The sequence below is a fragment of the Diaphorobacter sp. LR2014-1 genome (genome assembly GCF_002916785.1).
In the GTDB taxonomy this organism is placed as follows: Bacteria; Pseudomonadota; Gammaproteobacteria; order Burkholderiales; family Burkholderiaceae_C; genus Diaphorobacter; species Diaphorobacter nitroreducens.
In genome coordinates, this window is record NZ_MTBE01000001.1 from 224,672 (window position 1) to 280,048 (window position 55,377).

Here is a 55,377-nt window from a genome sequence, read left to right on the forward strand (position 1 = left end):
CGGCCAAGCCGCTGCCCGGCTACGCCGGCTGGAAGAACGCCGATGCCGTCATCGTGCACAGCAGCACCACCATCGAGACGCGCCGCGGCGCCTTTGGCACCAGCGTCATCACGCCCTCGGACCAGCTGTACGTGCGCAACAACCTGCCCACGCCGCCCGAGTCCATCGTCGCTGACCGCGACGCCTGGCAGGTGCAGGTGAGCGGGGTAAAGGAGCCGCGCCGCCTGTCGGTGCGCGAGCTCAAGGCCATGGGGCTGGAGACGGTGACCATGGTGCTGCAGTGCTCGGGCAACGGCCGGGGCTTCTTCCCCAGCAAGCCCAGCGGCACGCCCTGGACGGTGGGCGCCGCCGGCTGCGTGGTCTGGAGCGGCGTGCCCGTGCGCGACGTGGCGCGCGCCCTGGGTGGCGTGGCTGACGGCATGAAGTACATGACCGGCACCGGCGGCGAGGTGCTGCCCGCCGGCATCGACCCCAAGACGGTGATCGTCGAGCGTTCGGTGCCGCTGGAGGCCATGCAGGATGCGCTGCTGGCCTGGGAGATGAACGGTGAGCCCATACCGCTGGCGCACGGCGGGCCGCTGCGCCTGATCGTGCCGGGCTACACCGGCGTGAACAACATCAAGTACATCGGCCAGCTCGCCTTCACCGACAAGGAGAGCGAGGCGCGCATCATGAGCCACGGCTACCGCATCTCGCCGCCGGGCGGCAAGGGCGACCCCAGCCAGCCGTCGGTGCAGCAGATGAGCGTCAAGTCCTGGATCAACGGCCCGCTGCCCGAAGATGGCGAGCTGGCCCCGGGCCGCGTGCAGATCCACGGCGTGGCCTTCGGCGGCATGCACGCCGTCAAGGGTGTGGAGGTGTCCGTCGATGGCGGCAAGACCTGGCAGGCCGCGCGCCTGGTGGGCCCGGACATGGGCCGCTACGCCTGGCGCCAGTTCGTGCTGCAGGCCGACCTGCCGCGCGGCAGCCACACCCTGGCCAGCCGAGCCACCGATGCTCAGGGCAACGTGCAGCCCGAGCAGCGCGAGGAGAACCAAGCCGGCTACAACAACAGCAGCTGGGCGGACCACGCGGTGACCGTCAAGGTGGCCTGAAGCGCCCGCCCCACCCTCTCTCCATCCCTTTACCTTGTGCGGCAGCCGCCGCCGCCCGGCCCGGCCACCAGGCCGGGCGGCCCGCGGCGCGCCCCTGCCATTCACCATGATCCAGAAAAAACTGCCGTCCCTCGCCCTGTCCACCCTCTTGCTGGCCGCCGGCCCAGCGCTGGCCGATGAAGCCGCCCAGATGGCCCTGGGCAAGAAGCTGTTCAACACCGCCACGCCAGCCTGCGCCGTGTGCCACACCCTGAAGGACGCCGGCGCCGAGGGCGCCATCGGCCCCGTGCTGGACGAGCTGCAGCCCGACGCCGACCGCGTCACGCGCGCCATGCGCAACGGCATCGGCAGCATGCCGTCCTTCAAGGGCACGCTGAGCGATGCGGAGATTGCCGCCGTCGCCCTGTACGTGAGCCGCGCCAGCCGGGGCAAGTGAGCCCGGCAATCCTGCGCGCCTCGGCGTGTTTATAGGAAAAACCACCTCCAGCCCTTGCTGCATAAGCGCTGGCAGCTAGCAAAAAGATAGTTGAAAGCAAAAACGCCAGCGCGGCCTTGAGCCGCGCTGGCGTTTTTTTCAGGGGCGCTGGTGGATCAGCGCGACAGCGCGCCCGCCGTAGCCGTGTCCAGGCGGCCCGTCACGGGCAGGCCCTGGGACTGCTGGAATTCGCGCAGCGCCTTGGCCGTTTTCGGGCCTGCGGAGCCGTCGGGCGTGCCGACGTTGTAGCCCAGCGCATTCAGGCGCTCCTGCGCCTCGCGCACCGACATGGCTGCGCCCGCCCTGGTTTGCGACGGAGCCGCCCCGCCGTCCACCGACAGCTTGCCGCCGCCGCCCAGGCCCTGGCCCTGCACCGACTGCGCCTTGTAGCTGCGCAGCGCCACAACCATTTGGTTGTAGGCATCCATGAACGCAGCGGTGATCACCTTGCCTTGCGCGGTGTTCTGGTAGCCCCCCAGGCCACCGCCGGCCGAGCCGCCGAACAGGCTTCCGAAGCCGGCAAAGTCGCTCTTGGAGGCGCTGCCTTCGGAGGCCGCCACCTGCACGCCCGAGCGGTTGTCCACCAGGGTCCACCAGGGTCAGCATGGCGCTGGCCTCGCGCGTCTTCAGGCCGCCGCCGACGGCCGCCAGCGCACGGCCGCTGCCGCCGCCGATCAGGCCGCCCAGCACGCCGCCGATGGCGCCTGCGTCGTTGTTCGAGAAGATGATCTCGGGCGACAAGCCGTAGTCGGACGCCACCATCTGGCCCCGGCCAAAGTTGCTGCCGCCGCGCATCTCGCCGGAGCCCATGAGCTGGCGCTCGCGGTCCATGGCGCGCATGCCGGCTGCGCCGCGCTCCACCACGATGAAGCAGTTGGACTGCTGGATCAGCAGGCGCAGCAGGTTGGCCGTGGGGGGCAGCTTGTACTCGTTGCGCAGGATGGTGTACCAGCCGGCGTCCTGGTTCTCGACCAGCGACACGGTGCCCAGGGGCGACTGGCAGCGCTCCAGCTGGCCGCTCTCGTTGGCGGCGCTGCCGCCGGCGGCAGCGCCGGTGGCCACGGTCTTGGACTCGGCGCTGCCCATCCGCATGTTGGTGGTTTCGCAGCCGGTCAGGGCCAGGGCGGCGCAGGCGGCCGCCAGCAGCGTCAGTGGTTTACGGGACATAGCTTTCCTTCCTCTCTCTTTTCTCGCATTCCGGGGTGTGTGGGACACGTCTCAACCGAGGCGTTGCGGTCTGCGCACGCGGTACAGGACCGGCGTGGCCGACGTGAATGCAAAGTCATACCGATTCGGCAGTTTTTGCAACCGATGTTTGCAAGTTGTTTCGTTTTAGTGTGGCGCAGCACCGTCCCCCGGCAAAGGCAATTGGTAGATCCACACCGCATGGCCGGCGAAGGAATCCAGCCGCGCGCTGGGGCACACGCCCGGCACGGCGAACGCCAGACTCACGAGCCAGCTGCCCGGCGCCATCTCCGCGCGGGCCTTCGCGGCCACGCGGGCCATGCTCTCGGGCCGCTGGAACACGTACACAAGGTCGTAACCGCCCCAGTCCGTGGCCCAGATATCGCCGCGCCGCACGCGCGCCCAGGGGCAGCGCAGCCGGCACAGCAACGCCAAAGGTCCGCTCCACTCCAGGCCGTGCAGCCGCGCCTGCGGATAGGCCGCGCGCAGGGCCTTGAGGCCATCGCCCAGGCCGCAGCCGGCGTCCAGCACGGCAGCACCCGCGGGCAGCGGCGCGGCGTCCTGCAGGCCGCGCAGCGCACCCGGCGGGGTGGGAAACAGCGGCGCATCACGCCAGGCGTTGAGCGGATACACCAGCAGCAGCAGCGCCAGCGGCAGCAGCCAGCCCCAGGCCGGTAGCGCCACCGCGCCGCCCAGTGCCGCCGACAAGGGAAAGCCCAGCGCGATCAGGCCGCGGCGCCACCAGCCCTGCGCCAGCAGGCTGCCCGCCACACCCACGGCGCAGGCCAGCCCGAGCGCCGCCAGCGGGGCCACGCTGCCGCGCAGGCCCGCGAACAGCAGCCACGCCGCCGCCCACACCAGCACCGCCGGCAGCGGCCAGGGCAGGACGATGCGCCGCGGCGGCGGCGCGTGCAGACGATGGGGTCGGCGGGGCCGGCGCGGCATGGGCACGGGCCGCAACGATGCGGCGTCAGCCGCCCCGCAGGCGCTCGATGAGGCCGTTGAGCGCCTCCAGCGAGCCAAACTGGATGGCCAGCTCACCCATCTCCTCGACCCGGCTGCCGCGCTTGACGCGCTTCTTGACGCGCACCTCGACCTCGGCCATGAGCAGGTCGGACAACTCTTCCTCCACGCGCTTGAGGTCGCGCGACTTGTCCTTCTTGGGCTTTTGCGGCGTGAGGGCGAACTCCGCACCCAGCTTCTTGACGAGGCTCTCGGCCTCGCGCACCGACAGCTTCTTCGCCGCGATCTGGTTGCCCGCGGTGATCTGCGCCGCGCGCTCCAGCGACAGCAACGCGCGCGCGTGGCCCATGTCGATGTCGCCGGCCATGAGCATGGTCTGCACCGGCTCGGCCAGGTTCAAAAGGCGCAGCAGGTTGCTCGCCGCGCTGCGCGAGCGCCCCACGGCCTGCGCCGCCTGTTCGTGGGTGAGGCCGAACTCGCGGATCAGGCGCTGCAGGCCCTGGGCCTCTTCCAGCGGGTTGAGGTCCTCGCGCTGGATGTTCTCGATGAGCGCCATGGCCGCGGCCGCCTCGTTGGGCACGTCGCGCACCAGCACCGGCACCTCGGCCAGGCCCGCCAGGCGCGAGGCGCGAAAGCGCCGCTCGCCCGCGATGATTTCGTACAACGGCCCACTGGCGCTGAGGGCGCCCATCGCTGCCGAAGCCCCCTGCGATGCACGCTCCTGGCGGCGCTGTTGCGCCTGTTCGTCGTCGAGGCGCCGCACAAGGATCGGCTGCATGATGCCCTGGGCCTTGATGGATTCGGCCAGTTCGTACAGCGCGCCCTCGTCCATGCGCGTGCGCGGCTGGTAGATGCCGGGCACGAGACGGTCCAGGGCCAGCGTGCTCACCGGCCCGTCTGCCGCACCCGCTGCGTTGGCGCCGGCGGGCGCCTTGTCGGCCACCTTGGGGCCCAGCAGTGCTTCCAGGCCGCGTCCCAGGCCCTTGGGTTTCTTGGTGACCATGTGTCTTCAGTCCTTGTTCATCAATGCGCGCAGCAGTGCGTGCCCTTCGGGCCAGTCGCCCAGGTCGGAATCGGCGTTGATATGGCCGCGGGGACCTGAGTCCACGAAGCGTGCGCCCCACGCACCGGCCAGCGTCTGCGCACGCTCAAAGCTGCAGTAGGGATCGTCCTGGCTGCCCACCAGCACGGCCGGAAAGGGCAGCACCTGGCGCGCGATGGGCGCCCAGCCGGGGACCTGCACGGCCAGGTCGGGCCGCTCCACATCGCCCGGCGCCACCAGCAGCGCACCGCGCACCTTGTGCGCGTGGCGGGTGTGCGCCGCCCACCACGCGGTGAGGATGCACCCCAGGCTGTGCGCGGCCAGCACCACCTCGCCCGGCGCATCGGCCACGACCTCTTCCAGCCGCGCGGACCAGTCGCCGCGCAACGGACGCATCCAGTCGTGCTGCTGCACGCGCTGGTAGCCATGCAGCCGCTCCCACTCGGTTTGCCAGTGGCCGGGGCCGGAGTTCTGCCAGCCGGGCAGGAGGAGGATCTGCGAGGGGTTCATGCGGCGTTACTATTATTTATATAGCTTATAGCGCTTATCCAATAAGCCTTGGAAGCCATTTTGACCGGTAAGACCTTGGCCAGGCATCACATGCGCTTCACGCGCTCCACCATCTCGCGCGCGAACTCCAGAAAAGCCTGGCTGCCCTTGGCCGCGGGATCGAACACCACGCCGGGCAAACCGTAGCTGGGCGCCTCGGCCAGGCGCACGTTGCGCGGGATCACGGTGTCGAACACCTTGTCGCCGAAGTGGTCCTTGAGCTGCTCGCTGACCTGGCTTTGCAGCGTGATGCGCGGGTCGAACATCACGCGCAGCAGGCCGATGATCTGCAGGTCGGGATTCAGGTTGGCATGCACCTGCTTGATGGTATTCACCAGATCGGTCAGGCCCTCCAGCGCGAAGTACTCGCACTGCATCGGCACGATGACGCCGTGGGCGCTGCACAGACCGTTCAGCGTGAGCATGGACAGGGAGGGCGGGCAGTCGATGAGCACGAAATCGTAGTCGGAGTCCACCGCCGCCAGGGCGGCTTTCAGGCGGCGTTCGCGCTGCTCCAGCGGCACCAGTTCCACCTCTGCCCCGGCGAGTTCGCGGTTGGCGCCCAGCACGCGGTAGCCGCACTGCTCCGACAGCACGGCGGCCTCCGGCACCGAGGCAGACTCCAACAGCACGTCGTACACCGACAGCTCCAGCGCGCGCTTGTCCACGCCCGAGCCCATGGTGGCATTGCCCTGCGGGTCCAGGTCCACGAGCAGCACGCGCTGGCCAATCTTGGCCAGGCCCGCGGCCAGATTGACGGAAGTGGTGGTCTTGCCGACCCCACCCTTTTGATTGGCAATGCAGAAGATCTTGGCCATGCGGGGCAATTCGCTATTACTTGGAAATGGCCAGCTTGACGCCGAAGCCGATGAGGAACACGCCCGCCGTTTTCTCCAGCACGCGCGCCACCGTGGGGTTGGCGCGCATGCGCTCGGCCAGGAAGTGCGTGAGCAGCACCACGACCAGGCTGTACAGGAAGGTGAGCGTGGCGATGGTGGCGGCCATGGCGGCGAAGGTGACCAACCCGCGGTGCGTGGCCGGGTTCACGAACAGCGGGAAGAAGGCCATGTAGAACACGATGGCCTTGGGGTTGAGCAGCGTGATGACCGCCCCCTGGCGGAAGTAGTGGCGCGGCGCGATGTTCAGCACCGGCGCATCCCCCGGCTTGGCGGTGAGCATCTTGTAGCCCATCCAGCCCAGGTAGACGGCGCCCAGCCATTGCACGGCATGGAATGCCGCCGGATACGCGGCCAGCAGGCCCGCCACGCCCGCCACCGCCATCCACATGAGCACCTGGTCGGCGGCGATCACGCCCATGCAGGCGGCCATGCCGGCGCGCACACCGCCCTTGCCGGTGGAAGTGATGAGCGCCAGATTGCCCGGCCCCGGGATGGCGAGGAACAACACGATGGCGGCGACGAATGCGCCGTAGTCTGCAATGCCGAACATGGGAGCGCCTTGCGAAGCGGGAGGGGGCTTGAGTTTACGCGACGGGGCGCAGCCAGAGGATGCAGCGTTCGGCCTGCAGGCCCGGCACAGTGAGTGGTTCCACGTGAAACACGCTTACGTCCGCCGGTAGCGCGGCAATCTCGTCGTGCGGGTGCTTTCCCTTCATGGCCAGCCACACGCCGTGCGGTGCCAGTGCCTGGCGCGACCAGGCGGTGAAGTCCGCCAGCGCGGCAAAGGCGCGGCAACTGACCACATCGAACGGACCGGCCAGCGTTTCCACGCGCGCATGAATGCCACGCAGGTTGGACAGACCGAGGGTGCCCGCCGCCTGCTGGATGAACGCTGCTTTCTTGGCCACGGTGTCCACGCAACTCACATCCACTTCCGGGCAACAAATGGCGAACACCACGCCAGGCAGTCCCCCGCCTGATCCCACATCCAGCAGCCGTGCGCCCGGGCGGGCCGCACTGTCCTGCCCCCTCTGTGCGACATGGCGGCGCAGCGGCGGGACGGCAGCCAGGCTGTCCAGCAGGTGGTGCGTGAGCATTTCCTGCGGATCGCGCACCGCCGTGAGGTTGTAGACCTTGTTCCACTTTTGCAGCAGTGCCAGGAAGTCCAATAGCTGTGTGATTTGCGCTTCCGACAGATCCAACCCCAAGGCGTTGGCGCCCTCACGCAGGGTGAACTCAAGGCTTGTGTTCGACACCACGCTCATGCGACCGTCTCCACCCCATCCGCCGGCTGCGGGGCAAACCCTTTGAAACCGCCCTTCTTCAAGTGGACCATCAGCAGCGAGATCGCCGCCGGTGTCACCCCGGAAATGCGTGACGCCTGGCCCAACGTCTCCGGCCGGTGCTTCTGCAGTTTTTGCCGCACCTCGATCGACAAGGCCGCCACCTGCATGTAGTCCAGATCTTCAGGCAGACGCAGCTTCTCGAAGTGCGCGGCGCGCTGCACCTCATCCCGTTGGCGGTCGATGTAGCCCGCGTACTTGGCGGCAATCTCGACCTGCTCGATCACGGGTGCGCTCAGCTCGCCCAACGTTTCACGTGAAACAGCCTCGCTTGCATACTTGCCGCCATCCATGGTCGTCAGTGCGTCGTACCCCACGTCCGGACGGCGCAACAGGTCGAAGAGGTTGTATTCATGTTCGATGGCTTTACCCAGCACGCGCTCGGCCTCCACCGTGGGCAGGTTGCGCGGGTTCACCCATGTCGATTTCAAACGCTCTGTTTCACGTGAAACCGCATCGCGCTTGCGGCTGAAAGCGTCCCAGCGCGCATCATCCACCAAACCCATGCGACGCCCCGCATCGGTCAGGCGCATGTCGGCGTTGTCCTCGCGCAGCTGCAGGCGGAACTCGGCGCGGCTGGTGAACATGCGGTAGGGCTCGGTCACGCCCTTGGTGATCAGATCGTCCACCAACACGCCCAGATAGGCCTCGTCGCGCGCGGGCACCCAGGCACCCTCCCCTCGGCATTGCAGCGCGGCGTTGATACCGGCGAACAGACCCTGCGCCGCCGCCTCCTCGTACCCTGTGGTGCCATTGATCTGGCCTGCGAAGAACAGGCCCTGGATCTGCCGCGTCTCGAAACTGCTCTTGAGCGAGCGCGGGTCGAAGTAGTCGTACTCGATGGCGTAGCCAGGCCGCAGGATGTGCGCGTTCTCCAGGCCACGCATCGAGCGCACCAGGTCGTACTGGATGTCGAACGGCAGGCTGGTGCTGATGCCGTTGGGGTAGAACTCGTGCGTGGTCAGCCCTTCGGGCTCCAGAAAGATCTGATGGGTTTCCTTGTCGGCAAAGCGGTTGATCTTGTCCTCCACGCTGGGGCAATAGCGCGGGCCCACGCCCTCGATCTTGCCGGTGAACATGGGACTGCGGTCAAAGCCGCTGCGGATGATCTCGTGCGTGCGCGCGTTGGTGTGCGTGATCCAGCAGGGCACCTGGCGCGGGTGCATGGCCGCCCCACCGTACGCATGCGCCATGAAGCTGAACACCGGCACAGCACCCTCGTTCACGCCGCCGGGCATGCCATCGCCGGGCTGCTCCTCACACTGGCTGAAGTCGATGCTGCGCCCGTCGATGCGCGGCGGCGTGCCGGTCTTCAAGCGCCCCTGGGGCAGCTGCAGCTCCTTCAGGCGTGCCGACAGGCTTACGGCCGGCGGATCCCCCGCGCGGCCGGCCGCGTAGTTGTTGAGGCCCACGTGGATCTTGCCGTCCAAGAAGGTGCCCGCCGTCAGCACCACCGTGCGACTGCGAAAGCGGATACCCACCTGCGTGACGGCGCCCACCACGCGGTCGCCCTCCACCATCAGGTCGTCCACCGCCTGCTGGAACAGCCACAGGTTGGGTTGGTTCTCCAGCATGCGGCGGATGGCCGCTTTGTAGAGGATGCGGTCGGCCTGCGCGCGCGTGGCGCGCACGGCCGGGCCCTTGCTGCTGTTGAGGATGCGGAACTGGATGCCCGCCTCATCGGTCGCCAGCGCCATGGCGCCACCCAGCGCGTCCACCTCCTTCACCAGGTGGCCCTTGCCAATGCCGCCGATGCTGGGGTTGCAGCTCATCTGCCCCAGCGTCTCGATGTTGTGCGTGAGCAGCAGCGTGCGGCTGCCCATGCGCGCGGCGGCCAGCGCGGCCTCGGTGCCGGCATGGCCTCCGCCAACGACGATGACATCGAAATCCTGGGGGTACAACATGGTGGGGTGCTCCGGGCCCGCTGCGGCCCTGTCAAACGGTGAACAAGCCCGGCTTTCACGGCGCCGGTACCGCCCCCACCCTCGCGCCTGCGCTGCCGGCCCGGCGGGGAACCCGTGATTTTCCCATCTTTGCCACCCCGATGCGCGGCGGGGTTTGTTTCACGTGAAACCGCGCAGGAAAAGTGTGTCCAGGCTGTGCTCCAATCCCGCGCATGAAGTTCCTCGTGTTCGCGGGCAGCACCCGCACCCAATCATTCAACCGCCGTCTGGCCGCCGTGGCCGCACACATGGCGCGCGACGCCGGCGCCGAGGTCACGCTGCTGGAGCTGGCCGACTTCGACATCCCCCTCTACAACGCCGACCTGGAGACCGCCGGCACCCCGGCCGACGTGATCCGGCTGAAGGAAGTGCTGGACGACCACCCCGCCTGGGTGATCTGCTCGCCCGAGTACAACGGCAGCTACACCGGCCTGCTCAAGAACACCATCGACTGGGCCTCCAGCCCCGTGGCCGGACACGCGGAATGGAGTGATGGCACTCGCCCGTTCGCGGGCAAGGTGGTGGGGATGCTCAGCGCGTCCAACGGCGCACTGGGCGGCCTGCGGTCGCAAAGCCACCTGGCGCCGCTGCTGCTCAACCTGGAATGCTGGCTGGCGCCGCGCCATTTCGCGCTGCCGCGCGCGGCCAGTGCCTTCGACGCCCAGGGCCAGCTGGTCGACGCAAGCCAAGCCGCCCACGTGCGCGGCGTGGTGGAGCAGGTCCTGTGGGCTGCCGGGCGGCTGCACGGCACCGCGTGACAGAAGCAAAAACCGGCACCAGCGCATATCCAGCAAGCGCTGACAGCTATGAATTAGATAGCGTCGCGGACTGCCGCCCCGGCTGCGGCGCCTGCTGCACGGCGCCGTCGATTTCCTCGCCCATTCCCGGCATGCCGCACGGCAAGCCGGCCGGCATGCGCTGCGTGCAACTGGACGACGACGCACGCTGCCGCATCTTCGGCCGGCCCGAGCGCCCCACGGTGTGCGCCTCGCTGCGGCCCAGCCCCGCCATGTGCGGCGACAGCCGCGCGCACGCGATGCGCTGGCTGGCGTTGATGGAACAGGCCACGCAGCCGTCCACGCCCCGCTGAGGCCGCCTTGCCCCCAGGCGCAGCGCCGCGGGGAAACGCCCCCACAAAGGCCTTGGCATGGCAGACCCGCGCAGGTCGGCATAGCATGCGCTGCGGAGATTTTCTTCATCACTCTCTTGAAAGGACAAGACCGCATGAAGCTCTACTACTCCCCTGGCGCCTGCTCGCTCTCCCCGCACATCGTGCTGCACGAAACCGGCTTGGCCCACACCTCGGTGCTGGCCAGCACCAAGAGCCACAAGCTGCAGGACGGCACCGACTACTACACCATCAACCCCCTGGGCTACGTGCCGGTGCTGGAGCTGGACGACGGCACGCGCCTGCGCGAAGGCCCCGCCATCGTGCAGTACCTGGCCGACCAGGCGCCGCACAAGAACCTCGCCCCCGCCAACGGTACGCTGGCGCGCTACCGTCTGCAGGAGTGGCTGACCTTCATCGGCACCGAGATCCACAAGGGCTTCAGCCCCCTGTTCAAGCCCACCACTCCCGCGGACTACAAGCCCCTGGTGCATGAGCAACTGCTCAGCCGCCTCAAGTGGGTGGACGGCGAACTGGCCCACAAGCCCTACCTCATGGGCGAGCACTTCAGCGTGGCCGACGCCTACTTGTTCACAGTGACCAACTGGGCCCCCGCCGTGAACCTGGACATCTCCGCACTGAAGAACCTGGCGGCCTACCGCGAACGCATCGCCGCCCGCCCCGCCGTGCAGGCCGCCATGAAGGCCGAGGGCCTGCTCAAGTAAGGCCCACATGGCCGCGCCCGGCATCTGCGGGGCGCGGCTTGTGCGCGCTGGCGCCTCGCCGCAAAAATCCCCCCGCGCGCCGCACGCCCGGCGCCATCCAGGGCCGCCAGCCGGCCCCACCGCCGTACCCCCTCCCTGTTTGACGTAGCACAGAACCCGTGGTTCTGCAGCGCCTGGGTGTACTGCACGCCTTGAGCGATACCGGTAACCTTTGATGCGTTCCGCACCTCCCGCGGTTCGCTTTGCAAGAAGGTACTGAAGTCGCATGCCCACTCTGTTCGATCCCATCCAGGCCGGTGACCTGCACCTGGCCAACCGTATCGCCATGGCGCCGCTGACGCGCAACCGCTCGCCCCGGGCCGTGCCGCGCGACATCACCGCCACCTACTACGCCCAGCGCGCCAGCGCCGGCCTGCTGATCACCGAGGGCACGGCCATCACCCACCAGGGCCAGGGCTATTCCGACGTGCCGGGCCTGTACGGCACCGAGCAGCTGGACGGCTGGAAGCGCGTTACCCAGGCCGTGCATGCACGCGGCGGCAAGATCGTCACCCAGCTGTGGCACGTGGGGCGCGTGTCGCACACTGCCCTGCAGCCGGAGGGCGGCGCGCCCGTGGCGCCGTCGGCCGTGCGCGCGCAATCGCAGACCTACCTGGTGGACGCGGCCAGCGGCCAGGGCCAGTTCGTGCCCACGTCCGAGCCCCGCGCACTGGCGGCCGAGGAACTGCCGGACATCGTGCATGCCTTCGCCGCCGCCGCGCGCAACGCGGTGCAGACGGCGGGCTTTGACGGCGTGGAGATCCACGGCGCCAACGGCTACCTGCTGGACCAATTCCTCAAGGACGGCGCCAACCAGCGCAAGGACGACTACGGCGGCGGCATCGCCAACCGCGTGCGCCTGATGGTGGAGGTGACGCGCGCCGTGGTGGACGCCATCGGCGGCGGCCGCGTGGGCATTCGTCTCTCGCCCGTCACGCCCGCCAACGACATCCGCGACAGCGACCCGCAGCCGCTGTTTGAACACCTGGCGCGCGAGCTGGCGCCGCTGGGCCTGGCCTTCATCCACGTGATCGAGGGCGCCACCGGCGGCCCGCGCGAGGTGGAAGGCCGCCCCTTCGACTACGCCGCGTTCAAGAACGCCTACCGCAGCGCGGGCGGGCGCGGCGCCTGGATGGTGAACAACGGCTATGACCGCGACATGGCCCAGGAGGCGCTGGCCAGCGGCCGTGCCGACATCGTGGCCTTTGGCCGCGCGTTCATCTCCAACCCCGACCTGGTGGAGCGCCTGCGGCGGGGCGCCCCGCTCAACGCCTGGGACCAAACCACGTTCTACGGCGGCGGCGAGCACGGCTACATCGACTACCCCGCGCTGGAGCAGGCACCGGCCTGACGCAGGCGGCCCGCCAAGCATCACGCCCGGCGCCGGGCGTGATGCTTCATGGATGGATATAAAAAAAGGCTCCAGCGCTGATGGGCAAAGCGCTGGCAGCTATCAAAACAAAAGCGGGTACGCCCATGGACCCGCGGGCAGCAGGGAGAGATGCATGGAGACACCGGCCGTCCTCGTCCTGGGCGCCGTCGTGGCGGGCTTCGTGCAAGGCCTGTCGGGCTTTGCGTTCAGCATGGTGGCCATGTCGTTCTGGGTCTGGGTGCTGGAGCCACACCTGGCGGCGGCGCTGGCGGTGTTCGGCTCGCTCACCGGCCAGGTGCTGGCTGCGGTGACCATGCGCCGCGGCTTCAATGCCCCCCTGCTGTGGCCGTTCATTCTGGGCGGCCTGGTGGGCGTGCCCGTGGGCGCCAGCCTGCTGCCCCACCTGAACGCCCACTGGTTCAAAGCACGCTGCTGGTGTGCTGGTGCCCCGCCATGCTGATGGCGCGCAGCCTGCCGCGGGTGCGTTGGGGCGGGCGCACGGCCGACGCCGTGGTGGGCCTGTGCGGCGGCGTGATGGGCGGCATTGGCGGCTTCACGGGCGTGCTGCCCACGCTGTGGTGCACGCTGCGCGGCCTGCCCAAGGACACCCAGCGCGCCGTGGTGCAGAACTTCAACCTGGCGATGCTGGCCGTGGCCATGGCCACCTATCTGGCCAAGGGTATGGTCACGCGCGACATGCTGCCCGCCTTCGGCATCGTGGCCACGGCCGTGCTGGTGCCGGTGCTGCTGGGCACGCGGCTGTACATCGGCATCAGCGAGGTCCGCTTTCGCCAGATCGTGCTGGGCCTGCTCACGCTGTCGGGCGGTGCGCTGCTGGTGGCATCCGTGCCGCGCCTGCTGGCATCGGCATAAAAATCGGCTCTAACTCCCGCCCAGTAAGCGCTAGCAGCTACTTATTAAATAGCAATCTGCTAACTTCCTTGCGCGCCATCACAGGCCGCAAAACCAAGGGGCAAAAAAAACGCACCCGAAGGTGCGCAAGGAGGGTTTGTTGAAAACTGGCGGCGGCGCCCGGCCGCCGCGTGCGTCATGCAGCGCTCAAGCGGCGCTCAGGCGCGGCGTGTCGCCGCCCCGCAGCGCGGGGGCCGGCGCGCCGGTGCGCGTGAAGGCCGCGGGCGCGTGGCCGTCGTCGGCCAACTGGAACTGGCTCACCACCTGCGACAGGCGGGCGGCCTGCTCGCGCAGCGACTCGGCCGCCGCGGCGGACTCTTCCACCAGCGCGGCGTTCTGCTGCGTCATGCGGTCGATCTCGCCCACGGAGGCGTTGACCTCGCCGATGCCGCCCGCCTGCTCGGAGGCGGCGGAGTTGATCTCGCCAATGATGTCGGTCACGCGCTGCACGCTGGACACGATCTCCTGCATGGCCTTGCCGGCATCTTCCACATGGCGCACGCCGCCGTCCACGGCCGTCACGCTGGAGCTGATCAGGCCCTTGATCTCGCTGGCTGCGGCCGCGCTGCGCTGCGCCAGGCTGCGCACCTCGCCCGCCACCACGGCAAAGCCCCGGCCCTGCTCGCCCGCGCGCGCGGCTTCCACGGCCGCGTTCAGCGCGAGGATGTTGGTCTGGAAGGCGATGGAGTCGATCAGGCCGATGATGTCGCCGATCTTGCGGCTGGAGGAGGAGATCTCGTGCATGCTGTTCACCGCCTGCTGCACCACCTGGCCACCGCGCGTGGCGATGCCCGAGGCCGAGGTGACGAGCTGGTTGGCCACCTGCGAGGACGACGCCGTCTGCTGCACCGTGGCGGTGAGCTGCGAGAGCGCGGCCACGGCTTCCTGTGCGTTGCTGGCGGTCTGCTCGGTGCGGGCGGACAGGTCCTGGTTGCCGGTGGCGATCTCCTGGCTGGCCGTGGCGATGTTGCTGCTCGCGTCGCGCACCTGCGCCACCATTGCGCCCAGGCCGTTTTGCATGTCCAGCAGCGCGCGCTGCAGGTCGGCCGCCTCGTCACGGCCTTCCACGTGGATGCGCTGAGACAGGTCGCCCCCGGCGATCGCCTGTGCCATCGCGCGGGCCACTTCCAGCGGGCGGCAGATGGACACCATGTTCAGCAGCGTGAGCGGCACCACCACCACCACAGTGATCAGCACCGCCAGGGCGAACAGCCACTTGGTCTGGTCGGTGACGCGGTCCTGGTGCGCAATGGCGCTGTCCACCTCGGCGGCCAGGCGCTTGTCCAGCGCGGCCACCTTCTCGGTGGCGATGGTGAACTGCTCCACCGCCTTACCGCTCATGCGGTTGGCGATCGTGGCGGTGTCGTAGCCGCCGGCCTCCAGCTGACGTGCCACGTGCGCAAACTGCTCGCGGTAGGCCACCAGGTGCTTGGCGACGTCCTTCGCCTCGGCCAGGTCCTCGCCCTGCCAGATCTGGCCCAGCGTGGCCGTGACCTTGCCCGCACGGTCCAGCGACGCCAGCCACCGGTCGTGCGCGGCGCGCACCGACTCGGGGCGCTCGTAGTGGATGATCATGTCCTTCTCGTGCTGGCGGATCTCACCCATCTCGCTGCGCAACTGGCCCATCAGCTTCACCGCGGCATGCGGCTGGCTGACGAAGTCCTGGGCCAGCCCGTGGATGCGGAACATACCCAGCATGCCGGCACCGCCCAGCAGGCCCAACAGGCCCAGTACCACGCCAATGGCGCCGATCATTCGCAGGCGGATCGTGAAGAGCCGCATGAGCGCGTAAATATTCATCACCGTTTCCTTGTCGTGTGCAGCCCCCGGCGGGCCACCCTCCCATGATGTGCGTCACGCAATCCGTCACCCTGTCAGGCGATGGCTTGCGCGTGACTTACGAACGAAGCCGCGCGCCAATATGCAACAAAACGTTGCAGTTTGCCAGAGAAATAAGAATCCTTTTGTCTCGTTTATCCCGCAATCACCCCCGCCAACGCTTGAGCAACAACGCATTCGTCATCACGCTGACCGAACTCAGCGCCATCGCGGCCCCCGCGACCACGGGACTCAGGTAGCCCAGCGCCGCCAGCGGAATACCGGCCACGTTATATGCAAAGGCCCAAAACAGGTTCTGGCGGATCTTGGCCACCGTGCGCCGCGAGATGTCCAGCGCCGCCGCCACCAATTGCGGGTCGCCGCGCATCAGCGTGATGCCCGCCGCGTGCATGGCCACGTCGGTACCATTGCCCATGGCCATGCCCACATCGGCCGCGGCCAGCGCGGGCGCGTCATTCACGCCGTCGCCCACCATGGCCACGACATGGCCCTGCGCCTTCAGCGCATTCACCGCCGCCGCCTTGTCGCCCGGCAGCACCTCGGCCATCACCTCGCCGGCCTCCGGCTGCAGGCCCAGGCGGCGGGCCATGGCCTCGGCCGCGCCGCGGTTGTCGCCAGAGATCATCACGCAGCGCACGCCCTGGACGCGCAGTTGCGCCAGTGCCTCGCGTGCGCCAGGCTTGGGCTCATCGCCAAAGGCCAGCAGCGCGCGCAAGACATAGTGCGCCCCCGCGCTCGGCACTATCGTGTCCTCGCTGCCCCCCAGGGGAGTGCTCGCGGCTTCGGGCGGCCGTGCGCCGCTCGGGTCCTGCGCGACCCGCTCGGCCACCGCGGACACGGTGGCGCCTTCGGCCTGCAGCGTGGCCGCACGATCGGCCAGCGGGCCCAGGTCCACGCCCAGCTCCTGCATCCAGCGCAGGCTGCCGACCAGATAGCTGCGCGCTGCCACCTCGCCCTCGGTGCCGCGGCCGGGCACGGCGCGCACTCCGTCGGGCGCAGGAACAGGCAGGCCACGCTCCTGGGCGGCGCTCACCACGGCGCGTGCGAGCGGGTGCTCACTGCCGCTCTGCACCGCGGCCACAGCCGACAGCAGTTCCGCCTCATCCACCCCTGGTTCCACGTGAAACGCTGTCAGGCGCGGGCGGCCCACGGTCAGCGTACCGGTCTTGTCAAAGGCCACGGTCTGCACGCGGTGGGCGGTTTCCAGCGCCTCGGCATCCTTGATGAGGATGCCGTGCCTGGCCGCCACGCCGGTGCCCGCCATGATGGCCGCCGGCGTCGCCAGTCCCAGCGCACAGGGGCAGGCGATGACCAGCACCGCCACGGCATGGATCAGCGCGGCCTCCACGCCCGCACCCGTCCACAGCCAGCCCAGCAGCGTGACGATGGCAATCGCCAGCACCACCGGCACGAAGACCGCCGACACCTTGTCCACCAGCCGCTGGATGGGCGCCTTGGCCGCCTGCGCATCCTCCACCAGGCGGATGATGCGCGCGAGCACCGTCTCGCTCCCCACCGCCGTCACCTGCATCACGATGCGCCCATCGCCATTGATCGAGCCGCCGGTGAGCGCCCCGCCCTCCGGGCCATCGGCGCTGCGCGCCACGGGCAGCGGCTCGCCGGTCAGCATGGATTCGTCCACCTGCGTGCGCCCTTCCACCACCGTGCCGTCCACGGGGATGCGCTCGCCCGGGCGCACCACCAGCCGGTCACCCGCCATCACCTCGGCGATCGGCACGTCCACCTCGCCGTCCCGGCCCAGCAGGTGGGCCACCTCGGGGCGCAGCGCGTGCAGCGCGCGGATGGCGGCCGTGGTCTGGCGCTTGGCACGCGCTTCCAACCACTTGCCCAGCAGCACCAGCGTGATGACCACGGCCGATGCCTCGAAGTACAGGTGCGGCGTATGCCCCGCGCCATGGGTGGATTCGGCCGTGGCCCACAGCCACAGCGACAGGCCGTAGCCCGCGCTGGTGCCGATGGCCACCAGCAGGTCCATGTTGCCCGTGAGCGCCTTGGCGGCATGCCAGCCCGCCTTGTAAAAGCGCGCGCCCAGAATGAACTGCACCGGTGTGGCCAGGATGAACTGCACCCACGCCGGCAGCATCCAGTGCAAGCCGAACAGATCGCCCAGCATGGGCAGCACCAGCGGCGCCGATAGCAGCAACCCCACCGCCACCGGCGTGAAGCCTGCCCAGGGCGACTGCGCGCCCTCCTCACCCGCTTCCTGCTCCTCCACGCTGCGCGGCTCGTAGCCGGCATTGCGCACGGCGCGGCGTGCCAGCGCCTCTATGCCCCCGCCGCTGGCGGCGTCGAACACGATGTGCGCGCGCTCGGTCGCCAGGTTCACCGTGGCGTCCTGCACGCCCGGCACCTTGCGCAGCGCACGTTCCACCCGGCCCACGCAGCTCGCGCAGGTCATGCCGGCAATGCCCAGGTCCAGCGTGCCCGCGGGGGCGTCGCCCGATGCGGCAGGGGAAAGGGAAGCAGAAGTCATGAAAGCCACCTTGGAATCGATACAGGGCGCACCTTAAACCCTGACATGCTGGCAAGGTCAAGCGGCAGGCCGCGCGGGTCCCCGCTTGACTTTGACACCATGTCAGGCTTCATGATGCAGCTGTCGGGCACCCGCTGGCCCGCAACCCATCCACCGCCCTTTATCGAGAGGACCATCATGCAATACACATTTCAAGTCCAGGGAATGACCTGCGGCCACTGCGAACGCGCCGTGGTGCACGCCGTGCGCCAGGTCGACACCGACGCCCTCGTGAAGGTAGACCTGCCCACCGGCCAGGTCATCGTGGAGAGCGACAAGTCGCGCGAGGCGCTGGCCAACGCCATCCAGGAAGAAGGCTACAAGGTCGCCGCATGAGCACCGCGCCGCGGCGCCCCGCCCACCGCGTGCCCAGCGACGGCGCCGGGCACGCGGCCGCGCTGGACTGGCCCGTGGCCATCGGCACCGCCGCCGAGCGCGCGGGCGTCTCGGCGCGCATGCTGCGCCACTACGAATCACTGGGCCTGCTGACCGGCGTGGCGCGCACCGACAGCGGCTACCGCCAGTACACCGAGGCCGATGTGCACACCCTGCGCTTCATCCGCCGCGCGCGCGACCTGGGCTTCTCGATGGAGGAGATCGCCACCCTGCTCGGCCTGTGGCAGGACAAGCAGCGCGCCAGCAGCCAGGTCAAACGCATCGCCCAGGCGCACATCGACAACCTGAGCGAGCGCATCGCCGCCATGCAGGCCATGCAGCGCAGCCTGCAGGCGCTGGTGCACTGCTGCCACGGCGACGACCGGCCGGACTGCCCGATCCTGGACGATCTGGCCATGGCCGGCATCCCGAATAGCGGCGCCGCCGACGTCGCTATTTAATTCATAGCTGCCAGCGCTTGTGGACAGGTCGCTGGAGGCCTAAAACACCCCAAACCAACCCGCCGGCCGGGCCACAATGGCCGCCTTGACACACCCTGCAGGAGGCATGCCATGGCACACCCTTTCAAGGTGGGCGACCACGTCAGCTGGAACTCCGAGGCCGGCCGCGTCAGCGGGCGCATCACCGCCGTCCACACCCGCGCGCTGCAGTGGAAGGGCTACACCCACCACGCCAGCGCCGAAGAGCCGCAGTACGAGATCCAGAGCGACAAGACCGACCATGTCGCGCTGCACAAGGGCAGCGCGCTGCACCGCCTGGCCCGCTGAGCGGCACACGCAATGGCCGCGCCGCCGCTCTACACCATCGGGCACTCCACGCTGGCGGTGCAGGACTTCATCGCGCTGCTGCAGCGCGAAGGCGTGACACGGGTGATCGACGTGCGCGCCATCCCGCGCTCGCTGCGCCAGCCGCAATTCCACGAGGACCGGCTGCCCGGCGCGCTGGCCGCGCAGGGCATCGCCTACACCCACATGCCGGCGCTGGGCGGGCGCCGCCCCCTGCAGCGCGGCGTGCCGCCCACCACCAACGGCTACTGGGACAACCGCAGCTTCCACAACTACGCCGACTACGCGCTGCAGCCCGCCTTTCGCGCCGCGCTGGCCGCGCTGCGCACGGCCGCTGCACGCGAGCCCTGCGCCATCATGTGCGCCGAGGCCGTGTGGTGGCGCTGCCACCGCCGCATCATCACCGACCACGTGCTGGCCGCCGGCGGCGCGGTGCGCCACATCCTGGGCGCGCGCACCGAGAGTGCGACACTCACCCCGGCCGCGCAGGTCCACCCGGACGGTACGGTCACCTATCCACCTCCAACCACCGTATCTGCCCCATGACCCACCGCGAAGTCTTCGTCGTCAGCACCGCACGCACCGCCATCGGCACCTTCGGCGGCAGCTTGAAAGATGTGCCCAACACCCAGCTTGCCACCACCGCCGTGAAGGCCGCGATTGCGCGCGCCGGCATCGCGCCCGATGCCGTGGGCCACGTGGTCATGGGCAACGTGATCCCCACCGACACCAAGGACGCGTACCTTTCCCGCGTGGCGGCGATTGACGCTGGCTGCCCCATCGAGACGCCTGCCTTCAACGTAAACCGCCTGTGCGGCTCGGGCCTGCAGGCCATCATCAGCGCCGCGCAGGCCATTGGCTATGGCGACTGCGACGTGGGCGTTGGGGGTGGCTCGGAATCCATGAGCCGCGGCCCCTACTTCGACCAGGGCGCGCGCTGGGGCCAGCGCATGGGCGACAGCAAGAGCATCGACTACATGCTCGGCATCCTGCACGACCCCTGGCAGAAGATGCACATGGGCATCACCGCCGAGAACGTGGCCGAGCGCTACAAGATCAGCCGTGAGATGCAGGACCAGCTCGCCCTGGCCAGCCAGCAGCGCGCCGCCGCCGCCATCGCTGCGGGTTACTTCAAGGAGCAGATCGTCCCCGTCGAAATCGCCACGCGCAAGGGCACCGTGCTGTTCCAGGAAGACGAGCATGTGCGCGCCGCCACCACGCTGGAGGTGCTGGCCGGCATGAAACCCGCGTTCAAGAAGGAAGGCGGCACCGTGACTGCTGGCAACGCCTCGGGCATCAACGACGGCGCGGCCGCCGTGGTGCTGGCTGCGGGTGACCGCGTGGCCGCCCTGGGCCTGAAACCCCTGGCGCGCCTCGTCGGCTATGCGCACGCCGGCGTGGACCCGGCCTACATGGGCATCGGCCCCGTGCCCGCCACACAGAAGGTGCTGCAGCGCACCGGCCTGAAGGTGCAGGACATGGACGTGATCGAGGCCAACGAGGCCTTCGCCGCCCAGGCCTGCGCCGTGGTGCAAGAGCTGGGCCTGGACCCTGCCAAGGTCAACCCCAACGGCTCGGGTATTTCGCTGGGCCACCCCGTGGGTGCCACGGGCGCCATCATCACCACCAAGGCGATTGCCGAGCTGCACCGCACGGGCGGGCGCTACGCGCTGGTGACCATGTGCATTGGCGGCGGCCAGGGCATCGCGGCCATTTTCGAACGGGTTTGAGTCGTTCTGGCCTTCAGCGCTTGTCCATCAAGCGCTGCTAGCTCCTGATTAAGTAGCAACCAAACGATCCAGCACCTTCCTCACGGCCGATCAGAACGCCGTCTGCACCTCTTGGAGCGGGCCAATGAACCAGCGGGTGCCCACCCACCAGCCACCCGGCGGGACCGGGTGGCTTTTTTTATGCCGCGGCTTCCGGCTTGTAGAACACCTCCACGCTGCCCTTGAGGGTGATGAGCAGCGGGCGGCCCTTGCGGTCCAGGGTCTTGCCGGCGGGCACCTTGATCCAGCCCTCGCTCACGCAGTACTCCTCCACGTCGACACGCTCCTTGCCGTTGAAGCGGATGCCGATGTCCGCCGCCTGCTGGAACACGGCCGCCACATGGTGCGGGCTGCGCGGGTCGATGGCCAGGCGGTCGGGCAAGGGGAGCAGGGCGGAGTCGGTCACAGGGAAAGGTCTCGGAAAGCAGTAAAGGGCCTGCATTGTCCCGCAATCCCGGGGCGGCTGTGGCCTGCATCGCGGTGCCACGGCTCCAGAGCTCCTGAAAAAGGAGCAGCTAACGCTGTGTCAGCCTTCGCTTGCGCCGTTTTTGCTCGGCAGTCATTCCGGGAAGGGCGCCTTGTGGATAAGTCTGCGGAGCGTTCTGGCACAACTGGCCAGTTATGCACAGGTGCGGGGCGCATCTGGGGCTTGTCCCCATTTGCGGTACAGCAGGCGCCTGCGGCCGTCCCCATGCTTTGGCGCAGCGCAAGTGCTTGATCTGTCAAACAAAAATCGGCTTGCCCACAGGCCGGTCCGCCCTCTACTACTACGACTATTCTTTATAAGAACTACAAAGAACAACCCGTGGCAAACCGCAGCGCCGCACAAAACCCCTTTCTCGGCCCCGGATTGAGGAGGCTTCGACGTAAAAAAAGCGCCTGACAAGGCGCTTTTTGGGGAAAGAGGGAAGGTTGCGATCAGCGCAGCAGCGCGTAGCCCACACCGATCGCGGCCAGCAGCCCCACGGCATCGGCCACCAGCGCGCAGGCCAGTGCGTGGCGTGTGTGCTTCACGCCTACGCTGCCGAAGTACACGGCCAGCACGTAGAAGGTGGTCTCGGTGGAGCCCTGCACGATGGCAGCCAGGCGCCCCACGAAGGAATCCACACCGTGCGTCTGCAGTACGTCGATCATCAAACCCCGTGCGCCGGCGCCCGAGAGCACCTTCATCAGCCCCACGGGCAGGGCCGGCAGGAAGTCGGTGTTCCACCCCAGCGCCGCCACCCCTGCGCCGATGGCCGCCAGCAGCGCATCCATGCACCCCGCGGCGCGGAACACGCCGATGGCCGCCAGGATGGCCACCAGGTACGGAATGATCTGCAACGCCACGCCAAAGCCCTCCTTGGCGCCGTCGATGAAGGCGTCGTACACGTTCACGCGGCGCCAGGCCCCGGCCAGCAGGAACAGCGCCACCACCCCCAGGATCACGCCCGCGCCCGTGGCTCCCGCAATCTGGGCGGCTTGCTCTGCGGGCAGTTGCGCCAGGCCCGCCACCGCCGCCGCCAGCACGCCGCCCACGGCCAGCAAAGGCAGCAGCAGGCGCGCGCGCCAGATCGGCAGGCGCTGAAAAAGCGCCACCGCCAGCACGCCCGCCAGCAGCGAGGCGAAGGTGACCAGCAGCGTCGGCAGGAAGATGTCGGCCGCGTTGAATCCCGCGCCCAGGCCCTGCTTCAGCGCCACGCTCTGGCGGATGGCGATGACGGACGTGGGGATCAGCGTCAGCCCCGCCGTGTTCATCACCACGAACATGATCTGCGCGTTGCTGGCCGTGCCCGCCGGTTCGCGGTTGAGCGTCTGCAACTCCTGCATGGCCTTGAGGCCCAGCGGCGTGGCCGCGTTGTCCAGCCCCAGCAGGTTGGCGCTGATGTTCATGGTCATCGCGCCCTGGGCCGGGTGGCCGGCGGGCACGCCGGGAAACAGCCGCGTGAGCAGAGGGCCCGCCAGGCGCGCCAGCAGCTCGACCATGCCCGCGCGCTCGCCCACGCGCATCAGGCCCAGCCACAGCGCCATGATGCCGGCCAGGCCCAGCGAGATCTCGAAGCCCGCACGCGCGCCGTCGAACAGCGCCGTCAGCAGGGCCTGGAAGATGCCCGCTTCGCCCAGCAGCCAGCGCACCACGGCGGTGGCGAACGCCACGATGAAAAACCCCGTCCAGACCCAGTTGAGTGCCATGGAACTCGATGGTAGCGGCTGGCCCCGTCCGTGCGCCGTGGCAGACTGCACCCCATGCCGCCCCCCACCCTGCTCGTTGCCGACGACCACCCGCTGTTCCGCGCGGCGCTGATCCAGGTGCTGCACGAGCGCTTTGCGCCGCTGCAGACGCTGGAGGCCGCCAGCGCCGCCACGCTGGGCCAGGCGCTGCAGGACCACCCCGAGGTGGAGCTGGTGCTGCTGGACCTGGCCATGCCCGGCGCGCGGGGCTTCTCGGCCCTGCTGCATGTGCGCGGGGAGTACCCGCAGGTGCCGGTGGTGGTGATCTCGTCCAACGACCACCCGCGCGTGATCCGCCGTGCGCAGCAGTTCGGCGCGGCGGGGTTCATCCCCAAGTCGGCCCCGGCCGAGGACATGGGCGCGGCCATCCGGGCCGTGCTGGACGGCGGCAGCTGGTTCCCGCCCATGGCGGCCGAGCGCTCCGAGGCCGACGCCGCGCTGGCCGCCAAGCTCGCGCAGCTCACGCCGCAGCAGTTCCGCGTGCTGCTGTGCCTGGCCGATGGCCTGCTCAACAAGCAGATCGCGCATGAGCTGGGCCTGGCCGAGAACACCGTCAAGGTGCATGTGACGGCCATCCTGAAAAAGCTGGAGTGCTACAGCCGCACCCAGGCCGCGGTGCTGGTGAAAAGCCTGGAGACGGAGCCGGAAGCCGCGCCCTGAGCGCAGTACCCTGCCGGCACAAGTTTCAAGCCAAATCGGCCTCTAGCGCTTGTCTGACAAGCGCAAGCAGCTACTGTTTCCGTAGCATCATCTGGCTGATGAGCGCGCGCAGTGCGGACGGGCGCACGGGCTTGAGCAGGTAGCCCCAGCCGCGCTCGGCCGCCTGGCGGCGCAGGGTGCTGCTGCGCTCGGCCGTCACCAGCACCACCGACGGTGCCTGGCCCCACACGGTGCACAGCCGGTCGTACAGGTCGGGGCCGTGGAAGGGCCCCATGCGCACGTCCAGCAGCACCAGCTGTGGCGCGTTGCCGGGCGCGGCCAAGTCCAGGGCCGACTGCGGGCCGCCCGCCAAAGGCACTTCGCAGCCCCAGCGGCGCAGCAGCGCGCCGGTGGCCTCGCAACTGGGCGCGTCGTCATCGATGTACCAGGCCGTGGTGCCCTGCAGGGGCTGGTCGCCCTCGGGCGGGGCGGCTGCGCCCGCGGCGGCGGGGCGGGGTGCGGCGGCGGCATCGGTCAGCGGCACGCACACCCAGAACACGCTGCCGCGCCCCAGTTCGGAGCGCAGGCCGATCTCGTGCCCCAGCAGCTTGCCCAGGCGCTCGACGATGGCCAGCCCCAGGCCCGCACCACGGTCGCCATCCTGGCTGTGGCCCTCGCCCAGGCGGCGGAACTCCTCGAAGATCTCGCGCTGCAGGCTCTCGGGAATGCCGGGGCCCTGGTCGTGCACCTCGATGCGCAGGTACCGGCCGCGGCGCCGGCAGCCGATCAGCACGCGCCCGCGGGGCGTGTAGCGGATGGCGTTGGACACCAGGTTCTGCAGGATGCGCCGCAGCAGCGCCTCGTCGCTGCGCACCGCGTAGCGCGTGCCTACGGTGCGCAGGCGCAGGCCCCGGCTGGCGGCGATGATGCCGAAGTTGTGCTGCATCACCTGCAGCAGCGGGCCGAGCGCGAAGTCGCGCACATGCACCTCCAACTGGCCCGATTCCATGCGCGAGATGTCCAGCAGGCTGTTGAGGATGCCGTCCTGCGCGGCCAGCGCGCCGTCGATGCTGTCGGCCACCTGGCGTCCGGCGGCGTCGTGCAGGTGGCCGCGCAGCAGAGAGGCGAACATGCGCGCCGCATTCAGCGGTTGCAGCAGGTCGTGCACCGCGGCGGCCACAAAGCGGGTCTTGTAGCGGTTGGCGGCCTCGGCCTCGCGCCGGGCGGCGTCCAGATCGCGCGTGCGTTCGGCAATGCGCAGCTCCAGCGCGTCGGCCAGCGAGCGCAGCTCGCGCGCGGCGTTCTTGTAGCTGGTGATGTCGGCGTAGCTGGTCACGAAGCCGCCGTCGGGCAGCGGGTTGCCGCGGATCTCTAGCACCGTGCCGTCGCTCTTGGCGCTCTCATGCAGGTGGGGCTTGCCGCTGCGCAGGTGCTGCAGGCGCCGCTGGATGGCGTCCTCGGTGGGCGTGGCGCCCAGCAGGCCGCGCCGCGCGTTGTGGCGGATCAGCGCCTCCACCGGCGTGCCCACGCGCATCAGCTCGGGCGGAAAGCGAAACAGTTCCACGTAGCGCGAGTTCCACGCCACCAGGTTCAGGTCGCGGTCGATGACCACCACGCCCTGCGGCAGGTGCTGCAGGCTGCGCGACAGGCCGGTGTCCGCCTCGCGCGCGGCCTGCACGATGCCGTCCTGCGCGGTGCGCAGTTCCTGCGCGTGTTGGCGCAGCACGGTCTCCAGCTCCTGGCGGCTGCGCTGGCGCAGCAGGGCCAGGCGCTGCCGCTGGCGCACGAACAGCACCAGCAGTGCCAGGGCCAGCCACAGGCCCGCGGCCGCACCGGCCGCCCAGCGGCGGGCCTCGATGGCGCTGTCCGCGTGGTGCAGCAGGTGCAGTTGCCAGCCGGTGCCTGCCAGCTCCTGCGTGTGCCACAGCAGCGGGCCGGGCAAGGGGGGCTCCTGCGCGCGTGCCAGCACCGTGCCTTCGTCCACCCGCCGCTCGACCTGCAGGCCCAGCGGCGTGAGGGGCTGACCGGTGTACTGGCGCGTGGCCTCCAGCTCCTGGCGCGCCTGGGGCGTGAGGGGTGCCAGCAGCCGGTAGCGCCAGGCGTCGCGGCTGGCGAGGAAGACCACGCCGTGCGCGTCCGAGGCCAGCACCACGTCGGGGCTCTGGCGCCATTCGCGCTCCAGCTCGGTCAGCAGGATCTTGATGGCCACCAGGCCCAGCGTCTGCCCGTCATCACCACGGATCGCCGTGGACAGGAAGTAGCCCGCCTCCCCCGTGGTCAGGCCGATGCCGTAGAACCGCCCGTGGCCCTGCGCCAGCGCCTGCTGCACGTAGGGGCGGAAGTGGTAGTCCTCTCCCACGTTGTTGGGGGTGTCGCGCCAGTTGCTGGCGGCGATGGCGCGGCCTTGCAGGTTGATGAGCGTGAGTGTGGACGAATGGCTGGCACCGTTGGCCTGCTCCAGCTTGCGGTTGAGCACGTCCACCTCGGCGGGCGTGAGCGGGTGGGTCAGTGCATCCCTCAGCTGCGCGTCCAGCGCCAGCACCTCGGGCAGGGTGCGAAAGCGGTCGATGCGCTGCTCCAGCGCCTGGCCGTACAGCGTGAGCTGGCGCCGCACCCCCTGGCTTTCGTCGTGCAGCGCACGGCGCTGCGCGTACTGGCTGGCCAATAGCATGCACACGGCCATGCCCGCCAGCACGAACAGTGCGACAAGCGCGGTGAGCAGCGGGCGGCGGCGGCGTAGCGGCATGGGCGGAGTGTCTCTGGGTTTGGTGTCCGTGGGCGGGGCGGGCGCGGCGTCTAATACCAATAGGTTATCGGCGTGGCGGCGATGCAGGGGTACAACCGCGGACTTCCAAAGATGCGCGGCATTGCACGGCCCTGGCGCGTCTTTTTTTCGACCTCCGGAGACACGCCGCATGCATGCCATTTCCTCTGCCGCCCCCGCCCCGTCGGTGCGGCTTCCGTTCTATCGCCAACTGTATTTCCAGGTGGTGTTCGCCATCATCATCGGCGTACTGCTGGGCCACTTCCAGCCCGAGTACGGCGCGGCGATGAAGCCGTTCGGCGATGCCTTCATCAAGCTCATCAAGATGATCATCGCGCCGGTGATCTTCCTGACCATCGTCACCGGCATCGCCAGCATGAGCCACCTGAGCGCCGTGGGCCGCGTGTTCGGCAAGGCCATGGCGTACTTCCTCACCTTCTCCACGCTGGCGCTGGTGGTGGGCCTGGTGGTGGCCAACGTGATGCAGCCTGGCACGGGCATGCACATCAACGTGGCCGAGCTGGACCAGACCGCCGTCAAGGGCTACGTGAGCAAGTCGCACGAGATGACGCTCACCGGCTTCGCGCTGGACATCATTCCCAAGACGCTGATCAGCCCCTTCGTGGGCGACAACATCCTGCAGGTGCTGCTGGTGGCCGTGCTGTTCGGCGTGTCGCTGGCCATGGTGGGCGACGCCGGCAAGCCCATCCTGGACTTTCTGGACGGCCTGACCAAGCCCGTGTTCAAGCTGGTGTACATCGTCATGAAGGCCGCGCCCATCGGCGCCTTCGGCGCCATGGCGTTCACCATCGGCAAGTTCGGCCTGGGCTCGCTGGTGAACCTGGCCGAGCTGGTGCTCACCTTCTACATCACCTCGGCGGTGTTCGTGCTGGTGGTGCTGGGCGCGGTGGCACGGGCCTGCGGCTTCTCGGTGCTCAAGCTGATCCGCTACCTGAAGGCCGAGCTGCTGCTGGTGCTGGGCACCTCCTCGTCCGAGTCCGCCCTGCCCTCGCTGATGGAAAAGATGGAGAAGGCCGGCTGTGCTAAGTCCGTGGTGGGCCTGGTGGTGCCCACGGGCTACTCGTTCAACCTGGACGGCACCAACATCTACATGACGCTGGCTGCGCTGTTCATCGCGCAGGCCACCGACACGCACCTCACGCTGGGCCACCAGATCGCGCTGCTGCTGGTGGCGATGCTGTCGTCCAAGGGCGCGGCCGGCGTGACCGGCGCGGGTTTCATCACCCTGGCCGCCACCCTGGCAGTGGTGCCCGAGGTGCCGGTGGCCGGCATGGCGCTGATCCTGGGCGTGGACCGTTTCATGAGCGAGTGCCGCTCGCTCACCAACTTCATCGGCAACGCCGTGGCCACAGTGGTGGTGTCGCGCTGGGAAAACGCGCTGGATGCCGACCGCCTGCACCGCGTGCTGGACGGGGAGGCCGAGTTCCTGCCCGAGCCCGAACGGGCGGTGGAACCCGTCGTGCTGGCCCGCCACCGGGCCTGATCCGGCAGCGGCCTTCAAGCCAGGCCCCAAGCCCATGCACCGGCAACGGCGCGTGGGCTTTTTTTTCGTCAGAACGGCGCGTCGTCGTCGGGGCCGCTGGCCGCGGCATGCAAGGCCCCGGCGGTTGGTGCGGGGGCGGCAGCAGCGCCACCCAGGCTCGTGCGCCCCTCGCCGCCCAGCGCCGCGATCAGGTCGGGAATCAGCTGCGACAGCTCGCCCGTGGCGATCGCCACGTCGGCATCGAAGCCGCCATCGTCCTGCGTCTGGCCCTCGAACACCGTGTCCAGGAACGCCACCTTCTTGAGCTGCAGCCCCTCGGTCAGCACGAAGCTCACGCGGTCGTCCCAGCTCATGGCGAGCTTAGTGGGCAGCTTGCCCGCCTCGATGTGGCCCTGCACTTCCTCGATGTCCAGCGGGTGGCGGGCGTAGCGAACCACGGCCTTGGTCTCGTCGGGCGCCTTCAGCTCGCACTCGCGGTCGATGGAAAAGCCCGCCGGCGGCTCCTGCTCCTTGAGCCACAGCGCCATCGCCGCCTGGGGGCTGGTCTGCGTGTCCAGCAGCGCCAGCGACAGGCCGGGCAGGTGCTCCACCAGCAGGCTCACCACCTCGTCGGCACGGCCTTGGGCGCCCGTGTCCAGCACCAGCAAGTGCGCCTGTGGGTCGATCCATACCCAGGTGCCGCCCTGCTTGGTGAAGGCCATGGGCAGCAGGTCCAGCTTGGCCTCTTCCTTGAGCTCCTTGGTTTCCTTCTTGCCGGGCTTGCGGCCGGTCTGCTGCTCGATCTGCGCGGCCTTTTCCTTCACCTTGCGCGCCAACACGGTGGCCGGGAGCATCTTGGCTTCCCATTGGAAGCGCAGCATCCAGTGGCCGCCCACGCTCTCGGCCAGCAGCCCGTGGGCCTCGCCGCGCGGGGGCACCCAGCCGCTGGACTTTTCCTGCGTGGCGCCGCACTCCTGGAAGGGCGCCTTGGCCAGCGCTTCCTCCAGCTGGGTCAGCTCCACCTGCCATTCGGGGGCAATGCGGTACACGATCATGTTCTTGAACACGGGGAGATTCCTTTTGAAATGCCGGCCCCGCGCCAGGGCTGCACGACGGGCGGGGCGGTGAATGGTCCTGATTTGATAGCTGTCAGCGCTTATTGGATAAGCGCTGGAGGCACTTTTGGCATAAAACGACTGTAGCCGGCATGGTGGCGCATGCCGGGTGAATAGCCGAACTTTACACAGGCGCAGAATTCGCTCACGGGCGCGTTACACACGCGGCGCACACTGCTTTGCAAGCGCAGGGTGCAGTGTCCCCCATTCGGGTGGACCACCAGGCGCCCATCACTTCCTGTGTGAAGCAAGAAAGGAAACACCATGGCCCGTTTCAAGATCACCCAGCGCCTGGCCGCCACCGCCGTGGCGGCCGCTGTGCTCGCCGGCATGGCTGTGCCCACCCTGGCGCAACCCGGCCCCGGCCCAGCCGCCACCGAGCAAGGCGCATCCCAGGCGCAGCAGCGTCCGCGCCAGCGCGCCCTGACGCCCGAGCAGCGCGAGCAGTACATGGCCCAGCGCGCCGAGGCATTCAAGCGCAAGCTGCAGCTCACGCCCGAGCAGGAGCCCGCATGGAACAGCTTTCTGCAGTCCATGAAGCCCGACGCCGACGCACGCAAGGCGCGGCTGGATTGGCAAGGCATGGACCAGCTCACCACGCCCGAGCGCATCGACCGCATGCGCGCGTTGCGCTCCCAGCGCGCGGCCGAGATGGACCGCCGCGGCGACGCCGTCAAGGCCTTCTATGGCACGCTGACGCCGGCGCAGCAAAAGACCTTCGACGCCGAAGGCAAGCGCATGTACCGCCACTGGGGCGGCGACCACCCCATGGGCAAGCGCTGGGGCAAGGACGGTGCGCGGGGCGACTTCCGCGGTGACGGTCGCGGCATGCGCCACCAAGGCCCTGGCCCGGGCGCAGGCGCTGCTCCCGGCGCGCCGCTGACGCCGCAGTAAGCCGGCCCAGGGCCGGGTGCGCATCCGCTGCGCCGGCCGCGGGCTGCGGGCTGCGGCTCCGGCCTACAGGGCGGCTGGGCAGTGGGGGGCTGCAGGGGTTATATAGTTATATATTCAGGTAACAACAACACCTCGCAACCATGCCTACCATCGCCCGCCGCAGCGCCTTTTTCCGGCGCACCGCCCTTCTCTCCCCGGTGCCTTTTCTCGCGGCCGCCGCCGCGTGCCTCACGGCCCCACCGGCCCTGGCGCAGCCGTCAGAGGACCGGGCCTACGCCCCTTCGGTCTACGTGCAGGGCGAATGGGCGCGGCGCCAGACGGATGCCATCACCATCGGCGCCACCCTGCCCTGGGGCACCTGGCGCCGCCCGCTGTGGGGCGGCGAGCTGCGCGGCCATTGGGATGTTTCACTCAGCCGCTGGTCCTTTGACGGCATCGGCGGGCACAACAGCGCCGTGGTGGTGGGCGTGGCGCCCACGCTGCGCCTGCGCCCCGACGAGGGCCGTTCCCCCTGGTTCTGGGAGGCCGGCATCGGTGCCACCGTGGCCAGCCACCGCTACCGCGTGCAGGACCATGAGTTCAGCACCCGCTTCAACTTTGCCTCGCACCTGGGCCTGGGGCGCAATTTCGGCGCACAGCGCCAGCATGAGCTGATGCTGAGCGTGCAGCACTTGTCCAACGCCGGCATCAAGAGCCCGAACCCCGGGGAGAACTTCCTGCAACTGCGCTACGCGTTGCACTTCTGAGCGGACTGTGGACAAGCCTGGGGATGCGGCGCTGGTCATCTGCGCCTTGTCCACAGCACCCGTCCCACCGGCACAGTTGTACCCATTTCAGGCCGGACTTGACCCGGTGCCGGGACACAGACTTTGCAGTAGCGCAAGTACGCGCCGCCATTCAGAAAAAGCGGCTTGTCCACAAAATGGCGCGGGCTCTACTACTACCACTATGAAGTAATAGACACATTCATGAATAACCGGAGCGATGGCCGCGTGGGTCAGGCCGTCGGCCGGTGTGCTTCATTATTGATAGCTGCCAGCGCTTGCCCATCAAGCGCCAGCAGCCATTTTTCCTGCAAGCCGGGTTATTTGGCCAAGCCAAGCTTTTCGATGATGACCTTTTCGGTCTTCATGGTGTCCAGCGCGTACTGCTTGTAGGTGGCGCTGTCCATGTAGTAGGTGTCCATGTCGAACTTCGCCAGGGACTCCTTGTAGTTGGGCATCTCCATGGCCTTCTTGAAGGCGTCGTGCAGCACCTGGGCGATCTTCGGGTCCGTGCCCTTGGGCACCACCAGGCCGAACGGCGAGGTCTGCACCAGGTTGATGCCCACTTCCTTGAGCGTGGGCACGTTGGGGAAGCGGGCCGAGCGCTTGTCCCCCCAGACCGACAGCACGCGCAGCTTGCCCTGCTCCACGTACGGCGCCCAGCCGGGCGTGTCGGCAATCGACATCACATGCCCGCCCAGCACGGCCTGCAGCGACTCGGAGTTGCCCTTGTAGGGAATGTGGTTCAGCGTCACGCCGGCCTGCAGGGCGATGTTCTCCATCGTCAGGTGCAACGTGGTCAGCGCACCGGGCGTGCCGTAGTTCAGCTTGCCGGGGTTGTCCTTGGCGTAGGCGATGTAGTCCTGCATGGACTTGATGGGCGAGTCCGCGGGCACCACCAGGCCGAAGGCGTAGCCCGCCAGGCCGATCACGTATTGCAGGTCGGTGGCCGGGTTCCAGTTGATCTTCTGCGTGTAGGGCAGGCGGAACACCGGCAGCGGCACCTGTGCGAGCGTGTAGCCGTCGGCCGGGGTGCTCTGCATCATCTGCGCGGGCAGCACGCCGCCGGCGCCGGGCTTGTTCTCGATGATCACGGGCTGGCCCAGGATCTTGGAGGCGTTCTCCGCCAGCACGCGGAACGGCACATCGGTCGAGCCGCCGGCGGTGAAGCCGATCAGCACCTTGATCGGGCGGCTGGGAAAGCGCTCGGGTTGCGCCAGCGCGGGGCCGGCCACGCAGCCGGCGGCCAGCAGCAGGGACAGGGTGCGGCGGTTGAGCAAAGCATGGGTCATGGAGGGAGTCCTTGGGTCTATGGCCTCCGGCGCTGCGATCAACCCGCTGTGCAGGCCGTGTGCTGTGGAGGCCTTCAGGTAGCGTGGTTTCTCTGTGCGAAATTCATGGAGGCACGGGAGAAGTGGCGTGATTTCAGTATCCCCCTGATGAAAAACCCTTCTCGCTAGGGAAATCCATGAGTCTGTGCAGAAAAGTTGCGATGAAATAATTCCGCTAAGAGAAATTTACCTGGAGAGTGGGAATGGCGCGCACACGGAACATCGACTTCGACGAAGGCGCGGACAGCCGGCGATTCGTGACCGCGCTGGCCCGGGGGCTGGACGTGCTGGCGTGCTTCCAGGTGGACGAAAAATGGCTCACCAATGCCGAGATCGCCGCGCGCACCGGCCTGCCCAAGCCAACGGTGGTGCGCCTGGCCTACACGCTGTGCGTGCTGGGCTACCTGCGCCATTCGCGCGACAGCGGCAAGTACGCGCTGGGCGACAGCCTGGCGGCACTGGGCATCACCATGGTGTCCAACCTGCGGCTGCGGCGCATTGCACGGCCCTACATGCAGGACTTCGCGGACCGCTACGACATCTCGGTGTCGCTGGGCATCCGCAACGGGCTGTCGGTGCTGTACGTGGAGAACTGCCGCTCGGGCACGCCGCTGTCGCTGGGGCTGGACCTGGGGGCGCGCCTTCCGGTGGCGGAGACGGCCATGGGCCACGCCCTGCTGGCCGTGATGGAGCCGCGCGAGCGCGAGCGGCTGCTGGCCGAGATCCGCCAGGCCGAGGGCGAGCGCTGGCCGCAATTGCGCCAGTCCATCGAGACCGGGTGTGCCCACTGGCGGGCGCGCGGCTTCACGGTGGTGGTGCGCGACTGGCAGACGGATATCGCGGGCGTGGGCGCCGCTATCCGCCAGCCCGACGGCCGCGTGATCAGCTTCAACGCGGGCGGCTCGGCCAGCAAGTTCCCGCGCGCGCTGCTGGAGCAGGAGATCGGCCCGCAGTTCGCGCGCATGGTCAAGGGGCTGGAGCCGTTCGTGCGCAGCGAGGAAGCGTAAGCTATCGATTAAATAGCTGTTAGCGCTTGCTGGACAAGCGTTACAGGCCAATTGGGCTTAAAGAGACGGCGTGCGGGCTGCGGCGATGTGGTCGTGCAGCAGTTGCTCCAGCAGATCCAGCGGCAGCGGCCGGCTGAAAAAGTAACCCTGGTACACCGCGCAGCCTGCGTGCGCCAGCCAGTCGCGCTGCGCGCTGGTCTCCACGCCCTCGGCGATCACCTCCAGGCCCAGGCTGGCGGCCAGGCCGATGATGGTGCGCACGATGGCCGCGTCGTTGGGGTCCGTGAGCAGGTCGCGCACGAAGCTCTGGTCGATCTTGAGCTGCCCGAGCGGCATGCGCTTGAGGTAGGCCAGCGACGAGTAGCCGGTGCCGAAGTCGTCCAGCGAAAAGCCCACGCCCAGCGCGCGCAGCGCCGCCATGGTGGCAATGGTGGCGGCCAAGTCTTCCACCAGCAGGCTCTCGGTCAGTTCCAGCTTGAGCTGGGAGGCCGGCGCGCCGGTGGCGGCCAGCACGCCCGCCACGTCGTCCACGAAACCCGCATCGCGGAACTGGCGCGAGCTCACATTCACTGCCATGGTCAGCGGCGCCAGCGCCGGCACCCGCTGCCAATCGGCCAGCACCGAGCACGCCGTGTGCAGCACCCAGTGCCCCAGCGGCAGCACCAGGCCGGTCTCCTCGGCCAGCGGAATGAACTGCCCGGGCGACACCATGCCGCGCCGCGGGTGCGCCCAGCGCAGCAACGCCTCCACGCCCACGATCGCGCCCCGCGCATTGATCTGCGGCTGGTAGTGCAGCAGAAACTCTTTCTGCGCCAGCGCGTTGCGCAGATCCGCCTCGAGCGAGGCACGCTCCGCCACGGCATGCTGCATGCTCGGGTTGAAAAAGCGCAGCGTGTTGCGTCCCGCGGTCTTGGCCTGGTACATCGCCAGGTCGGCCTGCTTGAGCAGTTCGCCCACCGTGGTGGGCGCGTGGTTGAACAGTGCGATGCCGATGCTGGGCGTGCTGCGGTACTGGTACCCGGTGAGCGCATAGGGGGCGCTGAGCACGGCGAGGATCTTCTCGCCCACGGCGCCCGCCTGCTCCGCCAGCGTGTCGCTGTGCGCGCTGAGCTGCTCCACCAGCACCACGAATTCGTCGCCGCCCAGGCGCGCCACCGTGTCTGCGCTGCGCACGCAGGTGTTCAGCCGCTGCGCCACGATCTGCAGCAGCTCGTCCCCCTGGTCATGGCCCAGCGTGTCGTTGAGGGTCTTGAAGTTGTCCAGGTCGATGAACAGCAGCGCCCCGCCCTGCTCCAGGCGCTGCGCCTTGGCCAGGGCCTGGTCCACGCGGTCCAGCAGCTGCACGCGGTTGGGCAGGTGGGTGAGCGGGTCGAAGAAGGCCAGGCGCTGGATCTCGCGCTCCTGGTGCTTGCGCGTGCCGATGTCGGCGTTGATCGCGAGGACCGACTCGGGTTCGCCGCGGTCGTTGCGCACCAGCGTCCAGCGGCCTTCGGCTTCGAGGGTGCGGCCCGCGCGGTCGCACTGCAGGATCTCGCCGCTCCACACGCCATGCTGCATCACGTGCTGGGTGGCGCGCAGGAATTCCTCCGGGTTCTGGTACAGCAGCGTGGCGATGGAGCGGCCGAGGACCTCCTCGCGCGACCAGCCGTACATGCGCTCTGCGCCCTCGTTCCAGAACGTGATGCGGTGCTCCAGGTCGCGCACGATGATGGCGTCGCGCGCCTTGTCCAGCAGCGATGCCTGCTGGCGGATGCGCTGGTCGTCCGTCTGGCGCTGCAGTTCGGCGGCCGCGCGCGCGGCGAAGATCTGCAGCGTGTTGCTGACGAACCGGCTGCGCTCCAGCGCCTGGCGGAACACCACGAAGATCATGCCGATGGGCGTGCCGTCGCTGGCCGTGAGCTGCTGGCCCACGTAGCTGCGCGCGCCCGTGCGCGCGAGCATCGGAGCCCGCGGGAATCGCTCGCGCGCACGGTCGCGGATGACCAGCGAGCGCTGGGTCAGCAGCCGCTCGCTCGGCGTGCCTTCCAGTACATATTCGGCATTGGGCTGGGTCACGCCATCGACCACGTGCGACAGCGCCACCGCCCGCCGCGCCTGCCCGGGGGCGGCCGGCAGGAAGCGGCCCACGCAGGCCACCTGGGCGCCCAGCGCCTCGGCCATGTGCTGCGCCAGATGGTCGAAGAACGCCGCGCCCACGCCGGCCGAGACGGCGGTGGCCACCTTGACCAACGTGGCCTGCAGGCGCTGCTGCTCCGCGCGGGCACGCAGGTTCTCGATGCCGAACGCGAGGTCGGCGGCCATGGCCTCCAGCAACTGCGTCTCCTGCACCCCCAGGGGCAGCACCTCGGGCGCATACAGGTACAGCAGGCCGAAGGTGCGCTCGGCGTTGCGCAGCGGCAGGCACACCACGGCGTGAAAGCCCAACTGGGCCATGCGGTCCGCCAGGTGGCTGAAAGCCGGGCTGTGGTGCACGTCGTGCACGATCACCGTGCGGCCGGTGCGCACGCACACGCCTGCCGGGCCGTTGCCGCCCGGCTCCTGCGCCGACCAGCTCAGGTGCAGGTGTTCGGTGTAGTCATGGGCTTGGGCGACGCCCGCGTGCGCCACGGGCTCGATGCGCCTGTGCGCATCGTCGCGCGCCATGCCCACCCAGCCCATGCGGTAGCCGCCGATCTCCACGGCCACGCTGCACACGGCGTGCAACAGATCGGACTCGCTGGTGGCACGCACCAGTGTCTCGCTGCAAGCGCCGCGCATGCGCTTGGCCCGGTTGACGCGCGCCAGCTCGTCCTCGATACGGCAGCGCTCGGTCACGTCGCTGGCCAGCATCTGCCACGCCGGGCGCCCGCCGAAGTCCGTGTCGCCCACGACGACTTCCACGTCCAGGGCGGCGCCGTCCTTGCGTGCGTGGCGCCACAGCCGTGGTGCGGACGCGGGAGACCCGGGTGCATGGGCCTCGCGGCGCAGCATGTCGAGTGCGCAGGTGGCCGCGTCCTGGTTCTCCGCGGACCAGAGCGCGCGCAACTCCATGCCCAGCAGCTCCTGCTCCGCATGGCCGTAGTGGCGGACCATGGCATGGTTCACCGCCAGCAGACGCAGGCTGTCGCGGTCGCAGACCCACATGGGCTGCGGATGTTCGGCAAAGAGCGTGCGGTACTGCTGCTCGGACGCACGCAGCTGCGCGTCCACGCGCCGCAACTGCAGCATGGCGCCCAGCGATTCGGCCAGGATGCGCAGGTGCAGCAGATGCTGCGCCTCCAGCGCTGCGCCCCGGGGCACCCTCACCTGGAGCAGGCCCGCGAGCAGCGCGCCGCTGCCCAGCGGCATGCTGACCCGCCGGTGGGGGGCTGCGCACTTCCCACATCCTGCGCGGGGGCGTCCGTGGCTGCCTGTAGGCCCGCGCGTGCGGCTTGCTCCATGCCCTGCCAGGATGCGCAGGCGTCCAGCGGCACGCGGGTGCCGATCGCCGGCAGGGGCGGCGCGCCCACGCTGGCGCGCACGGCCAGCGCATCGTTTTCGCGCAACGCGATCATTGCCCCGACCGCGCCCGTGATCGCGCAGGCGGCTTGGGCGGCCTGCGCCAGGACGTGCTCCAGGGGCAGCTGCAGGTCTGTGATCAGCTGCTGGAGCTGCAGCAGGAGCGCATGCGCCGCCGCCTCGTCGTGCGCCTGCACCGCTGCGGCCGGTCCTTCTGCCTCGGCCGGGCGGGCTGGTGGGGTTCCAGTGGAATCGCTGTTAGGCATGGCGCGCTGCGTGTCATGCCCACGCGCGGCCGGGATGGCGCAGCGGGAAGGAGCGAGAGGCGGCCTGGGCCATGGCGCGCGTCAGGAGCCGCCCAGGCTGGCGCCGGCCAAGGGGCTCGGCGGTGGCGCGGCGGGGTGTCGGAAGAACATGGCGGACGCTTCTGGCCCGAAAGGCGGGCGGATGTGACTGATGGTACATGGGCGCCCTCCTTCTTTTCTGCCGCGACGGCGCCGGAGCGTGTCAGCCGCGCGCGCGGCGTTCGCGCACGGCCGCAGCCAGCTGCTGCAGTACCGGCACGGTCTGTGCGAAGCTGATGCAGGCGTCGGTGACCGACACGCCGGGTGTGAGCGGCTGGCCGTCCACGATGTCCTGGCGGCCCTCCTGCAGGTGGCTCTCGATCATCACGCCGGTGATGCGTGCATCGCCCGCGGCGATCTGCTGGGCCACGTCCTGCGCCACGTCGATCTGGCGGCGGTGCTGCTTGCTGCTGTTGGCATGCGACAGGTCGATCATCACCTGCGGGCGCTGGCCGGCCTTCTCCAGCATCTCGCAGGCGGCCTGCACGTCGGCCGCGCCGTAGTTCGGGGTCTTGCCGCCGCGCAGGATCACATGGCAGTCGTGGTTGCCGCGCGTCTCGAAGATCGCCGCCTGCCCCATCTTGGTCATACCCATGAAGGCATGCGGTGCCTGCGCGGCCTGGATGGCGTCGGCCGCCACCTTCACGCCGCCATCCGTGCCGTTCTTGAAGCCCACGGGGCAGGACAGGCCGCTGGCCAGTTGCCGGTGGCTCTGGCTTTCGGTGGTGCGCGCACCGATGGCGCCCCAGCTCACCAGGTCGCTGATGAACTGCGGCGACAGCAGGTCCAGGAATTCCGTGCCCACGGGCAGGCCCAGCGCCAGCACGTCCAGCAGCAATGCGCGGGCGCGCTCCAGGCCTTCGTTGATGGCGAAGCTGCCGTCCAGGTGCGGGTCGTTGATGTAGCCCTTCCAGCCCACGGTGGTGCGGGGCTTCTCGAAGTACACACGCATCACGATGAGCAGGTCCTGCGCCAGCGCATCCGCCTGCTCCTCCAACAGGCGCGCGTACTCCATGGTCTGGTCATGGTCGTGGATGGAGCACGGTCCCACCACGACGATGAGGCGGTCGTCCTGCCCGTGCAGCACGCGCGAGATGGCCACGCGGCTACTTTCCACCAGCGTCTGCGCCGCATCGGGCGCGGGCTGCCATTCCTGCAGCAGCGCGGGCGTGATGAGCGGGCGCACGGCTTTGATGCGCAGGTCGTCGATGCGCGTGGTGTCGTGGGTGGTGAGCGGGGATGCGAGGCGTTCGGTCAGGGTCATGGTGCCCCGATTGTCGCGCTACCCGCGTAAGAGCCTGTCCGGGGAGTTCGGCGGCTTGCCCCGGCGGCGGGTGGCGGTGGTGAAGGAAGGTAACACCGCCTGTGGCCGCCGCAAGCGGCGCCGTGGAACTTCAGGGGCGCCGGAAGCTCGCGAACTGTCGCGACCAGTAGCGCGACTTCAGGTGGTCCAGGCGCACCGTGCCGCCGCTGGACGGCGCATGTACGAAGCGCCCCTCCCCCACGTAAATGCCGGCATGCGTGGGCCGGCCGCGGCCGAACACCACCAGGTCGCCCGTGCGCAGCTCGTCCGCGTCGATGGATTGGCCGAAGCCGCTCAACTGGGCCACCGTGCGCGGCGGGGCCACGCCCGCGCGGCTGGTGTACACGTAGCCGATGAGACCGCTGCAGTCGAAGCCGCTGTCGGGCGTATTGCCGCCGTAGCGGTAGGGCGTGCCCACCAGTCCCAGGGCATGGATGGCGATGTCGCTCGACTGCTCGGGCGACAGGCGGGAATAGGCGGCGTTGCGCGAGGCAGAGGTGGGCGGCGTGGTGCCGCAGCCCACCACCAGCAGGCTGGCCGCGAGCGTCAGGACGGGAAGGGCAAAGGCGCGCATGGGGGTCAAGCGTAGCAGCCGCGGCGCGATGGCGCAGCCAACACCCCGCGCCCGAACGCGCTTTCTCCTACTTTTGCAACGTTTTTTGGGGTCATTTTTTGCACTTTTCTCGGGGCGCCTCGCCGTGGGTGCATGCGCGAAGGGTGTGGGGCGCGATTGCAGCGACTGAGCCGCGCAGTACAAAAATTTGTACTAGTACAAACAATACAATGTGTGCATGCCATCGTTGTCTGTAGAAGGAAGCAATGCCAAAGACATTGCGGCAAGCCTTGAATATTCCATGCGCCGCGGCGCTCTGCCAAGCGGCGCCGCCCTGCCCTCGGTGCGCCATCTGGCCGCAGAACTGGGGGTGAATCCCAACACCGTCGCCGCCGCCTATGCGCGGTTGCGCAGCGCGGGCCGCGTGGTCACTGCGGGGCGCCGCGGCACCCGCGTATCGGGCGAGCCGCCCCGCTCTGCCCCGTCGTTCGCTCCGCCCGAGGGCCTGCGCGACCTGGCCAGCGGCCAGCCCGATCCTGCGCTGCTGCCGCGTCCCCGCGGCGCGGCCTGGGCCGCTGCGCTGGGGCAGCCGGCAGCGGTGCCGCATGCGCCCCAAGCGGTTGCGGAGGCGCTGCTGTCGCAGGCACGCCCCTGGCTGGAGAGCCAGGGCCTGCCTGGCGATGCCGTGGGGGTCTTCTCGGGTGCGCTGGATGCGATCGAGCGCGCCCTGCGCCAGCATGCGCGCCCCGGCGACCGCGTGGCGGTGGAAGACCCGGGCTGGCCACCGCTGCTGGCGCTGCTGCACAGCCTGCGCCTGCAGCCCGTACCCCTGGCCGTGGACGCGCAGGGGCTGTGCGTGCCGGCAGCGGGCGTGTTGGCGCAGTGCTGCGCCGTGGTGGTTACGCCGCGCGCGCACAACCCCACGGGCGTGGCCCTGGGTGCGGCCCGCTGGAAGGCGCTGCGCCGCCGATTGCGGGCCCATCCGCACACGCTGCTGATCCTGGATGACCATTGGGGCCTGCTGAGCCACGCGCCCCTGGCGATGGCCGGGGCCCTGCCGCCGCTGTGGCTGCATGTGCTGAGTGTGAGCAAGGCGTTGGGCGCAGACTGCCGCGTGGCCCTGGCCGCGGGCACGCCGGCGCTGGTGCAGGGCATGTGCGCACACCAGGCGCTGGGGCCGCGCTGGGTCAGCCACTGGTTGCAGGGGCTGGTGGCGCAGTTGTGGCGGCAGGCGGCGCAGGGACGTGCGCGGGGCTCATGGCGCCATGCCGCGGCCCAGTACGCGGCCCGCCGCGCGGCGCTGGCGGACGCGCTGCGCGGCCACGGGGTGGCGGCGCCCTGGCTGGAAGGCGAGGGCCTGCACGCCTGGGTGCCCGTGTCCGACGAAGCCGCGGCGGTGCAGGCCCTGGCGGCCGCGGGCTGGGCGGTGCAGGCGGGCGCGCCGCTGCGGCTGCGCAGCGGGCAGGGTGTGCGCATCAGCCTGGGCGCCGTGGGCGTGCGCGATATGGGCCGGCTGGCGCGCGACCTGGCAGGGGCGCTGCGGCCTGCGGTGCGGGCGGTGTTTTAACGAACGCGAGCGCGCCGCGAATACGGCAGCGCTCCCGTGCTGCATGCCGCCCGTGGGGGGAATGTTGTCAAAGTCCGCTTCTTGAGATCTCGCTTCTTGCGGAGGGAGGCGGTCCTTGGAACTGCCGCCACGTGGTCTGTGGTTGGCCTCTTTGCGGGCGACGAGCTAAGGGTTAAGGGCTACCTGTGTCGGGGCACGCCGCGGCTTGCGGCGCCCGCTCTCCGCTCCAGCAACGCGCGCTGCAGGGCAGACGCTCCTCGCGCAAAGTGCCCCCGCGCGGGTTGGGCGCGCCGTCAATCCAGCGACAGCTCGCGGTGCTCGCCCAGCGGCTTGGGCTGCTCGCCGGTCAACGCGGCGGTGGCCAGTTGGTAGAGCTGGGAGAGCTTGCTGTCCTTCACGTCCCAGTATTCCGCATGCTCGATGCGGACGGCCAGCAGCACCAGATTGGGGTCTGTGGGACCGTCGGGGAACCAGGCCTTGGCCAGCGGCGTCCACAGTGCTTCCTTGCGCGCGGGGTCCTCGATGAAACCGGCCGTGCCCGACAGCGACACGTAGCAGTCTTCGCCCGGGTCGGCGTAGCTCAAATGCACCTGGCTGTCGGCCTGCAGGCGGCTGTGCAACTCGCTGCCGCGCGGGATGAAGAAGAACAGCTGGGACTGCGCATCGATGTCCTTGTTCAGCGTGGTCAGCGGGTGGGCATGCAGCCGGCCGTCGGCCGCGCGGTGGGCGAGCATGGCAAAGCGGATGTCCTTGATGCGGTTCCACAGCGTGGCGTGGGGGGAATCGTCGGGCATGGACATGGGAGAACCTCCGTGGGATGTAGGTGGACGCCACGGCGTGGTGCGTCACGCACGCGCCAGGACGGGCATGTAACGCACTGTAGGGCGCGCTCGGAGTGCGCGGCGTCGGCCCCGGTCACGCCTGGATGTGCGCGCAATCCGACGCGCGGTATGAATGGGAGAAGGATGAAATGCCCTGCAGCGCCCGCGGCAAGGGCGCGGGCAGCTACCCCATTTGCAACGCCGTTGGCGGCTGTTCGGCTGGCGCGGCCTGGCGGTGGCGCTGCAGCAGCTTGCCGATGGCAGGGCGTGCGCAGCGCTGCAACTGCATCAGCAGCGCGTGGTCCGGCCAGGCCAGGCCGAAGCGTTGGCACAGGTCACGCTGCATACAGGCCAGCAGCGCGGCGGCCATTTCCGCATCGGCCAGCGCTCGGTGAGCGCGCCCGGCGCGCGGCAGGCCGAGGTGGTCCGTGAGGCGGCCCAGGCTGTGGCTGGGCGCATCGGGGTACACGCGGCGCGACAGCAGCACGGTGCAGGCGAACGGATGGGGCGCGGCGAGCCCGGCGTACTGCAATTCGGCCTGCCAGAACTTGCGGTCGAATGCGGCGTTGTGGGCCACCATGGGCGCGTCGCCCACGAAGCGCGCGGCCTCGCGCATCACTGCGGCGGCATCGGGGGCGGCCTCCACCATGGCATTCGTGATGCCGGTGAGCTGCGTGATGAAGGGCGGGATCCGCACGCCCGTGCGCATCAGGCTCTGGTAGCGGTCCACCACGCGGTCGCCTTCCATGAGCACGATGGCCACCTCGGTGGCGCGTGCACCCTGGGCAGGCATCATGCCGGTGGTTTCGAAATCGATGACGGCGATGGGGGCGGACGGCATGCGGGACGGCAGGAAACCGGCCCCGCGCACCCCGTGCGATAGGCACGGGCCACCGGCACCGGTGCGTAATCGTAGCCGCCACGCACGAAGCGCCGCCGCCCCCAAAAGTGTGGGGTGTGGGGCCACGCGGGCCCTGCAGGCCGGGCTCAGCCCGCGCCGCCCTGGTTCTTGCTGCCGCGGCGCGACTGCGCCTGGTTGCCGCTGCCCACCTGGTCCGTGCGGTCGCTGCGGCTGTCGGGCGTGCGACGCGCCTGGTTCAGGGCCGTGGGGGGCTGGTGCCCCTGCTGGTTGTGGTCGTTGGCCACCTTGTCGGTGGCGCCCGAGTTGTCGTTGGTGCGCTTCATGGCGGGCCTTTCAGAGATCGGTCCAGTCCACTCTAGGCAGCACGGCAGAGCGCGGGCGTCGGCGATGGGCCTGCCCGCCTGTGGGACGCGGCCCGACAGGCGATGCGGGAAGGGGTTAATGGTCCAATCGGGCTCCAGCGCTTATCCAGCAAGCGCCGACAGCTATACCAATAGGAGCAATCGGTCACCCTGCGGCCCGGCGCGCCAGTGTGAACGGCGGCAAGCCCTGCAGCAGCCGCTGGCCGTAGCCGGTGCGCACCAGGCGCTTGTCGTAGCAATACACGTGGGCGCGGTCTTCCTCGGTGCGGATGGCCCGGCCCACCCACTGCGCCAGGCGGATGGCGGTGGCGGGCACCACCAGTTCGCTGAACGGGTCGCGACCGGCGCCGCGCAGCCATTCGGCGCGGGCCTCGCCCACGGGGTCGTCGGGCGGGGCGAAGGGCAGCTTGGTGATGAAGAGCGATTCGCACAGCCTGCCGGGCAGGTCCAGCCCCTCGCCGAAGGATTGCATGCCGAAGATGATGGAGGGCTGGCCTTCGGCCACGCGCTCGCGGTGGCGGGCCAGCAGCTGTGGGCGGGGCAGGGTGTTCTGCACCAGCACGGCGCTGCGCATGGCGGTGGGCAGCATGTCCACGGCCTGGCGCATCTGCTCGCGCGAGGTGAACAGCACCAGCGCGCCAGCCTCGACCAGGGCCAGGTCGGACAGCAGCGCGTCCACCATCTCGGCGGTGAAGGCCTGCGCATCGCGCGGCTCGGCGCGGGTCTCGGTGGCCACCAGCGTGCCCTGCAGCGCGTAGTCGAACGGGCTGGGCACGGCCAGCGTGGTCACGGCTTCGTCGCCGAACAGGCCCGACTCGCGCAGGAAGAAGTCGAACTGCCCGCAACTGGTGAGTGTGGCCGAGGTCAGCACCGCGCCGCGCACGGCGGACCACAGGTGGTTGCGCAACGTATTTCCCGGCAGCACGGGGCTGGCATGCGCGCGCACGACGATGAAGTCGCCCTCGACCTCCAGCGTGAACCACTTGGCGGCCGGCACCGCGCCCTCGGGCGCGTCCTGCAGCAGCAACTGGGCGCCCGCGTGCACGGCCTCCAGCCGCGGCGCCAGCACGCCGATCTGCGCATACAGCTGCGATAGGCGCCGCGCCTCGTCGGGCTTGTCGCGCATTTCGCTGCGCAGGGCCTTGGAAATGGCGCGCAGGGCGTTCAGGAAGCCCTCGGCGTGGTGCGCGGCCTGGCTGAAGGGCTCCACCAACGCTTCGGGCAGCACACCGCCGGCCACGCGGGCGCGCGTGGGCAGGCTGGATGCGAACTGGCGGCGCCCCGGCACGGGCGCACGCAGTTGCTCGCCATACACGTCCATCACCAGGCGCGCGGCATCCTGCAGCGCGGCGCGCAGGCGCGCGGCGTGGTTGGGAATGTCGGCGATGTCCTCGACCTCCACCAACTGGCCGATGCGCAGCGCGCGGCTGGCCAGGCGGTCGATCCAGGTCAGGCGCGAGAGGTCGGCCTCGCAGGCGAACTGGTCGAGCGCGGTGGCGGGCAGGTGGTGGGCCTCGTCGATCACCAGCAGGCAGTTGTCCAGCTCGGGCAGCAGACGCGCGCCCAGGGACGACAGCAGCAGGTCGTGGTTGGCCACGATGACCTGCGCGGCCACGAGCTGCTTGCGCCGCTCGTAGTAGGTGCACTGGTTGAACACCGGGCAGTGCTTGCCGGTGCAGGAACTGGCCTCGGCCGCCACGGGACTCCAGGCCTCGGGCTCGGGCGGCGTAGCGAGCGTGTCGCGGTCGCCGTCCCATTCGCTGGTCGCCAGCGCGTCGGCCATGCTGGCGTAGAACTTCATGCGCGCCTCGGACTCGTGGCGCGGGCGCTTGCCGCGCTGCTCGGCCTCCTCGTCGGCGAACAGGTCGTCGTCGGGCAGGTCGCCGTCACCGCCCGGGCCGGCCGCGCCGCCGCCGGCCAGGCGCTCCAGCTTGAGCTTGCACACGTAGCGCCCGCGCCCCTTGGCCAGCGCGAACTGGAAGGGTTGCTCCATGCGCGCGGCCAGGGCCGGCAGGTCCTTGTGCACCAGCTGCTCCTGCAGCGCCACGGTGGCGGTGGAGATCAGCACCCGCGTGCCGCGCGCCAGCGCCATCGCGATCGCGGGCACGCTGTAGGCCAGCGACTTGCCCACGCCCGTGCCGGCCTGCACCACGGCAATCGCGCGCTGGGGCAGGGCATCGTCGTCCTCCAGCTTGCCCAGCTGCGCCTGGCTGAAGGTCTGGGCCACCTGCTCGGCCATGCGCCGCTGGCCCTCGCGCACGCGAAAGCCGGCCGTGGACTGGACCACCGCCTCGAACGATTGCAGGGCCTGGGCGGCCCACTCTGTGGAAGACATGGAAGGGAGATCAGGCGCGGGGCCGGCTTTGCGGGGCGTGCCACTGTAAATGCATCCAGGCATGTTAGCCGAAGCGGGTTGGGCACTGCTCAGGGCCGGCTATACACCCCTGGCCGTGCCCCCCAGGTGATGCGTGGTCGCCCGTGCGCTTAACGCTGATGCCGTCGTCCGCCCCCGGCCTACGCGGAACCGGGCGGGGTCTGCCTAGCATGGGGCGATCTGCCTTGCAGGCAAACGAGAGGTTCCCCATGCCATCCCATCGCGATACCCCGTCCCCTTCCAATGCCCCGGGCGCCGCGCCGCCGTCGCCGGGCGAGCACACCGATGTCCACGAACAGGGCGTGGACCTGCAGACCCCGCCCCAGCAGGAACGCGCCGCCGGCACCCCCGCCGCGCCCAAGCTGCCGCACGAGCGGGACCAGTCCGTCACCATGACCGGCGGCGAGCGCCATCCCGAGGTCGAGCAAGCCCACCGCGACGTGGAACGCGGCCTGCAAGACACCGACCGTGGGCCGCCCGCCGACCGCACCTATCGCAAGCTCAAGGACTCGGAATAGCTATTAAAAACGTAGCTGTTAGCGCTTGATGGTAAAGCGCTAGCACCTGTTTTTATTGTTCATCCGTGAGGGCGCTGCACAGCTCCACGCGCAGCCGCCGCACCTGCGCACCCGTGTACGCCTGCAAATGCGCCGTGGCCTGTGCGGCCAGCGCATCGGGCGTCGGCGCGGTGAGCAGCAGCAACTCGGGCGCTCCGCCCGGTGTGACGGGTGCCGCCCACGTGCGGCGCCGCACCCTGACGCCCTCGCGCGCCAGCGCCCGTAGCACTGCCGTTTCGCACAGGGCCGCACCGGGCAGCAGGCGCAGCAGGTGCGGCGTCTTCACTGGGGCCATCGGCAGTACGGCGGGGGCGTCGCCCGCGCGGCGGTGGGTGCCCAGTGTGGGCACGCCAGGGCCCGTGGGTGCCGCGGAAGAAACGGCCGGCAGGCGCGCCAGGTCGATCAGGTCCGCCAGCACGGCGCTCGCCGTGGGCTCGCCGCCGGCGCCCGCGCCGCTGAAGAAGGCGCTGCCGGCTGCGTCGCCGCGCACCAGCAGCCCGTTGGTCGCGCCGTCCAGCAGCGCCAGCGAATGCCGCGCGGGCACCAGGGCCGGGTGCACGCGCAACTGGATGGCCACGCGGCCCTCGCACTCCTGCTGCTCGGCCACGGCCAGCAGCTTGACGGCGTAGCCCAGATGCGCGGCGGCGGCCACGTCGCCCCGCTGCAGGTCGCGGATGCCCTCGACGTGCACGGCGTCCAGCCGCACCGGCATGCCGAACGCGTTGGCGGCCAGCAGCGCCAGCTTGTGCGCGGCGTCGGTGCCGTCCACGTCGAAGGCCGGATCGGCCTCGGCATAGCCCAGTGCCTGGGCTTCGGTGAGCGCGGCGGCAAAGCCGAGGCCCGCCGCCTGCATGCGCGTGAGGATGTAGTTGCTGGTGCCGTTGAGCACGCCTGCCAGCGCGGTGATGCGGTTGGCCGCCAGCCCTTCGCGCAGCGCCTTGATCACGGGCACGCTGCCGGCCACGGCCGCTTCATAGGCCAGCACCCGGCCGTGGCGCGCGGCGGCCTGCGCCAGCGCCTCGCCGTGCGTGGCCAGCAGGGCCTTGTTGGCGGTCACCACATGCTTGCCATGCACCAGCGCGGCCTGCACCCAGTCGCGTGCGGCGCCCGTGCCGCCGGCCAGCTCCAGCACCACGTCCACACCGGGGTCGGCGGCCAGTTGCAGCGGGTCGGCCAGCAGGCGCACGCCGGGCGCGCCGTCCAGCGCCGCAGCGGCACGCGCGGTGTTGCGCGCGGCGACCGCGACGATCTCGATGGCGCGCCCGGCGCGTGCGTTGATGAGGTCCCGGTTGCGCCGCAGCACCCGCCACACGCCGCTGCCCACGGTGCCGGTGCCGATCATGCCCACGCGCAGGGCAGGGGGCGGGGCCGGGGCGCGGCGCGCACTGGCGTGCACCGCGGGCGAGGGGCTGAGCTGGGGTTCTACGAACATGTCATTCTCCAAACAGGGGCTGCAAAAGCCCACAAAAAAACCCAGCGGCCGGGGCTGGGTTTCGTTCGGAGGGGGAAGAAGACACCAGGGGGCCGCCGGTGCGGCCACCCTGCGCGTGCGCTAGGTCGCCGCGGTGGTCATGGTGGTAATCATTCGTGCGTTCACGCCCGATGCGCAGGCCCGCGCCGCGCCGGTGGCGGGGGTGCGTGGGTCGGAGCAAAGCAGTGTGAACAGCATGCGTGCAGTGTAGCGCAGGTGACGGTGCGGCGTGCTTTACTATTGTTTTGATAGCTGCTAGCGCTTGATGGACAAGCGCTAGAGGCGGTTTTGGTTTGAATGCCTCGGGATGGGAATCAGCAGCCGACGGCCTGGCCGTCGCGCCGGTGGTCGGAGCCCGCGGCGTAGGCGAAGCCGGTGCCGGGCGTGGCCTCCAGCCGGCGGATGATCTGCGCGCTGCCGAATTCCAGGCTGCCGGGCGCGGCCACCTGCGGGTCGTGCCCCAGCGCGCGCAGGCCGTCGACCACGTCGGCGGGCACGGTGTGTTCCAGCGTCAGCGCGCCCGCGTCGTTGATGCGCCAGCGCGGCGCGTCGGAGCAGGCCTGGGGGTTCAGGCCCTCCACGGCCTCGCGCAGCACCATCTGCACATGGCCCTGGGCCTGCATGTTGCCGCCCATCACGCCAAAGGCCATGTGGGGCTGGCCGCCGCGCGTGACGAAGGCCGGGATGATGCTGTGCATGGGCCGCTTGCCGCCCGCCACCTGGTTGGGGTGGCCCGGCGTGGTGACGAAGCCCATGCCGCGGTTGTGCAGCGCGATGCCCGTGCCCGGCACCACCACGCCCGAGCCGAAGCCCTTGAAGTTGGACTGGATGAACGACACCATGCGCCCCTCGCTGTCGGCCGTGCACAGATACACCGTGCCGCCGCTGCCGGGCTGGCCGGCGGGGTACTGGCCGGCGCGCTGCGGGTCGATGAGCGCGGCGCGCTGGCGCAGGTAGGCCGGGTCCAGCAGCTGCGCGGGGGTGAGGCGCATGTGGGCCGGGTCGGCCACGTGGGCGTACAGGTCGGCAAAGGCCACGCGCATGGCCTCGATCTCCAGGTGCATGCGCGCGGCCGAGCCCGCTGCGGTGCTGCGGTAGGGCAGATGCTCCAGCAGGCCCAGCGCCATCAGCGCGGCGATGCCCTGGCCGTTGGGCGGAATCTCATGCACCGTGCGGTCGCCAAAGGGCACGCTGATGGGCTGCACCCATTCCACGGCGTGCGCGGCCAGGTCCTCCAGCGCCAGGCCGGCGCCGTGCTGGCGCGCGTAGTCGGCCATGGCCTGCGCCAGCCGGCCGCGGTAGAACGACGCGCCGCGCGTGCGTGCGATGTCCGCCAGCGTGTCCGCCTGGTCGGCAAAGCGCCAGATCTCGCCCGCCTGCGGCGCGCGCCCGCCGGGTGTGAAGGCCTCGAAGCCCGGCTGGCCCTTGAGGTCGATGGCCGCCTGCGCCCACTGGCGCGCGATCACCGGGCTGACGGGAAAGCCGTCGCGCGCGTGGCGGATGGCGTCGGTGAACAGGTCTTCGAAGGGCAGGGCGCCAAAGCGCTCGGACAGTGCCACCCAGCCCGCCACGCCGCCGGGCGTGGTCACCGTGTCCCAGCCGATGCGCGGCATTTGCGGCAGGTGGGCGAAGCGTTCGGCCGACCAGGCGCGCGGCGCGCGGCCCGAGGCGTTCAGGCCGTGCAGCGCGGCGCCGTCCCACACCAGCGCGAAGGCGTCGCCGCCAATCCCGTTCATCACCGGCTCCACCACCGTGAGCGTGATGGCCGCGGCCAGGGCCGCGTCGATCGCATTGCCGCCGCGCGCAAACGTCGCCGCGCCGGCCTGCGCGGCCAGCGGCTGGGAGGTAGAGACCACGTTGCGCGCCAGCACGGGCTGGCGGCCGGAGGGGTAGGGGAGTTGCCAAGTCATGGAGGCCGATCTGGAAGGGAAAGGAATGCCGGGTCGATTGTGCCGCCGTGAAGGCGCCGCCCTACTGCGGGGAATTGCGCACCATGCGGATCGCATCGAACGGGCAGCGCAGCGCACACAGCGCGCAGCCGGTGCAGCCCGGCGCGTCATGCAGCACCGAGCGTTTGGGGCCGAAGCGCTCCGGTCCCTGCACCTGCAGCGACAGCACATGCGGCGGGCACACGCCCACGCACCAGCCGCAGCCGGTGCAGCGCTGCGGATCGATCGCGGGCAGGGCCTTGCGCGGGGCGGTCATCGGCGCAGCATGCCACGGCGGGCGCTACAGTGCGGGGCTTATGGCTGAATCCGCTGCTTCCATCACCCGCCACCTGCGCATCCACGGCCTGGTGCAGGGCGTGTACTACCGTAAATCCATGACCGAAGCCGCGCGCCGCCTGGGCGTGCAGGGCTGGGTGCGCAACCGCCAGGACGGCACCGTGGAGGCGCTGGCCAGCGGCGCCGCGTCGGCCGTGCAGGCGTTGATCGACTGGGCCCACGAGGGTCCGCCCGCCGCGCGGGTGGAGCGTGTGGAGGTGGGAGAGGCGCCCGCCTGCGACGCCCAAGGGTTTGAGCAGCGCGAGACGGTTTAAGCCAAATCGGCCTCTAGCGCTTATCCAGCAAGCGCTTGCAGCTATGAAAACAGGAGCTTGCCGGCGGCGGCCGTTCCGACTGGGCGTCAGGCGAGCTGCCGCAGCAATTCCAGCGCGCCGGCCGGTGCCCGCTCCTTGGCGCCGTTGATGAAATACACGAATACGTCGCGCGGCCGCTCGCCGCCGGTCCAGGCGCGCACACCGGCGGCCCATTGCGCGATGGCCTCGGGCGTGTAGCCGGTGGGGATGTCGGCCTGGCTGCGCATCAGCCGAAGGTAGGCAAAGTCGGCCTCGGCGTCGGCCATCGCGGGGAATTTCTCGGAGTCCGTGCACACCGGCACGCAGCCGTAGCGGCGTGCCAGGGCGATGAAGGCCGGCGTGGCAAAGCTCTCGTGCCGCACGTCCAGCGCATGGCGCAGGCGGCGCCCATCCACTTCGCGCGGCAGCAGCGCCAGGAAGGCCTCGAAGTCCGCTTCCTCGAACCGCTTGCTGGGCATGAACTGCCAGACGATGGGGCCGAGCTTGCCCTGCAACTGCGCAATGCCGCTGCCCACGAAGCGCGCGATCGCATCACCCGCCGTGGCCAACACCCGCCGGTGCGTCACCAGCCGGTGGGCCTTGAGCGAGAACATGAAGCCGTCGGGCGTTTCGTCGTGCCACTTGGCGAAGGTGGCGGGCCGGAAGGTGCTGTAGAACGTGCCGTTGACCTCGATGGCCGTGAGCTGGCGGCTGGCGTAATGCAGTTCCTTGGCCTGCGCCAGGCCCGGCGGGTAGAAGCTGCCGCGCCAGGGCGCGAAGGTCCAGCCGCCGATGCCGACGCGGATGTGCGGGCGGCCGGTGGCGCTGTCCACGGCAGCGCCGCTCACTGCACCAGCGTGGCGCTGAGCGTGACCTCCGGCACCGCGGCCAGCGCCTTGGACAAGGGGCAGTTGGCCTTGGCGTCGGCGGCCAGCTTCTGGAAGGTGGCCTCGTCCATGCCCGGCACCTTGGCCTTCAGCGTGAGCGCGATGCGGTCGATGAGAAAACCCTCGCCCTGCTGGGTCAGACGCACGCTGGCCGTGGTGTCGACGCGCTCGGTGACGAAGCCGGCCTTGTCCGCCGCGAACGAGAAGGCCATCGTGAAGCAGGCGGCATGCGCCGCGCCCAGGATTTCCTCGGGATTGGTGCCCCTGCGGTCGTCGCCAAAGCGGCTGGCAAAGCCATAGGGGTACTTCTGCAGCGCTTCGGTCTCGGTGCTGATCTGGCCCTGGCCGGCCTTGCCGCCGCCTTCCCAGTGAACGCTGGCCTTCTTCTCGGACATGGGAACCTCCACAGTGTGCAAAGACGCCCATGACACCACGCCGCGCGCGCGGCGCAGGTGGGCGGCCGCTGGCTTGCGGCGTGGGCCGCGTCCTACAGCGTGGTGGTCAGCCGCGGCGCTGCCGCTCGCGCGCGCCGTAGGCGCAGTAGCCGGGCTTGGGGCTTTTCTTCTGCGGATGCAGGCGGCAGGTCTCGGGCCGCTGCTCGTACACCGTGCACAGGCGCGTGGCGGCGTCCAGGAACTGGCAGTCGCCGTTGGCGCGCCGCGCCAGGGTGAAGAGGGTGTTCTTGTGGTTGAAGTGGTCGATCAGCCGCGCCTTCTGCAGCCGTTTGGCGATGTGGCGGGGCTCTTCATGCTCGGCCTCGAAGGCGTCCACCAGGCCCAGGCGCACCAGGTCGGACAGCTGCACCTCCAGCGGCATGGTGCAGCAGTTGGCCGCGCAGCTCTCGCACAGGCCCGCGCGGTAGCGGGTCCAGGTGTCGACGCGGTCCACGTCGACGATGGCGATGGGGGATCTCATGGTGCGGGCGTGCAGGGCTGCGGGGCCAGCGGCTGCGCCTGCGCTGCCAGCGCATGCAGCTCGTCGCCCGTGAGGCGGTAGCGGATCCATTCGCTCTGCGGGCGCGCGCCCAGGCTGTCGTACAGCGCGATGGAGGGTGTGTTCCAGTCCAGCACGCTCCACTCGAAGCGCCCGCAGTCGTGGTCCACGGCGATGCGGGCCAGTTGCCGCAGCAGCGCCATGCCTGCGCCCTTGCCGCGGTGCTCTGGCGAGACGTACAGGTCTTCCAGGTACAGGCCGTGGCGGCCCTGCCAGGTGGAGTAGTTGAAGAAGTACACCGCGAAGCCCACGGCGGTGCCGCCGGCCTCGCAGATCAGGCCGTGCACCCTGGGGTTGGCGCAGAACAGCGTGCGGTGCACGTGCGCGGGCGTGGCCAGCGCCTCATGCTCCGCTTTTTCATAGATCGCCAACTCTCGCACGAAGTGCAGGATCAGATCGGTGTCGTCAATGGTGGCGGGGCGGATGGTCAAGACGGTCATAACTGCCAACGGCTTTGGTGCAGCAGAAGTTCATTAAAAACGCAATGGTGTGGAGGGCTGCAGCCGATGCATTGCTGCCGGTTGCTTTTTGATAGCCTTGGCCTGCCATGCAGCGGTGGTGTTCTTCACGGTAGACAATAACAACTCAAACGCTGAAATTCCTCAAAAAATGATCGATTGGGTCCCTGTAGTCTTCATCACGTTCAAGGTGCTCGTCTTCGGCACGTGCATGTTCTTTGCCATCAAATGGCATTACGACCAGGGGAACAAAGGAACGGACAGGCGCGCGCTGCTGCGCACGAGTGGCAAGGTCGTTGCCGTCTTCATGCTGGCGCTGCTGGCGGTATTGCTCTTCACCTTCGGCCTTTCCAGGATGCTCGGTATGGATTTGCGCCTTCCGTGAGGGCTGCGACTGGCACGGCAGCCGGGATTGCCTTGCGGGGTGATCGATAAAAACGTTTTGTCTCCAGCGATGAAAAAGCCATGGATGTTGGTCCATGGCTTTTTCTCACTGACGGCGCCCCAATCGTCGGGGGATGGGCCCTTTACAGCAACGATCAGACGTCGATGTTGCCCGCGCGCAGCGCATTGGTCTCGATGAAGTCGCGCCGCGGCTCGACCTCGTCGCCCATGAGCATGGTGAACACGCGATCGGCCTCGATGGCGTCGTCGATCTGCACGCGCAGCAGGCGGCGCACCTCGGGGTCCATGGTGGTTTCCCACAGCTGCTCGGGGTTCATCTCGCCCAGGCCCTTGTAGCGCTGGCGGCTGGTGGTGCGCTCGGCTTCGCTGATCAGCCAGGCCATGGCCTGGCGGAAGTCGCCCACCTTTTCCTCCTTGGCCTTCTCGCCCTCGCCGCGCGTGACCTTGGCGCCTTCCTGGATCAGCCCGCGGAAGCTCTCGGCGGCCTGGGCCAGGGCGGCGTAGTCGTCGCCGGCCACGAAGTCCTGCGTGATCAGGCTGCTCTTGATGTTGCCATGGTGGTGGCGGCTGATGCGCAGGATGGGCTTGTCGGTGCGCGGGTCGATCTCGCCCGCCACATCGGCGGGCACGCCGTTGGTGTTGAGCTCGCGCAGCTTGGCCTGCAGCTGCACGGCGCTGGCCTCGGCGTCCTGCAGGGTGTCCAGGTTGAAGACCACGCCGTCGGCCACGGCGCGCAGCGCCTCGGCATCCATGAAGGCGGACAGGCGCGCGATCACCTGCTCGGCATGCTGGTGCGTGCGCGCCAGCTGGGCCAGTTCGTCGCCGGCCAGCGTGCGGGGCTGGTTGCCGCCGGTGGTGATGCTGGCGTGGTTCAGCGCCACGCGCAGCAGGAAGGTGTCCAGCGCCGCGGCGTCTTTCAGGTACAGCTCTTCCTTGCCGTTCTTCACCTTGTACAGCGGCGGCTGGGCGATGTAGATGTGGCCGCGCTCCACCAGCTCGGGCATCTGGCGGTAGAAGAAGGTCAACAGCAGCGTGCGGATGTGGGCGCCGTCCACGTCCGCGTCGGTCATGATGATGATGCGGTGGTAACGCAGCTTGGCGACGTCGAAGTCGTCAGCGCCGCTCTTGCCCGATTCCACGGCGGCCTTGCCGATGCCGGTGCCCAGGGCGGTGATGAGGGTGACGATTTCGTTGCTGGACAGCAGCTTCTCGTAGCGCGCCTTCTCCACGTTCAGGATCTTGCCGCGCAGCGGCAGGATGGCCTGGAACTTGCGGTCGCGCCCCTGCTTGGCGGAGCCGCCGGCGGAGTCGCCCTCGACGATGTAGATCTCGCACAGCGCCGGGTCTTTTTCCTGGCAGTCGGCCAGCTTGCCGGGCAGGCCCATGCCGTCCAGCACGCCTTTGCGGCGTGTCATCTCGCGTGCCTTGCGCGCGGCCTCGCGGGCGCGGGCGGCCTCGACGATCTTGCCGCAGAGGATCTTCGCGTCGTTCGGTTTTTCCTCCAGATAGTCGGTGAGCGCCTTGGCGACGATGTCCTCGACCGGCGCGCGCACTTCGGAGCTGACCAGCTTGTCCTTGGTCTGGCTGCTGAACTTGGGCTCGGGCACCTTCACGCTCAGGACGCAGCACAGGCCTTCGCGCATGTCGTCGCCGCTGACCTCGACCTTGGCCTTCTTGGCCAGCTCGTTCTGCTCGATGTACTTGCCGATCACGCGCGTCATCGCCGCGCGCAGGCCGGTCAGGTGCGTGCCGCCATCACGCTGCGGGATGTTGTTGGTGAAACAGAGGACCTGCTCGTTGTAGCCATCGTTCCACTGCATGGCGACTTCCACGCCGATTTCGGTGCCGGGGATACCGCCGTAGGTCTCGGCCGGGCGCGCACCCGTGGCGTGGAAGGCCGTGGGGTGCAGCACCTTCTTGGTGCCGTTGATGAATTCCACAAAGCCCTTGACGCCGCCGGCGCCCGAGAAGTCGTCTTCCTTGCCGGTGCGCTCGTCGATCAGGCGGATGCGCACGCCGTTGTTCAGGAAGGACAGTTCGCGCAGGCGCTTGGCCAGGATCTCGTAGTGGAAGTCGCTGTTCTCCTTGAAGATTTCGGTGTCGGGCAGAAAGCGCACCTCAGTGCCGCGCTTTTCCGAGGGGCCGATGACCTTCATGGGCGAGACCTCGAAGCCATCCACGATCTCGATGAGACGGTTCTGCACCACGCCCTTGGAGAACTCCAGCTGGTGCGTCTGCCCATCGCGGCGCACGGTGAGGCGCAGCTTCTTGGACAGCGCGTTCACGCAGGACACGCCCACGCCGTGCAGGCCGCCCGAGACCTTGTAGCTGTTCTGGTTGAACTTGCCGCCGGCGTGCAGCTCGGTCAGCGCGATCTCGGCGGCCGAGCGCTTGGGCTCGTGCTTGTCGTCCATCTTCACGCCGGTGGGAATGCCGCGGCCGTTGTCCACCACGCTGATGGAGTTGTCGGTGTGGATGGTGACGACGATGTCGTCGCAGTGGCCGGCCAGGGCCTCGTCGATGGAGTTGTCCACCACCTCGAAGACCAGGTGGTGCAGGCCTGTGCCGTCGGACGTATCGCCGATGTACATGCCCGGACGCTTGCGCACGGCCTCCAGGCCCTCCAGGATCTGGATGGCGCCCTCGCCGTAGCCGTCGCTGCCGGCGACCGATGCGACGGGCTGCTCGGCCGGGGCGGAAATGGGCTGTTCGGGGGCGGGCTGCGATTGCTCTGCGGTCATGAAAGGGCTGCCTTCGGTCCAGGCGCACCGGCACGGCGTGCCGGCGGCCTTATAGGAATCAAATGTGCCGCTAGCGCCCATCCATCAAGCGCTAACAGCTATCAAAATAATAGTATGTCAGATGCGCATGGGCATCACGACGTACTTGAAATGCTCGTTGTCGGGGATGGTCATCAACGCGGAGCTGTTGCCATCGGCCAGGTCGACCTTCACCATGTCCTGGCCCATGTTGGCCAGGGCGTCGATGAGGTAGCTGACGTTGAAGCCGATCTCGATGGCGTCGCCGCCGTAGTCGATGTCCAACTCGTCCACCGCCTCTTCCTGCTCGGCGTTGTTCGACGCCACACGCAGCAGGCCGGGTTCAATGTTCAGGCGCACGCCCTTGAACTTGTCGCTGGTCATGATGGCCGTGCGCTGCAGGCTGGCCAGCAGCGGGGCGCGGCCCAGGGTCACGCTGTTGTGGTGG

The 55,377-nt window shown here is 69.3% G+C and carries 49 protein-coding genes and 3 pseudogenes (2 of these 52 only partly in view); 21 read left to right on the forward strand and 31 right to left on the reverse strand.

Annotated features, from left to right (window positions below):
* Positions 1-1,094, forward strand: the 3' portion of a protein-coding gene (locus BV908_RS01060; protein ID WP_011803507.1) for a sulfite oxidase. The gene continues 127 nt to the left of window position 1, outside the view; only the last 1,094 of its 1,221 coding nucleotides appear in the window; its start codon lies beyond the left edge, outside the window; its stop codon occupies positions 1,092-1,094.
* Between the two features lie 106 nt (positions 1,095-1,200).
* Positions 1,201-1,530: a cytochrome c gene (locus BV908_RS01065; RefSeq protein ID WP_011803506.1), complete on the forward strand. Its 330-nt coding sequence runs from the start codon at positions 1,201-1,203 to the stop codon at positions 1,528-1,530.
* A gap of 155 nt (positions 1,531-1,685) precedes the next feature.
* Here the strand turns inward: BV908_RS01065 and BV908_RS01070 are convergent.
* The 8 genes and pseudogenes from BV908_RS01070 to mnmG all read right to left on the reverse strand — a co-directional run bounded on the left by BV908_RS01070 (position 1,686) and on the right by mnmG (position 9,454).
* Positions 1,686-2,736, reverse strand: a pseudogene (locus tag BV908_RS01070) (peptidoglycan-binding domain-containing protein).
* A 165-nt stretch (positions 2,737-2,901) separates the two neighbouring features.
* Complete coding sequence (locus tag BV908_RS01075) at positions 2,902-3,699, reverse strand: class I SAM-dependent methyltransferase (protein ID WP_103736948.1); 798 nt, start codon at positions 3,697-3,699, stop codon at positions 2,902-2,904.
* A 25-nt stretch (positions 3,700-3,724) separates the two neighbouring features.
* Positions 3,725-4,720, reverse strand: coding sequence for a ParB/RepB/Spo0J family partition protein (locus BV908_RS01080; protein WP_011803503.1), 996 nt, complete (start codon positions 4,718-4,720; stop codon positions 3,725-3,727).
* A 6-nt stretch (positions 4,721-4,726) separates the two neighbouring features.
* Positions 4,727-5,269, reverse strand: a complete 543-nt coding sequence (locus BV908_RS01085; protein ID WP_103736949.1) for an alpha/beta hydrolase — start codon at positions 5,267-5,269, stop codon at positions 4,727-4,729.
* An 86-nt stretch (positions 5,270-5,355) separates the two neighbouring features.
* The gene (locus tag BV908_RS01090) at positions 5,356-6,126 is read right to left on the reverse strand and encodes an AAA family ATPase (RefSeq protein ID WP_011803501.1); all 771 of its coding nucleotides are present in this window, start codon (positions 6,124-6,126) and stop codon (positions 5,356-5,358) included.
* A gap of 16 nt (positions 6,127-6,142) precedes the next feature.
* Positions 6,143-6,757, reverse strand: a complete 615-nt coding sequence (locus BV908_RS01095; RefSeq protein WP_011803500.1) for a LysE family transporter — start codon at positions 6,755-6,757, stop codon at positions 6,143-6,145.
* A 34-nt stretch (positions 6,758-6,791) separates the two neighbouring features.
* Positions 6,792-7,472, reverse strand: a complete 681-nt coding sequence (gene rsmG / locus BV908_RS01100) for a 16S rRNA (guanine(527)-N(7))-methyltransferase RsmG (RefSeq protein ID WP_103736950.1) — start codon at positions 7,470-7,472, stop codon at positions 6,792-6,794.
* A complete protein-coding gene (gene mnmG, locus BV908_RS01105) occupies positions 7,469-9,454 on the reverse strand; it encodes a tRNA uridine-5-carboxymethylaminomethyl(34) synthesis enzyme MnmG (protein ID WP_103736951.1) in 1,986 nt (661 codons plus the stop codon). The genes rsmG and mnmG overlap by 4 nt, the downstream gene beginning before the upstream one ends.
* Before the next feature lie 212 nt (positions 9,455-9,666).
* Here mnmG and BV908_RS01110 point away from each other — a divergent pair, with 212 nt between their 5' ends.
* From BV908_RS01110 to BV908_RS01130, 5 genes and pseudogenes are all read left to right on the forward strand, one after another.
* Complete coding sequence (locus BV908_RS01110; RefSeq protein WP_103736952.1) at positions 9,667-10,251, forward strand: NAD(P)H-dependent oxidoreductase; 585 nt, start codon at positions 9,667-9,669, stop codon at positions 10,249-10,251.
* Positions 10,248-10,583 carry a YkgJ family cysteine cluster protein gene (locus BV908_RS01115; RefSeq protein WP_103736953.1) on the forward strand — a complete coding sequence of 112 codons (336 nt, stop codon included), beginning with the start codon at positions 10,248-10,250 and terminating at the stop codon, positions 10,581-10,583. Before BV908_RS01110 ends, BV908_RS01115 begins: the two co-directional genes overlap by 4 nt.
* Positions 10,584-10,717: 134 nt before the next feature.
* A complete protein-coding gene (gene gstA / locus BV908_RS01120) occupies positions 10,718-11,326 on the forward strand; it encodes a glutathione transferase GstA (RefSeq protein WP_103736954.1) in 609 nt (202 codons plus the stop codon).
* 265 nt (positions 11,327-11,591) lie between these two features.
* Positions 11,592-12,716 carry an alkene reductase gene (locus BV908_RS01125; RefSeq protein WP_103736955.1) on the forward strand — a complete coding sequence of 375 codons (1,125 nt, stop codon included), beginning with the start codon at positions 11,592-11,594 and terminating at the stop codon, positions 12,714-12,716.
* A 154-nt stretch (positions 12,717-12,870) separates the two neighbouring features.
* Positions 12,871-13,610, forward strand: a pseudogene (locus tag BV908_RS01130) (sulfite exporter TauE/SafE family protein).
* Positions 13,611-13,796: 186 nt separating this feature from the next.
* Here the strand turns inward: BV908_RS01130 and BV908_RS01135 are convergent.
* Entirely contained in the window at positions 13,797-15,449 is a 1,653-nt protein-coding gene (locus BV908_RS01135; protein WP_103736956.1) for a methyl-accepting chemotaxis protein, read from the reverse strand.
* Between the two features lie 184 nt (positions 15,450-15,633).
* On the reverse strand, positions 15,634-17,982 hold the full coding sequence (locus BV908_RS01140) for a heavy metal translocating P-type ATPase (RefSeq protein WP_103736957.1): 2,349 nt from the start codon (positions 17,980-17,982) through the stop codon (positions 15,634-15,636).
* Positions 17,983-18,159: 177 nt separating this feature from the next.
* Between BV908_RS01140 and BV908_RS01145 the strand changes: the two genes are divergently transcribed.
* The 5 genes from BV908_RS01145 (at position 18,160) to BV908_RS01165 (ending at position 20,932) form a co-directional block, all read left to right on the forward strand.
* Positions 18,160-18,357: a cation transporter gene (locus tag BV908_RS01145; RefSeq protein ID WP_011803490.1), complete on the forward strand. Its 198-nt coding sequence runs from the start codon at positions 18,160-18,162 to the stop codon at positions 18,355-18,357.
* The gene (gene cueR, locus BV908_RS01150; protein ID WP_103736958.1) at positions 18,354-18,857 is read left to right on the forward strand and encodes a Cu(I)-responsive transcriptional regulator; all 504 of its coding nucleotides are present in this window, start codon (positions 18,354-18,356) and stop codon (positions 18,855-18,857) included. The genes BV908_RS01145 and cueR overlap by 4 nt, the downstream gene beginning before the upstream one ends.
* Positions 18,858-18,968: 111 nt before the next feature.
* On the forward strand, positions 18,969-19,184 hold the full coding sequence (locus tag BV908_RS01155) for a DUF2945 domain-containing protein (RefSeq protein WP_011803488.1): 216 nt from the start codon (positions 18,969-18,971) through the stop codon (positions 19,182-19,184).
* 12 nt (positions 19,185-19,196) lie between these two features.
* Positions 19,197-19,748 carry a DUF488 domain-containing protein gene (locus BV908_RS01160; protein WP_047350749.1) on the forward strand — a complete coding sequence of 184 codons (552 nt, stop codon included), beginning with the start codon at positions 19,197-19,199 and terminating at the stop codon, positions 19,746-19,748.
* Positions 19,745-20,932, forward strand: a complete 1,188-nt coding sequence (locus BV908_RS01165; RefSeq protein WP_103736959.1) for an acetyl-CoA C-acyltransferase family protein — start codon at positions 19,745-19,747, stop codon at positions 20,930-20,932. Before BV908_RS01160 ends, BV908_RS01165 begins: the two co-directional genes overlap by 4 nt.
* A 178-nt stretch (positions 20,933-21,110) precedes the next feature.
* On the opposite strand, the gene BV908_RS01170 is transcribed toward BV908_RS01165, so the two are convergent.
* Positions 21,111-21,377: a DUF3297 family protein gene (locus BV908_RS01170; protein WP_041838767.1), complete on the reverse strand. Its 267-nt coding sequence runs from the start codon at positions 21,375-21,377 to the stop codon at positions 21,111-21,113.
* A gap of 512 nt (positions 21,378-21,889) precedes the next feature.
* Entirely contained in the window at positions 21,890-23,143 is a 1,254-nt protein-coding gene (locus BV908_RS01175) for a nucleoside recognition domain-containing protein (protein WP_103736960.1), read from the reverse strand.
* A gap of 54 nt (positions 23,144-23,197) precedes the next feature.
* Here BV908_RS01175 and BV908_RS01180 point away from each other — a divergent pair, with 54 nt between their 5' ends.
* Positions 23,198-23,842 (forward strand): response regulator transcription factor, encoded by a 645-nt coding sequence (locus BV908_RS01180; protein WP_011803483.1) that lies wholly within the window; start codon positions 23,198-23,200, stop codon positions 23,840-23,842.
* A gap of 70 nt (positions 23,843-23,912) precedes the next feature.
* On the opposite strand, the gene BV908_RS01185 is transcribed toward BV908_RS01180, so the two are convergent.
* Entirely contained in the window at positions 23,913-26,567 is a 2,655-nt protein-coding gene (locus BV908_RS01185; RefSeq protein ID WP_103736961.1) for a PAS-domain containing protein, read from the reverse strand.
* 169 nt (positions 26,568-26,736) lie between these two features.
* On the opposite strand from BV908_RS01185, the gene BV908_RS01190 reads away from it, so the two are divergent.
* Complete coding sequence (locus BV908_RS01190; protein ID WP_103736962.1) at positions 26,737-28,089, forward strand: dicarboxylate/amino acid:cation symporter; 1,353 nt, start codon at positions 26,737-26,739, stop codon at positions 28,087-28,089.
* 68 nt (positions 28,090-28,157) lie between these two features.
* Here the strand turns inward: BV908_RS01190 and BV908_RS01195 are convergent, their stop codons facing one another.
* Positions 28,158-29,135 carry a recombination-associated protein RdgC gene (locus BV908_RS01195; RefSeq protein ID WP_011803480.1) on the reverse strand — a complete coding sequence of 326 codons (978 nt, stop codon included), beginning with the start codon at positions 29,133-29,135 and terminating at the stop codon, positions 28,158-28,160.
* Between the two features lie 312 nt (positions 29,136-29,447).
* Here BV908_RS01195 and BV908_RS01200 point away from each other — a divergent pair, with 312 nt between their 5' ends.
* Both BV908_RS01200 and BV908_RS01205 read left to right on the forward strand, forming a co-directional pair.
* Positions 29,448-30,077, forward strand: coding sequence for a Spy/CpxP family protein refolding chaperone (locus BV908_RS01200; protein ID WP_011803479.1), 630 nt, complete (start codon positions 29,448-29,450; stop codon positions 30,075-30,077).
* Between the two features lie 140 nt (positions 30,078-30,217).
* On the forward strand, positions 30,218-30,823 hold the full coding sequence (locus BV908_RS01205) for an acyloxyacyl hydrolase (RefSeq protein ID WP_103736963.1): 606 nt from the start codon (positions 30,218-30,220) through the stop codon (positions 30,821-30,823).
* A 338-nt stretch (positions 30,824-31,161) separates the two neighbouring features.
* On the opposite strand, the gene BV908_RS01210 is transcribed toward BV908_RS01205, so the two are convergent.
* Positions 31,162-32,133: a tripartite tricarboxylate transporter substrate-binding protein gene (locus BV908_RS01210; RefSeq protein ID WP_012655141.1), complete on the reverse strand. Its 972-nt coding sequence runs from the start codon at positions 32,131-32,133 to the stop codon at positions 31,162-31,164.
* A gap of 242 nt (positions 32,134-32,375) precedes the next feature.
* Here BV908_RS01210 and BV908_RS01215 point away from each other — a divergent pair, with 242 nt between their 5' ends.
* Positions 32,376-33,179 carry an IclR family transcriptional regulator gene (locus tag BV908_RS01215; protein ID WP_011803476.1) on the forward strand — a complete coding sequence of 268 codons (804 nt, stop codon included), beginning with the start codon at positions 32,376-32,378 and terminating at the stop codon, positions 33,177-33,179.
* A gap of 57 nt (positions 33,180-33,236) precedes the next feature.
* Here BV908_RS01215 and BV908_RS01220 read toward each other — a convergent pair.
* The 3 genes and pseudogenes from BV908_RS01220 to BV908_RS01230 all read right to left on the reverse strand — a co-directional run bounded on the left by BV908_RS01220 (position 33,237) and on the right by BV908_RS01230 (position 38,877).
* A pseudogene (locus BV908_RS01220) lies at positions 33,237-36,922 on the reverse strand (EAL domain-containing protein).
* Positions 36,923-37,163: 241 nt separating this feature from the next.
* Positions 37,164-38,264 carry a 3-deoxy-7-phosphoheptulonate synthase gene (locus tag BV908_RS01225; protein WP_103736964.1) on the reverse strand — a complete coding sequence of 367 codons (1,101 nt, stop codon included), beginning with the start codon at positions 38,262-38,264 and terminating at the stop codon, positions 37,164-37,166.
* Between the two features lie 130 nt (positions 38,265-38,394).
* Positions 38,395-38,877 carry a C40 family peptidase gene (locus BV908_RS01230; RefSeq protein WP_088888000.1) on the reverse strand — a complete coding sequence of 161 codons (483 nt, stop codon included), beginning with the start codon at positions 38,875-38,877 and terminating at the stop codon, positions 38,395-38,397.
* A 217-nt stretch (positions 38,878-39,094) separates the two neighbouring features.
* On the opposite strand from BV908_RS01230, the gene BV908_RS01235 reads away from it, so the two are divergent.
* Positions 39,095-40,423, forward strand: coding sequence for an aminotransferase class I/II-fold pyridoxal phosphate-dependent enzyme (locus BV908_RS01235; protein WP_103736965.1), 1,329 nt, complete (start codon positions 39,095-39,097; stop codon positions 40,421-40,423).
* 293 nt (positions 40,424-40,716) lie between these two features.
* On the opposite strand, the gene BV908_RS01240 is transcribed toward BV908_RS01235, so the two are convergent.
* From BV908_RS01240 to dinG, 4 genes are all read right to left on the reverse strand, one after another.
* Positions 40,717-41,217, reverse strand: coding sequence for a pyridoxamine 5'-phosphate oxidase family protein (locus BV908_RS01240; protein WP_172209108.1), 501 nt, complete (start codon positions 41,215-41,217; stop codon positions 40,717-40,719).
* Positions 41,218-41,428: 211 nt separating this feature from the next.
* Positions 41,429-42,085 (reverse strand): 3'-5' exonuclease, encoded by a 657-nt coding sequence (locus BV908_RS01245; protein ID WP_103736966.1) that lies wholly within the window; start codon positions 42,083-42,085, stop codon positions 41,429-41,431.
* A gap of 146 nt (positions 42,086-42,231) precedes the next feature.
* Entirely contained in the window at positions 42,232-42,429 is a 198-nt protein-coding gene (locus tag BV908_RS01250) for a hypothetical protein (RefSeq protein WP_011807233.1), read from the reverse strand.
* Positions 42,430-42,613: 184 nt separating this feature from the next.
* A complete protein-coding gene (gene dinG / locus BV908_RS01255; RefSeq protein WP_103736967.1) occupies positions 42,614-44,803 on the reverse strand; it encodes an ATP-dependent DNA helicase DinG in 2,190 nt (729 codons plus the stop codon).
* A 248-nt stretch (positions 44,804-45,051) separates the two neighbouring features.
* Between dinG and BV908_RS01260 the strand changes: the two genes are divergently transcribed.
* Positions 45,052-45,360: a hypothetical protein gene (locus BV908_RS01260; protein WP_011807231.1), complete on the forward strand. Its 309-nt coding sequence runs from the start codon at positions 45,052-45,054 to the stop codon at positions 45,358-45,360.
* A gap of 52 nt (positions 45,361-45,412) precedes the next feature.
* Here the strand turns inward: BV908_RS01260 and BV908_RS01265 are convergent, their stop codons facing one another.
* From BV908_RS01265 to BV908_RS01275, 3 genes are all read right to left on the reverse strand, one after another.
* Positions 45,413-46,831, reverse strand: a complete 1,419-nt coding sequence (locus BV908_RS01265; RefSeq protein ID WP_103737049.1) for a homoserine dehydrogenase — start codon at positions 46,829-46,831, stop codon at positions 45,413-45,415.
* Positions 46,832-47,184: 353 nt separating this feature from the next.
* Positions 47,185-48,780, reverse strand: coding sequence for a gamma-glutamyltransferase family protein (locus tag BV908_RS01270; RefSeq protein ID WP_103736968.1), 1,596 nt, complete (start codon positions 48,778-48,780; stop codon positions 47,185-47,187).
* 61 nt (positions 48,781-48,841) lie between these two features.
* The gene (locus BV908_RS01275) at positions 48,842-49,075 is read right to left on the reverse strand and encodes a 4Fe-4S binding protein (protein WP_103736969.1); all 234 of its coding nucleotides are present in this window, start codon (positions 49,073-49,075) and stop codon (positions 48,842-48,844) included.
* A 40-nt stretch (positions 49,076-49,115) separates the two neighbouring features.
* On the opposite strand from BV908_RS01275, the gene BV908_RS01280 reads away from it, so the two are divergent.
* Positions 49,116-49,409, forward strand: coding sequence for an acylphosphatase (locus BV908_RS01280; protein ID WP_103736970.1), 294 nt, complete (start codon positions 49,116-49,118; stop codon positions 49,407-49,409).
* An 86-nt stretch (positions 49,410-49,495) separates the two neighbouring features.
* Here the strand turns inward: BV908_RS01280 and BV908_RS01285 are convergent, their stop codons facing one another.
* The 4 genes from BV908_RS01285 to BV908_RS01300 all read right to left on the reverse strand — a co-directional run bounded on the left by BV908_RS01285 (position 49,496) and on the right by BV908_RS01300 (position 51,747).
* Entirely contained in the window at positions 49,496-50,275 is a 780-nt protein-coding gene (locus tag BV908_RS01285) for a DUF72 domain-containing protein (protein ID WP_103736971.1), read from the reverse strand.
* The gene (locus tag BV908_RS01290) at positions 50,272-50,709 is read right to left on the reverse strand and encodes an OsmC family protein (RefSeq protein ID WP_103736972.1); all 438 of its coding nucleotides are present in this window, start codon (positions 50,707-50,709) and stop codon (positions 50,272-50,274) included. The genes BV908_RS01285 and BV908_RS01290 overlap by 4 nt, the downstream gene beginning before the upstream one ends.
* A gap of 106 nt (positions 50,710-50,815) precedes the next feature.
* Positions 50,816-51,229, reverse strand: a complete 414-nt coding sequence (locus tag BV908_RS01295; protein ID WP_012655127.1) for a YkgJ family cysteine cluster protein — start codon at positions 51,227-51,229, stop codon at positions 50,816-50,818.
* On the reverse strand, positions 51,226-51,747 hold the full coding sequence (locus BV908_RS01300; RefSeq protein WP_103736973.1) for a GNAT family N-acetyltransferase: 522 nt from the start codon (positions 51,745-51,747) through the stop codon (positions 51,226-51,228). Before BV908_RS01300 ends, BV908_RS01295 begins: the two co-directional genes overlap by 4 nt.
* A 169-nt stretch (positions 51,748-51,916) precedes the next feature.
* Here BV908_RS01300 and BV908_RS01305 point away from each other — a divergent pair, with 169 nt between their 5' ends.
* Positions 51,917-52,150 (forward strand): hypothetical protein, encoded by a 234-nt coding sequence (locus BV908_RS01305; protein WP_047349214.1) that lies wholly within the window; start codon positions 51,917-51,919, stop codon positions 52,148-52,150.
* Positions 52,151-52,304: 154 nt separating this feature from the next.
* Here BV908_RS01305 and gyrB read toward each other — a convergent pair whose 3' ends face one another.
* Entirely contained in the window at positions 52,305-54,911 is a 2,607-nt protein-coding gene (gyrB, locus tag BV908_RS01310) for a DNA topoisomerase (ATP-hydrolyzing) subunit B (RefSeq protein WP_088888639.1), read from the reverse strand.
* Between the two features lie 117 nt (positions 54,912-55,028).
* A protein-coding gene (gene dnaN / locus BV908_RS01315; RefSeq protein ID WP_011807220.1) for a DNA polymerase III subunit beta crosses the window boundary here: on the reverse strand, positions 55,029-55,377 show its end. 758 nt of this gene lie beyond the right edge of the window; 349 of the gene's 1,107 nt are visible here — the last part of the coding sequence; its start codon lies beyond the right edge, outside the window — the gene reads right to left on this strand; its stop codon occupies positions 55,029-55,031.

Bases quoted from the DNA above. Each gene is read 5' to 3' on its own strand.
- BV908_RS01065 (WP_011803506.1), top strand. From the start codon at position 1,201: ATGATCCAGAAAAAACTGCCGTCCCTCGCCCTGTCCACCCTCTTGCTG.
- BV908_RS01075 (WP_103736948.1), bottom strand. From the start codon at position 3,699: ATGCCGCGCCGGCCCCGCCGACCCCATCGTCTGCACGCGCCGCCGCCG.
- BV908_RS01080 (WP_011803503.1), bottom strand. From the start codon at position 4,720: ATGGTCACCAAGAAACCCAAGGGCCTGGGACGCGGCCTGGAAGCACTG.
- BV908_RS01085 (WP_103736949.1), bottom strand. From the start codon at position 5,269: ATGAACCCCTCGCAGATCCTCCTCCTGCCCGGCTGGCAGAACTCCGGC.
- BV908_RS01090 (WP_011803501.1), bottom strand. From the start codon at position 6,126: ATGGCCAAGATCTTCTGCATTGCCAATCAAAAGGGTGGGGTCGGCAAG.
- BV908_RS01095 (WP_011803500.1), bottom strand. From the start codon at position 6,757: ATGTTCGGCATTGCAGACTACGGCGCATTCGTCGCCGCCATCGTGTTG.
- rsmG (WP_103736950.1), bottom strand. From the start codon at position 7,472: ATGAGCGTGGTGTCGAACACAAGCCTTGAGTTCACCCTGCGTGAGGGC.
- mnmG (WP_103736951.1), bottom strand. From the start codon at position 9,454: ATGTTGTACCCCCAGGATTTCGATGTCATCGTCGTTGGCGGAGGCCAT.
- BV908_RS01110 (WP_103736952.1), top strand. From the start codon at position 9,667: ATGAAGTTCCTCGTGTTCGCGGGCAGCACCCGCACCCAATCATTCAAC.
- gstA (WP_103736954.1), top strand. From the start codon at position 10,718: ATGAAGCTCTACTACTCCCCTGGCGCCTGCTCGCTCTCCCCGCACATC.
- BV908_RS01125 (WP_103736955.1), top strand. From the start codon at position 11,592: ATGCCCACTCTGTTCGATCCCATCCAGGCCGGTGACCTGCACCTGGCC.
- BV908_RS01135 (WP_103736956.1), bottom strand. From the start codon at position 15,449: ATGAATATTTACGCGCTCATGCGGCTCTTCACGATCCGCCTGCGAATG.
- BV908_RS01140 (WP_103736957.1), bottom strand. From the start codon at position 17,982: ATGACTTCTGCTTCCCTTTCCCCTGCCGCATCGGGCGACGCCCCCGCG.
- BV908_RS01145 (WP_011803490.1), top strand. From the start codon at position 18,160: ATGCAATACACATTTCAAGTCCAGGGAATGACCTGCGGCCACTGCGAA.
- cueR (WP_103736958.1), top strand. From the start codon at position 18,354: ATGAGCACCGCGCCGCGGCGCCCCGCCCACCGCGTGCCCAGCGACGGC.
- BV908_RS01155 (WP_011803488.1), top strand. From the start codon at position 18,969: ATGGCACACCCTTTCAAGGTGGGCGACCACGTCAGCTGGAACTCCGAG.
- BV908_RS01160 (WP_047350749.1), top strand. From the start codon at position 19,197: ATGGCCGCGCCGCCGCTCTACACCATCGGGCACTCCACGCTGGCGGTG.
- BV908_RS01165 (WP_103736959.1), top strand. From the start codon at position 19,745: ATGACCCACCGCGAAGTCTTCGTCGTCAGCACCGCACGCACCGCCATC.
- BV908_RS01175 (WP_103736960.1), bottom strand. From the start codon at position 23,143: ATGGCACTCAACTGGGTCTGGACGGGGTTTTTCATCGTGGCGTTCGCC.
- BV908_RS01180 (WP_011803483.1), top strand. From the start codon at position 23,198: ATGCCGCCCCCCACCCTGCTCGTTGCCGACGACCACCCGCTGTTCCGC.
- BV908_RS01185 (WP_103736961.1), bottom strand. From the start codon at position 26,567: ATGCCGCTACGCCGCCGCCGCCCGCTGCTCACCGCGCTTGTCGCACTG.
- BV908_RS01190 (WP_103736962.1), top strand. From the start codon at position 26,737: ATGCATGCCATTTCCTCTGCCGCCCCCGCCCCGTCGGTGCGGCTTCCG.
- BV908_RS01200 (WP_011803479.1), top strand. From the start codon at position 29,448: ATGGCCCGTTTCAAGATCACCCAGCGCCTGGCCGCCACCGCCGTGGCG.
- BV908_RS01205 (WP_103736963.1), top strand. From the start codon at position 30,218: ATGCCTACCATCGCCCGCCGCAGCGCCTTTTTCCGGCGCACCGCCCTT.
- BV908_RS01210 (WP_012655141.1), bottom strand. From the start codon at position 32,133: ATGACCCATGCTTTGCTCAACCGCCGCACCCTGTCCCTGCTGCTGGCC.
- BV908_RS01215 (WP_011803476.1), top strand. From the start codon at position 32,376: ATGGCGCGCACACGGAACATCGACTTCGACGAAGGCGCGGACAGCCGG.
- BV908_RS01225 (WP_103736964.1), bottom strand. From the start codon at position 38,264: ATGACCCTGACCGAACGCCTCGCATCCCCGCTCACCACCCACGACACC.
- BV908_RS01230 (WP_088888000.1), bottom strand. From the start codon at position 38,877: ATGCGCGCCTTTGCCCTTCCCGTCCTGACGCTCGCGGCCAGCCTGCTG.
- BV908_RS01235 (WP_103736965.1), top strand. From the start codon at position 39,095: ATGCCATCGTTGTCTGTAGAAGGAAGCAATGCCAAAGACATTGCGGCA.
- BV908_RS01240 (WP_172209108.1), bottom strand. From the start codon at position 41,217: ATGCCCGACGATTCCCCCCACGCCACGCTGTGGAACCGCATCAAGGAC.
- BV908_RS01245 (WP_103736966.1), bottom strand. From the start codon at position 42,085: ATGCCGTCCGCCCCCATCGCCGTCATCGATTTCGAAACCACCGGCATG.
- BV908_RS01250 (WP_011807233.1), bottom strand. From the start codon at position 42,429: ATGAAGCGCACCAACGACAACTCGGGCGCCACCGACAAGGTGGCCAAC.
- dinG (WP_103736967.1), bottom strand. From the start codon at position 44,803: ATGTCTTCCACAGAGTGGGCCGCCCAGGCCCTGCAATCGTTCGAGGCG.
- BV908_RS01260 (WP_011807231.1), top strand. From the start codon at position 45,052: ATGCCATCCCATCGCGATACCCCGTCCCCTTCCAATGCCCCGGGCGCC.
- BV908_RS01265 (WP_103737049.1), bottom strand. From the start codon at position 46,831: ATGTTCGTAGAACCCCAGCTCAGCCCCTCGCCCGCGGTGCACGCCAGT.
- BV908_RS01270 (WP_103736968.1), bottom strand. From the start codon at position 48,780: ATGACTTGGCAACTCCCCTACCCCTCCGGCCGCCAGCCCGTGCTGGCG.
- BV908_RS01275 (WP_103736969.1), bottom strand. From the start codon at position 49,075: ATGACCGCCCCGCGCAAGGCCCTGCCCGCGATCGATCCGCAGCGCTGC.
- BV908_RS01280 (WP_103736970.1), top strand. From the start codon at position 49,116: ATGGCTGAATCCGCTGCTTCCATCACCCGCCACCTGCGCATCCACGGC.
- BV908_RS01290 (WP_103736972.1), bottom strand. From the start codon at position 50,709: ATGTCCGAGAAGAAGGCCAGCGTTCACTGGGAAGGCGGCGGCAAGGCC.
- BV908_RS01295 (WP_012655127.1), bottom strand. From the start codon at position 51,229: ATGAGATCCCCCATCGCCATCGTCGACGTGGACCGCGTCGACACCTGG.
- BV908_RS01300 (WP_103736973.1), bottom strand. From the start codon at position 51,747: ATGACCGTCTTGACCATCCGCCCCGCCACCATTGACGACACCGATCTG.
- BV908_RS01305 (WP_047349214.1), top strand. From the start codon at position 51,917: ATGATCGATTGGGTCCCTGTAGTCTTCATCACGTTCAAGGTGCTCGTC.
- gyrB (WP_088888639.1), bottom strand. From the start codon at position 54,911: ATGACCGCAGAGCAATCGCAGCCCGCCCCCGAACAGCCCATTTCCGCC.